Below are 57,671 nucleotides of genomic sequence, written 5' to 3' on the forward strand. Positions count from 1 at the left end.
AAATCACAAAGTTATGTAAAAGAACGCTTTAATAAACTATTAAATATAAACTCTATTGAAGTAGTTGGCTAATCATCCGTTGAATACGATTGACATTTTTCTCTATAAGATGTATATAAGTAGTCAACGATTTATCTTCCGGCAAACGCTCCTTAAGTTGTTTCAATGGGTCAACAACCAAAGTAAGAGGTGTTTTAAGGTCATGCGAAATATTGGTGAAGAAATTGATTCGAGCCTGAGTAAGCTTTTTCATATTTTGCTCCTTGAGCTGCTCCATCTCAAGCTGGTTTTTGAATATTTTTTTATTGGTGAAATATCGCCAGATAAAGTATACTACGCACAACAATAATATGGAGTAGATGATATATGCCCACACAGACAAAAAGGGTGATGGTTTCACCACAAAATGCAAAGCCGAAACCTGATCGCTCCACAAGCCATCGTTGTTGGCTGCCTTTACTTCAAATATGTAGTCACCTTCGGGCAAGTTAAAGAACTGTATTGCTTGTTGTCCCCGGGGCAAAAGATTCCACGTATCCGAAAGTCCAAGCATCCTGTACGCATACTGATTTTTTTCGGCATGCAGATAACTATTTGTCGAAACGCATATTTCAATATTAGATTGGTTATGAGATAATATTATTACATCATTATCATCTGCGGAATAAGATAACGTAGATATATGTTTTTTCAACGGAGAGTTTTTTGTATTGGGAACAACTATCTCGTTATTGATTAGCAAATCTGTAAAAAAGACTTTTGGCTGTTGGTTATTATATTTCACCTCGCTTGGCTTAAACATAATAAAGCCGTCAGTTCCTCCAAACAACATTTCACCCTTCGATGTTTTATGGCATGCCCGCACATAAAATGCTCCGCAAAGACTGGGATTGTTGATTTGAGATTTATTTATTTTTTCCGCTTTATAGTCGTAATAATACAATCCATCGTTGGTGCTAAACCAAATATCCTTGGAAAAACTATCTTCTAATATACCGAAAACCGTTTTCCCGTACAAACCGTCCTTCTCTGCAAAATTTGTATAATTGCCATTCTTGCTCAACTTATTTACACCGCCACCGCGAGTTCCAAACCAGATATCCGAATCGGAAGTGATGCAGTACGAGCAAAGATTGTTTACTGAATAAGGGGCATTCTCTATGTAGTAATGTTTTACGATTTGCCTGGTACTAACATCCATAATATAAGCTCCATCGTGAGTAACCAACCACAGGTTATTACCTTTGTCACGAAACAATGTTTCGATATGCATCCTCACACGATTTCCTTTAGTATCCGACAAAGAAACAATTTCTATCGAACCTTTCTTTATATCTTTATACATCAACTCCGAATCGGGATCTGTCAGCCAAATACCCGAATCACCTTCCAATACAAAATCGTAGATACTTAATTGCTTCGATGTTATGGGATGATACATCAACAAGTCGACAAAACGGCGTTGTTTATCATCAAACCGTTCCATTCCTCCGTTGAATGCCGAAATTTGCAAGGTATTACTTCTACTATCGTATCGCAACTTCTTTATCATATTTGAAGTTATACCCGTCTTGTTTTCTTGTGTATAGTATGAAAATTTGTCGGTATTCCTATCCCAATAGCTCAAGCCGCCTCCTTCTGTTCCTATCCATAAATTTCCATCTTTATCTTCTTCAAAGCAACTTACGATAGGATGATTTAAGCCTTCCGGCATCGCCTTGAAATAATTTACATTATTATCAAAAAACGTCATATAAGCCAATTTTCCCCCATATGTACCTACCCACACACCGCCATCAGGATCGGGATAAACAGACCACACCGAATTGTTTGGCAGGGAATAGGCATATTGTAAATTAAAACGGAGCAGGCGCATTTCCCACATAAGTGGATCTAACAGAAAAAGTCCGGATTGTGTAGCTATCCATATTATGCCCGAAGAATCGAGATAGAGCATCTTCGTGCTTGTCGTTTTTCCATATTCCAGAGATAAACTGTGATGCTTTACAACTGCACCATTGCCATCACATTGATATAGTCCATCCATATGTGTAAGAATGTAGACAAAACCATTATATTCCAAAACATCCCTTATCACAAAATTTTTATCGCCCAATGTAGAAAACAAACTATATTGCTTAGTTTCTTTATTCAATTTATATACCTTTCCATTCAATGCTACATAAATATTGCCGTTACTACGCATCAACGCTAATGTCGGTATAACAATGTCAGAATCGGAAGGTAAAGGATAATGAATTACGTTAAACGGCTGGTCGGGATGAAACGACTCTATTTTGTTATTCCTGATCATCCATATAGTTCCATCATCATTAGACAGAACCGCACCTATGTTGCCTTCCGAAATGCGTTCAAATTTTTGAGCTTGATAATTGAAACGCAACAATCCATGATTAGTGCCAACATACAATCGTCTCGAATTATCTGTAATAACCTGTCCGTAGTTCCAGTTTGAGCTTGGTAAAAGTTTTGTTACCAAATCGTTCATTTGCACAAACGAATTGCCATTATACACAAACAACGCATCATATCCACTAAACCATATCCGTCCTATACTGTCTTTTGCAATACTGTGTATACCTCCGTAATAAGAGGTTTCGGGCATAATATGAAATCTATAATCCGATATATTTAAGGTAAACCCGAAAACAGGAAATAAGAAAGATAGTAGTATAGTAAGTAAAAACCTCATATTTTTCAGGGATTGAAAGTTTGATACTTCTTCGTTAACGTTCGAAATGACAAAAAATGAATAAAGTTAAAAGTCGTGACGACTTTTATAGCTGCTACATGCAAGGATATAAAATCAGTTGATAAAGTAATGATCTGGCTATACGTTCTTGTCCCTTGCTATTTGGATGAAGACGATCGTAACCCGAGTCGTAAAAATACATCACTTGTTCTTCTACCATCGGATTCATACCCGTAACAGCATTTAAATCAACAACAGGGATTCCCCATATATTACCGGCATCTTTTATCGCTTGCACATAAGCATCAACATATTCTCCACACCTATTCTGATAGCTTTCATCGGGTTGAACATTTTTTTCGCCAAAATCGGCAAAAGAACGATGCAAAGGTGTCAGCAGCACTATTTGCTTATCAGGAAATAATTTTTTCAACTGCCCTATACCTATATTAATACGACCTCTATACGTATTCTTGTCCATAATAGGTGTGCGCCTTTTGCGAACAACCAATTTTTTAGGTTCTCCATGTGCAGCCATTACCTGTTCTTCACTTTCAGAAAACCACTCGCCAATAGGAACCCCGTGATTATAATCGTTGGTTCCCATAAACACCAAAATAGCGTCGACATCGTTGCCATGATCGTTGTGCAACTGTTGAGCCTGAGCCGGCACATTGTCCCATTGCCTACCACTCACACCATATACATAAGGAGTAATATCCAACCATTCTTGCAAAAAAGACCAATACTTTTTAATCTTGTCTCCATAACTATTCGGATCGGTCAACGAATCACCGATAAATCCAACCCGTTTTCCTTGCCACGAATGTTGAACACAGTTGTCTCCGTTCGTTTTTTTTTCTGAGGCTTGTTGCCCATACAAGAAAAATGGAAAAATAAGCAAATAGATAAGTATTGTAAATTTTAGATTATTCATTTGGAGTTTTTATTGTATTTAAGGTTATCGAGATATATCCTTGTCTTGGTCTTGCAAAAATAAGAAAAATATTGAATGTATCAGAGTTCGAATTTACTCTTATTTCTTAAAATATAAAACCAAACAAGCATTTTTTATTGCAAAAGCATTATTTAACAGCTTCTTTACTACTAAAATTATCTATATCTTTAAAACATCATTTCTTATAAAACAAACGAGCCCACTTCAATATTCGAAGTAGGCTCGCACACTCTTTTAATTAATCATGCGAATCAGTAATTGAATATAGATGCTTCGCATTGCTCAGCAAGACAAATCTTTCGGGCAGAGCAGAGCCCTGTCCCTACAATAATAATTTGTTGCTAGTAGGGGCGTAAAATTTTACGTCCGAAAAGAAAGATTATATGCGAGGGTGAATCTTTCGGGGCTATGTCAAAAGTCTTTTCTACCCCTAATCCCCTAAAGGGGACTTTTTAAACAATTGATAATCAATACACCCCTTTAGGGGCTGGGGGGGTGTTTTCTGAAATTTGGAACTTTTGACACACGCCCGAATATCAGGGCGAATGTTTATTCGCCCCTACAATCGTTATTATCGAAATTGATTGAACTATTTCACAATCTTTTCACTTCTTACATTGCCTTCCTGAGTTTCATAGCTAACAATGTACATTCCCGCAGGAAAAGACGCAGTATCAATCCTATCACTTGTCAAGTTGCTTGTTCTGAACACACAATTCCCATCAAGCGAAAAAATAGACACATTTTTCAACGGAGCATTAGCTATCGTTATATAGTCTGCAAACGGATTTGGATAAATTCTAAAATCTGCCGCAGCTTCCTGATCGCCTATGTCCAAAGATATTTTCTTTACGGTCAGCAATGCCGGTTTATTGGGCGATGAAGAATCAATGGACGGAAACCTGAACAATCCTGTTCCTCCGCTTTTTACTTTCAGGCGAAATGTGGCTTTTGTTGCACCTGCCTGTATCTGCTCCTGAACCCAGTCGGTAACATCCCAACTTATGAACGATCCTAGTTCAGATTTTTCAACCGTCGTTTCTGCGATAGGAGTAAAATCAGTGGGTTTAGTTGCCCAAGTCATTGTTGCATATTCTTTAAGGTTACCCGCAACTTCAATCAAATGAGATTCGATAGGAGGATTGCTTACCGAATAAATCAAATTACCAAAAAACAACCTCAGCATCACCATATCGTCCGATTTAATCAGATCGTCAAATTTGAAAGACACGAATGCCTCACGGCTATAGTTGTCTGTTGTTGAAGTTTTCAGCTCAAGAGAATCGGCATCCATGTAAGTTTTACTTGTATTGGCGTTATGCACAAAAGTATCGAAGAATGGTGCGATATTTTCCTGTGCAAAAGTTATTACGGCACTCCCCGATACCGTGCCCTGAGTAGAGGCATTGCTCACTTTTGTTGGTTCTACGGTAACGGTCTGCCCCTGAACAATGTCTTCTATTTTTACAAGTAACGGACTCTGATTGATGTCTTTAATTTCATATTCCTTACCATTTATCTCGTAAGTCAGATTCCAAGGCGAAACTCCCGTGAAAGCAAAGCTGGCATAGGCTTCATCTTCATCAATTATAATACTGTTTTTTGCTGTTGCTCGAACGGTTACAGGTATTTCACCCATTATCTTTTCCATCTCTTCTATAAATATAGAAGCCATTTTTTGTTGTATATACTGCCCTTTCCCTCTCAGTGGATGCCATCCGTATATAACACCGCCTATGTTTTCCGTGTCACCGGCATATTGTCTACTTGGCTGCACTTCACCCGAAGCCACATCTTTTCTTGAGAAGCCAATATTCTCGTCCCACTTCACCAACGGTAGATTCCATCTTTCGGCCAAAGTACGTATTGCCGGATTGTATATTGTGCGAGAATCGTGCCAATGCGTACAAAGCATAATCAGGGCAGGCTTGCCATTTTCCAGTCCAAAATATTTAGATGTAGGATCATCTTTCAGTTTGAGACAGTCGTCTTTGTATTTTTTTATCACATAATCGTAAGCTATCGGATAATTTGTAGAGATTGCACTATATGTATATTCCGTATAATCGTCTTTTATCCATTCTGTATTTGCAACATTCTGATTATGAACGTGCATAATCACAAAAACATCGGTTTCTTCCAGTTCGGCCTTTGTGTAAAATGTTCCGTTATACATTCCCATAGCCGTTTGCAAAATGGCCTGTCCCGAAACAGATTTATTAATGGGTTTTGCGTCAAAAGCCTCACATCCAAGCTCGAACCATCCATTTTCTTTCACTGCAAACGACGCCCCTGTGAGCATAAACGTATGCTTTGTTTGTGCGATAATACCAACTGTTGATAGCAGCAGTATAAATAGTAATATTTTCTTTTTCATGTTATTATAACTTTATGTTTATATTTTCGATTATCATTATGAAACCGTCTAGACTTTTTCGTTTTATTCAATTTTGTCATCCTGAGAGTATCGAAGGATCTGTTTTTTAGATGTTTCACTACGTTCAACATGACAAAAACTCAAAAATTAAGTATAATTTAAAAAGTCTAGATGACTTCTATATTAGTTGTTCTTGTTTCTTCTTCGGCCAATGTTATTAATTCAATATTTTTATCGTAATACTGGATTTTACATCACCGGAAGAAGCCGCATTATGCAGAATGAAATCGTCATTTTCCACAACCCAACTTCCTGTTTTTTCGTCATAAAAAGCAAAGTCTTTCACCTCAACGGTCATGTTCACCACCTTGGTTTCGCCTGCTTTCAGAAACACTTTATCAAAACCTTTCAACTCTTTGGCAGGGCGCATCGCCGATGGGCTCTTCTGACTCATATAGAGTTGAACACTTTCTGCGCCATCCACTTTCCCTTTGTTGGTTAAAGTAAAAGAAACCCTAACCGATTCATATTCAGAATACTTTTTCTTATCAGTAGAAATTTTCCCATATTCGAAAGTTGTGTACGACAATCCGTAGCCGAAAGGAAATAATGGCGCTATTTTTTTTGTATCGTGCCAACGGTATCCTACCAGAATATCATCCAGATAGTACTGATTTGTTCCATCTCCCGGATATGATTTTTCGCCTAAATAATGAGCGCTGTTATCTTCCAGCTTTTTGGGTATCGAGAATGGTAATTTTCCGGATGGATTAGTGTTTCCGGATATGATATTAGCAGTTGCAGTTCCGGCTTCCGAACCCAGATACCACGATTGCATCACGCCGTCTACCTTATCCAGCCAAGGCATTGAAACTGCATTACCGCTCACGATAATAACCCCGGTATTTTTATTTACTTTCAACAATTCGCCGATCAGTTTGTCCTGACCAAATGGCAAATCCATATTCAGCCGATCGTCACCCTCGCAATCCTGATGTTTATTTTTGTTTAATCCACCAATAAAAATAACGACATCGGCACTACGAGCCACCTCAACCGCCGCGTGCAACAGAGAATCGGCATCGAATGGCGATGGCAACACATTATTATAATCGGGAGCACCCGACGCATAGCCCATGCTATACACCACATTTTCAGTCCCATACCTATTGATTATTCCCTGCAAAGGAGACACTTCCTCTTTTGGTTTCAATTCGGACGAACCTCCACCTTGTGTTAGTTTCTTTATAGCGTTTTCACCAATCACCGCAATTTTTTTGTACTTGCCTTCCAGTATTGGGAAAAAATTATTCTCGTTCTTCAACAAAACAATGCCCTCTTCTGCAACACGGATTGCCAGACTTTTATGCTCCGTAGTCAACTTACGACCATACGTACGGCTCCTGTCCATATTGGTTCTGAAATTGAGAAGAAGAATACGACGGACTTTTTCATCAACCAACGATTCCGGCAACTCGCCACTTCTTATCTTATCGAGGAAAGGCGTTGCCAGATAGTAATTATCGTAGGCCGAACTTACCCCCCACGTCAAACCATTAGTCCACGATCCCATCTCCAGATCTAAACCATAACGAGCAGCCTCGTCCGTGTTATGAGCCGATCCCCAATCGGTAACCATCACACCGTCGAATCCCCAATCGGTTTTCAGTATTTTATTTATCAGAATCTCGTTGTGCGAACAATATTGGTTTTTATACTTATTGTATGCGCCCATTACGGCCCAAACATTTCCTTTTTGCACTCCGGCTTTGAAAGCGGGGAAATATATCTCGTTCAGGGCACGGTCGCTCACAACCACATTTATCGTATCCCTCCATTTTTCCTGATTGTTCAGCACAAAGTGCTTCATGCAAGCAGCCACACCATTTTTTTGAACTCCCTGAATATACGGGACAACCATAGCTGAAGTCAGATAGGGATCTTCTCCCATATATTCGAAGTTACGTCCGCTAAGAGGTGTGCGGTAAATATTTACACCCGGTCCCAGAATTATATCTTTTTTGCGAAAGCGGGCTTCCTCACCTAGCGAATAGCCGTACCGATAGGCCAGATCGGGATTGAAAGTAGCGGCAAGGCATGTCAGCGCAGGATATGCCGTACACGAATCGTTTGTCCATCCCGCATGCAACCAATCGTCCCAATCAAATTCCATACGAACTCCGTGAGGGCCATCGCTCATCCATATTTCAGGAATACCCAAACGGGGGCATCCCGGCGTACTGAACTTGGACTGAGCATGACACATAGCCACTTTTTCTTCCAGCGTCATCCGCGACAAGGCATCTTCAATACGGTCTTTTATAGGTTTACCCTCATCTAAATAGACAGGTACTTCCGTCTGAGAATACAGATTCAGCAATAAACCAACCGAGAAGATTACCGATATAAGGAGTTTGTATCTTTGCATAATTCCAATACTTTGTGTTTTATATAGTTTCCTTTTGATTTTTCCTAGCTTTTCCTATCCAGTTTTCCACTTGTCAGAATGCGGGGACTACTTGCAAATTCGGCAAAGTCTTCACTTGCCGGATGTCCCGGAACCGGAATGTGATAATACTCCTCTATGTTCCACGCATTGCGACCGAAAAGGATATAACTGATTTTATGTTTCGAGATAACGGGTTCGACTATCGACGAGAAAAAATTTGATAGTTTTATGCCTTTCAATCCCGTATCTGTCAATGCAGTGATCTTACTATGTTTCTCCGAAAATTTTGAGGCAACATCCAAACTTTTATCCAGATCTTTCTTGAAAATGCTGCCATCCGAATCATCATTCAGGTCGAGGTATAAGTTAACTCCCACAACATCCACGTATTCATCGCCCGGATAATATTCCGAAATGTCGGATTCGGACGAAGGCGCATATACAGAATAGGCATAAAGAACATGATGTATACCTTTGTTGCTCCTGAGATAATCGACTGTCATTTTCCACAATTCTTTGTACTCGTCTGCTGTATTATTCCTCAGGTTCCACCACGAATCGGTAGTTGCGGGAGAGTCGAATGGCCTGAAAATTACGGGGATGTAGTTTCCGTTTTCGTCTTTCAGTTCGAGGAAAAAATTTGCCAAATGGTCTAAATACGATATGTATGTGTTATGATTTTCATTTCCGGGCAAAATGGATGCAACAACACCCTTGCCTGTTATATCTTTTCCTGCGGGATTAGCCACGCTCCAATTGAAAGTTGTAATCCCATTCATTTTATTCACTTTTGCCACATATTCCTTTATTTTCGCAAAAGGAACGGAGTCTGTGTTCAGTGCCGAATTTACTTCCACCTTGCCCAGATTCCACCCCACAACAGCCGGATAATCGCCACAAACGCTTTTCACATCCGATCTTCCGGCTTCTCCATACCACATATTTCCGTATGCCAAGGCATCCTGATGCCCCAACATAACGCCTTCATTCATTCGGGCATGAAGTGTTGTATAAAATTCCTGTAAAGATGACGAGGCTTCCTTATCCGAAATATTCCGAGCCGGTTTATCCCTGTTTTTTTCCTCATTACACCCGAAAAGGATTGAGAGCAATATTGATACTAAAAAGATACGCTTCATAATTTTTTTTAGTTTTATCCATCCACCCCAAAAAACAAGATGGCTGAGTATATTTTTTTCTTTCGATTTTAACTTTCAAATTTCACCACTCACCTGTTCCGTCGGGCAAGTATTGGATTACACAATTTCCAACAATTCAAAATTATACCATATCTCCGGCAAAGGCTTGCATATAAAACATTAGTCTTTTCACCTGTGAGCGGCATGTTGCATAAATGTTGCAAAAGATTAAATTTATGTAGCATTGCTTTTGTTTAACAGGTTTCGGCGAAAAAAACCACTATATTTGTAGTAACCAGAATGAAGAGAAATACAAATTTTAGAAGGGCCTTATTCATTATACTATGAACAGAAGAATACTATTACCGTTAAGATATTTTTTCCTGTTGATCACTCTACTGTCATGCACGATGGCAAAAGCCGGAACCGACAGGTTTTTTGATTCAAACTACAGGTTATCAAACAGCCATGTAAACAATGTATATCAAGACAAGAAAGGATTTATCTGGGTGTGCACCGAAAATGGATTGAATGTTTTTAACGGAACCAACTTCAAATCATACTTTCACAGATCGGGCGACACCACCTCTTTAATGAACAATTCGGTACTAACCGTATTGGAGGACAAACAAGGTAGTTTCTGGGTTGGCACTACCGGAGGTATTCAGCTATTCGACAAAGACACCGAATGTTTTTCCAGTGTTTCCCTGTCCTACACCAATATCACGGATTTTACGTATATCAATTGCATCATCGAAGACAGCAAAGGCAACATCTGGTTCACAACCAGCCGGTCGGGCATAATATGTATTAAGGCCAAAACGAAACAGCCTGTCTACTACATGCAGACAAACAGTAACATTTGCAGCAACAAAATCAATGTAATATTCGAAGACCGCTTTGGCAATATATGGATTGGCTCGCAAGACAATGGAATAAGCGTGCTGAATGCAGACAACCATTCCATTATCAATTATTCGCACGACCCCAACAACCCTAATTCGATATCCAGCAACAGGATTTTTTCCATCATCGAAACATTAGACGGAAGGATACTTGTCGGGACCATAGACGGAACCATCGACGCTTTCGATTATTCAACCCGCTCTTTCAACAGAAATTATATACCCTCCACAGAGAAAGTCTTCACGATGAAGATTGACAGTAAAAATAACCTGTGGATAGGTACGGACGGAAAAGGCCTGAAATGCTACAACTTCAAAGACCAGACATCCTATACCTACGAATCGGAATTGACAAACCTCGACCTCAGACAGGCAAAAGTGCACAGCATTTTCGAAGATGTTCAGGGGAATTTATGGGTTGCATTGTATCAAAAGGGAGTACTTATGATTCCCCGAAAAGAAAAACTGTTCTATAATGTCGGCTTCAATCCATTCTACCCAAACAAAAATATCGGTAACGAATGTGTTTTGAGTGTGATTGAAGATCAGAACAAAGATATATGGCTCGGAACCGACGGAGACGGCATATACAGGCTCGATGCAAACAAAGAGGTGAAACAGCATTATCTGGGAAGCAAGTTGCCCGACAAGGTAGTTCTTTCTCTCTTCGAAGACTCAAGAAAGAGAATATGGGTAGGTACATATCTCTACGGACTTTTTCTCTACAATCCCGGAAACGACAGTTTCGAGAAAAGAGAGCTGATACATAACGGAATAGATGTAAAACACATCAATTCGATAACGGAAGATAAGAACGGGAATCTCTGGATAGGAACAAATGAGAACGGCGTATGCGTCTATAATCCGGAAACTAAAAGCACTTCATTCTTTGTATACGACCTGATGAAAGTGAAAGATCAATTGCTCAGCAACTCCGTTCACACCGTTGCCTTCGGCTACAACGATATGGTCTGGATAGGTACAAGTGGCGCAGGGCTCAGTTGCTACAACCTTAAAACGAAGAAGTTTACAGATTATACGCAGGAAAACGGGAAACTGAGCAACAACAACATCTTTGCCGTGAGTATCGACAAAACAGGCGGGATATGGGTTGGAACCAATTGGGGACTAAACTACATTGACCCCAAAACAGACGAATCTATTCAATATTCAGAAAAAGACGGTTTGCCCAATGCTGCTGTCAGCGGCATAGAAGTAGACAAAGATAACAACCTGTGGATAAGCACTTTCATCGGATTATCGCACTACAACACAAAAGATAAAACATTTACCAATTATTATACATCCGATGGTTTAATAAACAATGAGTTCAGAAGAGGTGCTTATTTTCAATCACATACGGGTGAAATTTTCTTCGGTGGAATAAACGGGCTCACGTCGTTCGTTCCTTTCGACAAGCAATCGGAACATGCCTTGTCTAATCTGGCTTTCACCGACCTGTTTATCTACAACGAACGTGTCGGCATCGACAGCGGCAAGGATGCCATACTCAGCAAGTCGATCGACGCATCGTCCGAAATCAGGCTAAAGTATAATATGAAAAGTTTTTCCATCAGCTTTGCTGCGTTGGAATACAACTATCCCGACAAGGTTATTTATCAGGTGAAACTCGACGGATTCGAAAACAACTGGCGCACGTTACCTCATGGCAGCAATCTGGCAACGTATACCAATCTTGAACCCGGCACATACGTATTCAATGTAAAGGCATCATTACCCAACTCTACCTCTATCGAAAGGAGTATAACTATCTACATAGCCCCTCCCCTCTGGCTGACATGGTGGGCAAAAATCATCTATTTCCTTATTTTTCTGGGCATTGCATATTTCGTATATATGAATATCAAAAGCAGGATGCAAAAAAGGAAAGAAGATATGCAAAAACAGAACGAAAGTGAAATTATGCAATCGAAACTTCAGTTTTTCACCGATATATCTCACGAAATACGCACTCCTCTGACACTAATTCTGACTCCCGTTGAGCAACTGATAAAAGATACACCCGAAGGCAGCCTGAGGGATACATATAAGCTCATAGATCAGAACGGGCAGCGGATACTCCGCCTGGTGAATCAGGTCATGGAAATGAGAAAACTAGACAGGGGTCAGGTGAAACTTCAAACGGAAGAGACTGACGTTAAAGAGTTTCTGCAAGAGATTACCAGTTCGTTCAAATATATAGCGCAGGAAAAAGAAATAAACTTTACGCTGAATATCAAGGACAACCTGCCAACGGTTTGGATAGATCAGGAAAAAATGGACAAGGTTCTTTTCAATGTTTTATCCAACGCATTCAAATATACCCCGAAAAACGGAACAATTACTATTGATGTGGATTCGACAAATACCGATCTGCAAATCAAGGTTATAGATTCCGGCTGTGGTATTCCCAAAGAGATGCGTCAACTTGTATTCAACCGGTTCTACCAAGTACCGGACAAAAACAACAGCAACGTGATGGGCACGGGTATCGGACTGCATCTGTCGCGCAGTTTGATGGAAATACATCATGGAAAAATATTTGTGGAAGACACCGACCACATAGGTTCTGTATTCACTATATTATTGCCTCTGGGCAGAGCTTATCTGAAAAGTTCGGAGATTCGTGAAGAACGTTCGGCACAGAGCTTGGCAACATTGGTTCAGCCGTCTTTGTCGTCTTTCATTGATGATGAAAAAAGTTCGGAAACAACCTTCTCCGGAAAAAGCAGGTATAAAGCCAAACTGCTTATAGTGGAAGATGATCAGGCCATTAAGAACTACATATCGGGCGTATTGAGTAATGATTACCAGATAATTGAAGCGGAAAACGGACGCATCGGACTCGAAACAGCCATAAAGGAACAGCCCGATTGTATCATCACCGACGTCATGATGCCTGAGATGGACGGAATAGAAATGTGCGACAAAATAAAAAAGAACGAAAAAACAAGCCATATTCCCGTGATTATTTTAACCGCAAAAACCGCAATAGAACAGCGTGTAGAAGGGTTGCAGGTTGGTGCGGATTCGTACATACCCAAGCCGTTCAGCATAGAACACCTGAGAGTCAGGATCAGCAAACTGATAGAACTAAGACGGGTGATGAAGGATAAATATGAGGGCAGATTTGAAATAAAACAAGAAGACCTGAATATAAAATCGGCCGACGAAAAATTCCTCGAAAAGCTGGAAAGCATTGTCAAAAACAAAATGGCAGAGCCTGAACTTTCTGTGGAAACAATCAGTCAGGACATCGGGATAAGCCGTTCGCAGCTGCAACGGAAATTAAAACAACTGACAAACCAAAATCCGAGCGATTATATAAAAACAACACGTCTCCGGCATGCGGCATGGCTGCTTTCGACAAAAAACCTGACAATTTCGGAGGTTACGTACGCAACCGGATTTTCGTCTTTGTCTCACTTCTCCAATAGTTTTAAAGAATTCTACGGAATGTCGCCCAGTCGCTATATGGAAATAAACAGTGGAAAAAGAGAAGAAATGTAGTTCAGATGCACAGTGCTACAAATATTAAAACCTTGGCTACATTTTCTTAACGGCAATCACATCCCTAAAACAATAGGAGACTATGTTATAAACGAGAATCCTCGATCCGTCGTATTTTTGTTGTAGTAACTATAAACTATAATGTAAAAGTAAAAACCATGAAAAAATTATTTTCCGCTATTGCACTGATGGCATTTTTGGGTTCAACAATCAATGCACAAGAAACCGTAGTGGTACCTATGCCCTGCGGATACTCCAAATTGGTGTTCAACGACGAATTCAACAAAGACGGTATGCCCGACGATTCGAAGTGGGGATATGAAGAAGGATATTTGCGCAACGGAGAAAAACAATACTATACAGTAAAGAGAAAAGAAAACTGTTATCAGAAAGACGGACTTTTAAACATTGTGGCACTGAATGATAGCGCTGTTATCGACGGTAAGGTTTGTCCTGTTACTTCGGCAAGCCTGCTCACAAAAAATAAACATTCGTGGACATATTGCAGGGTTGAAGTTCGTGCAAAACTACCCATGTGTTTAGGAACATGGCCTGCTATCTGGATGATGCCCAACAACGACAAATACGGAAGATGGCCTAAAAGTGGCGAAATTGACATAATGGAGCACGTTGGTTACGAACCCAATAACGTACATTACGCCCTGCATACAGAGAAGTATAATCACATGTTGAACAATCAGAAACGCCATACAGAACCTTGCAACACTTCATATTCCGATTTTCACGTCTATGCTATGGAATGGCATCCCGACAGGATAGACTGGTTTCTTGACGGAGAAAAAAAATACACTGTCGTAAATGATGAAGATGTATGGGAGGCATGGCCATTCAACCAGCCATTCTACCTGATACTCAATTTTGCCTTTGGAGGCGGATGGGGAGGCCACGCAGGAATCAACATGAACGGATTGCCTCAAACATATCAAATAGATTACGTAAGAATTTTTCAATAACGGATATTCTTCATATAACCGTCAGGAGGGGGTGATGTCCCAAAAGTAAGATTGCACTATCAAAGTGTTCCCATCGTTGTCATTGAAATTTACTTTAAACACACCTTCCGTTACCCGTTATTATTTCGGGCGTAATATTTTACGCCCCTACAACAAAATAAAACTCCTTACCCCCGACCTCCGATTTCACATTACAGTATAAACCCCAACAACACATGAAAAATTATTTATATCTGTTATCAATATTCCTATGGATGCCAATAATAGCTTTAAGTCAACAACTTAAGGTTATCGACAATGACAAATTGATGGAGATAGGAACTTACTATTATCCTGAACAATGGCCCGAAAACGAATGGGAACGTGACATAAAAAAAATAAAAGACCTCGGTCTGGAATTTACCCACTACGGAGAATTTGCATGGAGTACGATGGAACCCGAAGAAGGTAGATATAACTTCGATTGGTTGGACAAAGCTATTGAATTGGCAGCAAAACACAATCTGAAAGTTATACTTTGCACCCCTACCCCAACCCCTCCGGCATGGCTGACAAACAAGCATCCCGATGTGCTGATAAAAAATTCCGAAGGACGTATCATTCAACACGGAGGACGCCAGCAAGCCTCATGGAACAGTCTGGTTTACCGCAATTACGTGGAGAAAATAGTAACCATGATGGCAAAACGATATGCAAATAACAAAACGGTATGGGGTTGGCAGATAGACAACGAGCCATCTCACTACAGTTCGTTCGATTATAGCGACAATGCGCAAAAAGCATTTCGCCAATGGCTCGAAAAAAAATACACAACCATCAACAATTTAAACACTGCCTGGGGAACTGCTTTCTGGAGCCAGACTTACAACAATTTTGAACAGATAATCATCCCCAACGGCAAAGAAACTCTGCAAAAACCGAATCCTCATGCCATGCTGGATTTCAAGCGTTTTACGGGCGATGCCGTTTCCGATTTTGTTCTATGGCAGCAAGACTTATTGAAAAAGCATATACCTGCACACCAATGGGTTACAACCAACCTGATGGCAGACCATTCTATTGTTGACCCTCTCCGATTCAAGAAACTTGATTTTGTCACTTATACCAAATATCTGGTAGCCGGATTTGACATGGGACACGGCGAACAAGGTTTCCGCATGGGCTCGTCCAACGCCATCGGATTTGCAAACGATTGGTTCCGCAACATCACGGGCACCACAGGGGTTATGGAACTTCAACCGGGACAGGTGAACTGGGGTTGGTACAATCCTCAGACAATGAAAGGCACTGTCAGGATGTGGATTTACCACGTAATGGCCGGAGGCAATAAATTTGTATGTAACTACCGCTTCCGACAACCTCTGACAGGTTTGGAGCAGTATCACTACGGAATCATGCAAACCGACGGAACGTCTGTCAGCACATCCGGTGAAGAATACACACAAGTGGCAAAAGAATTAAGATTGCTAAGAAAAGAGTATAACCCTGAAGCCACTGCACCCAAGTCGTATTCCGACCGTAAAACGGCAATCCTATACAGCACCGACAGCCGTTGGGATATGGAACATCAACCACAGACATTTCAATGGGATTATGTGAAGCATATCAACAAGTATTACAAGATATTGCAGTCGTTTGTTGCGCCTGTTGACGTTATAGATGAAACTCACGATTTTTCTCAATATCCTGTGCTCATTGTTCCTGCCTGTCAACTGCTTGACAAGAAGCTGGTTGCACGTTGGAAAGAATACGCCGATAATGGCGGGCATCTTGTCATAACATGCCGCACAGGTCAGAAAAACAGGCAAGCGCATCTTTGGAACGAGAAACTATCCGCCCCCATTTACGACCTGATAGGAGCAGAAGAGTTGTTTTTCGATATGCTTCCGGAGGAACGTACTGCCCACATAAAGATGGACGGAAACAATTTCAAGTGGAACAATTGGGCTGATGTGGTCAAGCCTTCCAAAAACACCGAAATATGGGCTTCATACAGCGACCAGTTTTACGAAGGCAAAGCAGCTGTTACCAGAACCAAGTCAGGAAAAGGCTCGGTGACCTTCATCGGGGTAGACAGCGATGACGCCAAAACTGAAACCGTCGTTTTAAAGAAAGTTTACGACCGAGCCAACATCGGCACAGAAAATTTGCCCGAAGGTGTAGTAATGCAATGGAAACACGGTTTTTGGTTTGCGATGAACTATTCTTCCGTTGTGCAAACTATAAATATACCTGCAAATTCTAAAATCATAATCGGGCAGAAAGATTTAAAACCTGCCGAAGTTGTTATCTGGAAATAAGCAACACATAATCACACTCTTTGTCATTCTGCCTTAAGAATGGCAAAGAGTTTATTTAAAAGAAGAACAAGAGTACAGATTCGAATATACTATCCAATTCTATAATTACATAAATAGCCTAACATTTAGAAAACAGTTTTTTGATTATTTCATTAAATTTTGCACTTCGCCGACATGATCGCCAAAGTTCGGCAGCTTGTTAGCCGCTTGTTGTTATCCCACCAGCTGTTCTTCAATATATTTCTCCAGGGTTGTTGAAAGTTTTACTGTATTGCTAGGATGTTCTGCAACAATTTTATTATCAATAACGGCTTGTGTCATATCCGAAAGATTTTTTGCTGTGTTTTCTGTAAACCCGACTGACATAAGCGTTTCTATCCAATTCTCTTGTGGTATAGATTGAACACTTACATTTTTATTGAGTAATTTCGAAAATATATTTGCCACATCGAGCGAACTGTATTTTTGTTGTCCTGTCAGTTCATAAACTTTTTCTGTTAATGTCTCAGTCATCACTTTGGCAATAAATTTAGCCAAGTCAATTGGTGAATGCATTTCAACTTTCAAATCTTCAGGAAAAAAACTCGGCAACACGCCGTATTGTTTCATGGTTTCCACATACATCAACCAATTGCTGAAATAATAAGACGGTCTGACAAATACTTTTTCTATATCCAATTCATCTAATGTTTGCTCTAAAATTCTCGACATCAAAATATTTCCTGTATTGCTGTCAATGTGCGCACCAACACAAGATAAAGCCACTACTTTTTTAATTCCTGTTACTTGAATGGCTCTTTTATAATTTTCAACTATTTGTTTGGTGTCTTCAATTATATCATTTGAAGTGGGATTTTCAGGTGTCAAAACAAAAACAGTTGTTCCGCCTTTAAAAGCTTCTGTAAGTTGTTCTAAATGGAACAAGTCCGCAGTTCTGGCTTCAATTGTTTTATCAGAAAGTTTGTCAGGATTTCTCACGACTGCCCTCACAGGAAAACCACTATTTTTCAATTCACCGATAAGATTTGAACCTACCTGTCCTGTTGCACCTACAATTATATTCATATATTTTTTTCTAAATTTTGTTTCTCAATGCTTTTCTCTGAGTGTCGCCCTACAATGACTGCTAACTCCTAAACACACGCAATAATTATCTAAAATACACATTGCGTAAAATTACTAAAAGTTTGGGATGCAGATACTATGTCTCTCGTAAAACTATGGATTAGAACAAACTTCGTCGAATGTTCTTTCGTTTTTTTGTTATTATATATAGATTTTAATTTGATATCTTTTTATTCCAAAAATTTGTTAATTAGAAAGATTGTTATACATTTGCACCCATAAATAGAGTACTAACCCTTAAAAATATTAGAGAAAGGGTACAATTATGTTGGTCAAGAAATAAAATACACACATCGAAACTAATTGGATTTGCCGGGAAGGAAAATCTGACAGTAAGGTATATATCTCAATCAAATAACGGCTGCAAGAAGAGATAGCTGGTTAGTTTCACAATCAATTTATCAAATTTTTTTATCAATGTTGATGCATTGACTGTTATTATTCAGTCTGTGTTTCGCATTCGGATATGATTTAACGTTGGCAAATAATGTTTGTCAGGTTCATCGTATCTATACTATAATCAATTATGAACATACGACTTAAAGAATTAAGCAAATTAGGATATACCGACAATGTTGCACGCAGCCTTGCCTTAGGCATTATAAGCAAGAACTGTAAACATAGCACAAAAGAAGAAGTATTGACAATACTGACTGACATATTGCAATGTCCTGACAAATACAAAGAAAATGAGATATGGAGTAAGCTGGCTGAACATTTCTCACCAACCATTATAGGCAAACAATTCACGGTTTATAATTTATTGGACGAACCCTTATCTTTCAAAACTTATGGAAGTAAGTTCATCGAAAGTATAGCCAAACAGCAAATGGAGTTGGCAATGCGCCTTCCTGTAACCATTGCCGGAGCATTAATGCCCGATGCGCATGCCGGATATGGGCTGCCTATCGGAGGTGTATTAGCTGTAGAAAATGCCGTAATTCCTTATGCAGTGGGTGTAGATATCGGTTGTAGAATGAGCCTGACGGTTTTTGATGCAAAAGCTGATTATCTGAAACGGTATTCGCATCAGATAAAAGAAGCACTGAAAGAATATACTCATTTTGGGATGGAAGGTGGACTGCCTTTTGTGCAAGATCACGAGATATTGGATAGGAACGAATTTCAACTTACACCATTACTCAAAAAACTTCAGGGGAAAGCAGTTCGTCAGTTGGGAACATCGGGCGGAGGGAACCACTTCGTCGAGTTTGGAGAAATAGAATTGATGGGAGGCAATATTCTAAACCTTCCCGCAGGCAATTATCTGGCATTGCTGTCTCATTCGGGTTCTCGCGGCTTAGGAGCCGAGATAGCAAGGCATTACAGTCAGGTGGCACGCGATATTTGCCGATTGCCGCGCGAAGCACAGCATTTTGCATGGCTTGGACTCGATACTGAGGCCGGACAGGAATATTGGATGAGCATGAGTCTGGCAGGCGACTTTGCACAGGCTTGTCACGAGCGCATACATATTAATCTGTCGAAAGCTCTTGGGTTAAAAGTTATAGCCAATGTAAACAATCATCACAACTTTGCCTGGCAAGAAGAAATTGCGCCGAACCGATATGCTATCGTTCATCGTAAAGGAGCTACTCCGGCAGGAAAAGGTGTTGCCGGATTTATTCCCGGAAGTATGGCTACAGCAGGTTATCTGGTTTGCGGGAAAGGTGAAATGCAATCGCTTAACTCGGCATCGCACGGAGCAGGACGAGCAATGTCGCGTCAGAAGGCAAAGGAACAGTTTACTCAATCGGCATTAAAGAAGCTGCTTTCTCAAAATGGAGTAACGTTAATTGGAGGTAGTGTAGAAGAAATGCCTTTGGCATATAAGGACATCGACCGTGTGATGCCGGCACAGGAAGCCTTAGTTGAAATTCATGGACGGTTTATGCCACGAATAGTAAGAATGAATAGAGAGTAAAAAATATGAGCAATAAAATATACTTACAGATAACCTCCGGTAGAGGTCCTGCCGAGTGTTGCCGTGCAGTAGCTTTAATATTGGAAAAAATACTCCGGCAAGCGAAAGAGCTAAAACTCGAAGCAGAAGTCTTGGAACGTGAGCAAGGCGAAATCAATCGCACTTTGTTTTCGGCAATCGTTTCGCTCGAAGGCAACAAATGCGAAGATATTGTGGAAGAATGGGAAGGTACTATCCAATGGACTGCCCAAAGTCCGTATCGTATCTATCACAAACGAAAGAACTGGTTTGTAGGGATCAAATCCTTCACACCAACCGAATTAAGTGATATTGATGCAAAATATATTACTTACCAAACCTTGCGATCTTCGGGTGCAGGCGGACAACATGTCAACAAAACAGAAACAGCCGTAAGGGTTATACATGCGCCATCGGGATTGAGTGTTACGGCTTCCGACCAACGTTCGCAACACCAGAACAAGAAACTGGCAACCGAACGGCTGTTGATAAAACTTTCGGCATGGAACGAAGAGCAATCTGTACAAAAAGCTCAGGAAAACTGGGATAACCATAACAACCTCGAAAGAGGCAATCCTGTGAAAGTGATTAATGAACCGTTAATGAAATGAATTATGTTTGCGAGACGAACTGCAACGAGAATAAAAAAAGGGAGTGTGCAAAAGAAAAACAAGATAAATGATGACAGAACAAGATAAAAAACGAATCGGCAAATTCCTGAGCCTTGTGCTCAGGCATAACCCCGAAACAATAGGCATAGAGCTTGACAAAAACGGTTGGGCTAATGTACAAGAATTAATAGAAAAGTGTAAAAAGCACCGCTATCATTTTTCGATGGATGATTTGATAGAAATAGTGGAAACGAACGACAAAAAGCGTTATTCATTTAGTGAGAAACGAAATAAGATACGTGCCAGCCAAGGGCATTCAATAGCTATTGATTTAGCTCTAACTCCGGTTGAACCACCCGAATTATTGTATCATGGTACAGCTACTCGTTTTCTTTCTTCCATTATGGAACAGGGTGTTATAAAAGGTAGCCGTCAACGTGTTCATTTGAGTAAGGACAAAGAAACAGCAACCAAAGTGGGGGCGAGGCATGGCAAACCTGCAATCCTGACTATCATGTCGGGCAAGATGTATAAAGATGGTATATTATTCTACCAATCGGATAATGGAGTATGGCTAACGGATTATGTAGACACGAAATACATATCGAACTCATATTAATCTGGACAGTGTCAATAAAACAGGCATAAGTTTCTTCTTATGCCTGCTTTAAAGCTAACAATGATATCAATTAACCCGTAGTGCATTTAAAACTTTGATGTTAACTCATTTATTATAAGACTCATATTGGTTTTGTCATTTTGAACGAAGTGAAAAATCTGTGTATTTTCAATCCAGATCCTTCGTTTTACTCAGAAACAACGTTCGAGGAGCGAAGGCGACTCAATGACAATGTAAATATGTATCATGTTTCAGTTAATTATCTTTTATTTTCTAAATGCACTACGAGTATAACAATTTCCTCATTTTGAATGATTTTTTTTTAAAATTGAAGCACAAAGATAAATTTGTTTTCGTTTTTGCGTTATTCTCTCTACTTTTATTCCAAATTTGGAACGAAAATGTTACGCGACTTTGCAGCTATAGATTTTGAAACAGCAAACGAATATCCATCCAGTGTTTGCAGTGTGGGGATTGTCGTAGTTCGTAATGGTACTATCTCGGATAAGTTCTACAGTCTGATACAACCCGAACCTAATTATTACAGTTACGGAAACAGCCGGATACACGGATTGACTGCGGAAGATACAGATAATGCCAAAGTATTCCCGAAAGTCTGGGAGCAGGTGATACCTCTTATCGAAGGCTTGCCTTTGGTAGCTCACAACAAAGGCTTTGATGAAGCCTGTCTGAAAGCAGTATTCAGAACCTACCAAATGGATTATCCCGATTATGTTTTCTATTGTACATTAGCCGAATCAAGGCGACAATTAAAGTATTTACCCAATCATCAATTACATACTGTAGCCGAAGATTGTGGTTTTATATTAGAAAATCATCACAATGCTTTGGCTGATGCAGAAGCCTGTGCCGAGATTGCTTTACAATTACTATAACCATCATTATCATGGATGAAATACCAAGAATAATTTTTCAGATCGAAAAGAAAGAGAGTAACAGTATAATCCCGGCAAGACTTGTAAAGAAGCTATCCGGACGCATCGGAATGGACGAAATCCATGAGATTACCTATCTGATCCAAAACAGTGATAAAGGAAAACAGCAGATATATAATTTTATTTTCGATGAAGATGATACTCTCGTAGCTAACGCTTTGTGGGTAATGACACATTTTTCGCTATTTGAGAATGAGTGGCTATACTCAAAACAGAATGAAATGGTAGATAAAGTTTTAGCAACAAAGCATCATACCCATCTAAGGCTATTGCTGCATTTGTTGTACAGGCAGCCATTGGTAAATCCGCCCCGTGTTGACTTTCTCGACTACTGTTTGGATGAAATGGTTGCTATGAAAGAAGCCCCCGGCACGACTACCCTTTGCATGAAATTGGCCTATGAAATGTGCCGGATGATTCCCGAATTATTACAGGAATATCGTGTGGCATTGGATATGATAGAGCCATCACAATTACCTCCATCGTTAAAAACCACACGAAAGAATATACTGAAAGCTATGCAAAAAGGAAAAAGCCTGCAAATCTATTAATTAGAGTCCGTTCTTTGATAGGCTTCGGGGGGCGTACCGTAATTTCTTCTTATTTTGAGACAGCCTCTTGTATTAAGTTTATGATATTTTAATAATTTCTGATATTAGCATATACGCCATAAGATTGTTTGTCAATATCGAATAAAGGACGTAGTAAATAATTATTTTTTCCGCTGCATTGTATCCGGGAGCACCTTCGCCGATGATTGCTATATTAAATTCCATGGCTCAAATGTGAGATAAGTTCTAATTGATATGAAGTAGTTTTGGGATGATGATAAAAAAAATACCCCCGACCTAATAAAGTCAGGGGTGATATATTTCGGTTTTGATCTGTCCGAAAAAAAATGATTAATTCTTGATAATCTTCTTTATGTAAGTATTGTCCTCTCCATCAGTTATTCTGACAACGTAACAGCCATTGTTCAGATGAGCGATGTTTATTGTTTTATCTATGTTTGTATAGTTATCAATAACTCTGCCCGAAACATCAATAATGGATACATCTTTCACTCCTTTTTCGCTATTGATGTTCAATATATCAGTTGCGGGATTGGGGTAAACAGATATTGCCTCAGGAGCATTTTCGTTGTCAATGCCAACTTCACCTTCCTGGTAAACTCTTACATAATCAACCAGATAGTCGAGAGGTAGTAGGTCTGCATCTACACCACCCTCTGCACCCCAACTGCCTCCGTAGGCAAAACCCAATATCATGTAGAACGGATTGAGGAATGGGAACGCTTTAGCTTCTTCTTTAATTGAAACCTGACCGGGAATCGGATTGTCATTCAGATAAGTGAACTGCAACACTCCGTCCAGATACCAATCGATACGATCTCTATACCATTCGATGGCATAGACATGAAACTCAAAGAAAGAATCGGCACATAGGGCAGCCTTCGATCTCATGTTAGAGTTTTTGGCATTATATTTTTGTGAGTGTGCCGTGAAGTGAACATAGCTTGGCATATTACCAACAAATTCCATTATGTCAATTTCTCCACAGTTGGGCCATCCTTGCAGAATATAATCGGATGTCGGCATCATCCATATTGCAGGCCAAACACCCGAGCCGAGGGGTGTTTTTGCCCTTACCTCGAAGCGTCCGTACTGCCAGTCGGCCTTACCTTTTGTTATAATACTTGCAGAAGTGATGTGATACACTTCGCCTTTCACATTTTTTTGATTGATAATCTCACCTTGCGCATTTCTCAACGTATCTTTGCCGATGCAACGGATATGTAGCAAACCATCTTTCTGAAAAACGTTTTCTATACGCTCTTTCGTGTAATATTCGTATTCGTTGTTGCGGATGCTTAAACCTTCCTCATAGCCCCATTTGTCAGGGTCGGGTAATCCTTCACCGTCAAACTCGTCAGACCATACTAGTTTATTGTACTTGGAGTTTTCAAATTGGGCTGATAGTTGCCCCACTCCCAATGCTACGATTGATATGAGTAGAAATATTTTTTTCATCTTTTGTTATTCTAAAAGTATATAGCGGCTATTTCGGGAACAACCACTATATACGGGTTTTAATATTTTATATGGTTCATTTTTAGCTTGTTATTACGGGCAGGCTTCTAGTCTGCCCGAATGATTTTATCACTAAAATGAATCAAATAACGCTTTATTCGATTGAGCTCAGGTTAAATTACCAACCCTGATTTTGAGTTAAAACATTGTTCGATAGCGCTATCTCCGCTTCCGGAATAGGCAGGAACCCTCTTGTTTCGGGTCGGAAATTAACGGTTACGGTTGCATCCACTCCCTGATTTTTCACTTTAATGTTCTTCTGATTAGAGTCTAGCAGATCTGTTTTGTGCCAACGCAGAAGGTCGTAATATCTGACTCCCTCAAATGCCAATTCGAAGCGTCTTTCGTTCATGATGTTTTCTAAAGTAGGCTCTACTTCGTCCGTATATCCGGCTCTTTGTCTGACCATATTCAGATATTGTTTAGCCTCAGGAGCACCAAGTTCTGCCGCCATCAATAATATATCGGCAAAACGCATGATTACTAAGTCTTGCAGGTTGTTCCATTGATAATCCGAAACCGCACCGTATAATTCGATATTATAATTTGTCGGGGCAATACGGTCTTTGTTGATCGGTACATATTTCTTGTTCCACAGACCTGTTTCTTCTTCCTGAGAATCGGCTCCCCACATGTAATATGTTGGTACGATAGGGTCGGTCCAAATGTTTTCGATAGGGTCGGTGATGTCTAGTATAGAACCCTTCTTCCTCAAATCTTCGTCCGGCCAGTCTTCAAACAGTTTTGAGTTTACCGTACCCTGACCCCATCCACGACCTAGCGGATAAGTGGCCTCGAAATAATTGTCGGGTCCGCCGCTTCTTGGTCCATAGTATAAACAAACCTGATTTGTACGTTTGTTGATATCGTCCCAGCTGCCTTGAATTGAAGAATATTTCACAGAAAAAACAGTTTCTATATTTCCATCCTTCACCCATGTTCCAATCTTGTTTTTCTTAACATAGTTATAATCTTTTTGTATGTAAGAATAAGGCCATAAGGTTCTGAAATCATCTACCAGTTTGTGACCGCTATTGTCGATACAGTCAACCAACCAATCTATCACCTGCGCTTTTGTAATTTCTTCTCCATTGGTCAGAGGCAAGGTTTCTTTTTGATAGTATCCTGTGTAGAATAAGAATACTTTTGCCATCATGCCCTCGGCAGCCCATTTTGTTATTCTTCCTGAGTGTAGTTCGCTATATTCGGTGCTGTATTTTGTGTCCGATAAGCTTTCTATCGAAAGTTTCAGGTCACTGGCAATCTGTGCGTACAACTCATCAGGTGTGGCCTGTGGCAAATTGACAGGTTCGGGGGTTAACACTAGCGGAACCCTTTCGAACAGACGAACCATATCGAAATAATAGTGCGCTCTTAGAAAATGAATTTCTCCCGTGATTCTGGATTTACGGGCTAACTCTGCTTCACTTTCACCCCAGCTGATGCGATACATGTTGGTTATTAGGTTGTTGCACCTGAATATACCTTTGTAGTTATGTTTCCACGCATTACGAAAACGGTCGACCTTACCGTTAGACTGGAAGTTGTTGATATCTTTACAATCGGTATCGGAACTACCTCCGCCTCCCAGGCAATTGTCAGACATAAGTTCTCCTGCATAGAATAGCAATTGAAGAGGATAAGTGTCGGTTAATTCGGCGTATGCGCCGGTTAAATATTGGTCGGCGTCGTCCGGTGTTTCCGGGAAGTTGCTCGAATCTTTCTTTGTTTTGCTTTCCGTGTCAAGGAAATCGTCGCATCCTATCAAAAGAAAAACGGATAATATCAATATAATTTTTTTCATAATTCAAATGTTGTTTCAATAGGGTAAATGCTTAATATTTAATTGTAATACCTACTAAGAATGTGCGTGCGCTGGGGAATGTTCCCAAATCAATCCCTTTCACCCAAGGCTCTGAGTTGCCATATCCGATTTCGGGGTCCATACCTGAGTATTTAGTGAAAGTTACAAGGTTTTGAACAGCTCCGTAGATACGTACCTGCGCCATTGGCGACCATTTTTTGAATAGTTGGTTCAGATCGTAGCCGATGGTTAAGTTGCTGATGCGGAAATAGTCGCCATCTTCTATGTACAGTTGATCGGAGATTCTCGAAAAGTTTCTGTTTAAAGAACCTTCTCCAAGTCGGGGCAATTTGTTTGAAGTGCCTTCGCCCGTCCAACGTTTAAGAATTTCGGTCGTATAGTTCTGATTAGGCATATTCATGAACGAACGATACGATTGTGCAATCTGGTTGCCTGCAACACCTGTTCCCGTTATCGAAAAGTCGATACCTTTCCACTCCATATTTACGGTGATACCATAAGTGAAATCGGGATGAGGATTACCTATCATAGTGCGGTCTTTCGAGTTGATAATACCATCTTTATGAACGTCTATATATTTCACATCACCCGGCTGAGATTTCATCTGGTCTCCCGAAGCATCATATATTTTGTGTGTAGCATCGTATTCTTCAGCTTCTTCCACAGTTTGTATAATGCCATTTGCTTTATAGCCATAGAAGTATCCTACGGGATAGCCTTCTTCGGCACGATAAAACTCATCTGTACCATGACTTAATACACCTGTTGCCCCACGGATAATACCTTCTTCATTGGCTATCTTCGTCACTTTATTTTTGTTGTAAGCGAGATTACCTGTTACACTGTATTTGAAATCGTTTATCTTATCTTGCCATGTAAGCATAACCTCAACACCACTGTTCCTTACGTTTCCGCCATTAACCCAAGGGGCTTTTGTTCCCCAACTGCCTAGAGCCGGAGGCTGAACAAGCCAGTCTTTTGTTGTTTTTATATAGTAATCGAAATTTAATCCTAACCTGTTGTGTAAGAACCATGAATCGAACCCGATATCAAATTGTTCGGATGTTTCCCATTTTAGTTTGTGATTTTCTAAATTTTCCTGATATGCTCCGATTGTTGGGGCCGATTTGTTCTCCCCAAAAGTGTATCTACCACTGCCACCGTTAAGATTAACATTTGCAAGATACATGAAAACAGGAATTGTATTATTACCATTCTGCCCCCAACTGGCACGAAGTTTAAAAAAGTCTAACCAAGATTCAGTATCTTTCATGAAAGACTCATTGGTGATTACCCATCCTGCCGACACCGAGGGAAATGTACCCCATCTGTATCCTTTAGCAAATCTTGAACTTCCGTCGTGCCTTACAGTAACAGTACCCATGTAAGTTCCTTTGTAATCGTAACTCAATCGACCAAAAACAGAAGCATTAGCACCCTCTTCCCAAGGACCACCACTCATCGAAATATATGAAATATAGTCAACATTGCTATATTGTCCGTTATTAATATATGCATGTTTAAAATCATCGAACTGAGAATGAGAAGAAGTTGCTTGAAGATTTGTACCTAATCCGTATTTTTCGAGCGACATGCCTGCCATAGCTGAAAAACTATGATCTTTCTGTATTTTGAAATCGTAAGACAATACATTATCGAATGTCCATCCTATACCATTACCACTTCCTTGCGAATTTCTTTTTTCTTTATTGCCGTTTAAGTTGAGGTTGTCGATTGGTCTGAACTGTCTGCTTTCCCAACCTGAGTAATTGAATCCGAATGAACTGCGGAGTTTCAAATTTTTAATTGGCTGCAAAACGGCATAGAAATTTGCACGAGCAGAATAATTCTTACCATTGGTGAACGAGTTATAGTACATTTGGGCTATGGGGTTGTTCTCGCCCGAAGCATTCCAGCCGGGATTGTTGAATGAACCATTTTCTCTCTTCACCTGATAGAGAGGGTTGGCTGTGAGGGCATTTCTCATATCGTTCCAATCCAAATGTCCTGTTGCTATATTCATAGCGTCGTTGTTTTTGTATACCATTGACAATGTTTGTCCGAATTGAAGCAATGTGAAGTCTTTAACTTTTATAAGGTTGTGTTCCGAATTGACACGGAAATTATAGCGTTCATAGTTTGGACTCATTTCTTCATTTTTAACTCCAACTATAGGTGACTGGGAGGTATAACCGAACCCAACAGAATATGTAGACATATCGCCACCACCGGTAATGTTTATTGTGTGATTGGTTATAGGCGCATTGTCTCTGGTTATTTCGTTCAACCAGTTTGTGCCGTTCCATTTTCCGCTATTGTATGCTTCCCTGTCATAGTCTGACATGGATGCGAGGTAATTATTACTCGAACCTTTCGATTCGTTCAGTATTTCCATATATTGAGACGCATTCAGTGGCGTCAGGCTTTTATAAACATTTTGCCATCCGAAATAGCCATCGTATTGAATAGATGCCCTTCCTTTTTTTCCCTGTTTGGTTGTTATGATGATAACGCCATTACCACCTCTTGCTCCATATATGGCCGCCGATGCTCCATCTTTAAGAACATCAACCGATTCTATATCGGCAGGATTTAAATCGCTGATAGCACTACTTTCGTTTCCGGCAGGCACACCATCTATAATATAGAGAGGCCCTGAGCCGCTGCTCACTGTTCCGATACCACGAACAAGAACCCTGAAGCCTTCGCCCGGCTTACCACTCATCTTGGTAATGTTAACACCCGGAGTCTGGCTCTGAAGTGCAGATAAGGCGCTCACGGTGTTCATTTTTGATATATCGTCGCCTTTCACCTGTACGGTTGCACCCGTGATCAGCTTCTTTTTCTGTACACCATAGCCGATAGCTACTACTTCTTCCAGAACGTTGGCTTTTTCTTTCATCTCGATATTCAGAATGTCTTTCGTTCCGATTTTAATTTCCATATCCTCAAAACCCAGATAGGAAATGCGTAGAGTGGCATTTTCTTTTACTTTCAATGCAAAATTTCCATCGAAGTCGGTAGCTGTTCCGTTGCTGGTTCCGATTTCGAAAATGCTGACACCGATCAGAGGTTCTCCTTTCGAGGATATTGTTCCTGAAATGTTTTTTGTTGTTTGTGCAAACACCAATCCTATGGAGCATAGGTTAATTAATACAAAAGAGAGTAAGACCTTCATTATTTGAGGTTTTACCTTCCTTCGATGAAATAGTTTAATGTTCAAGTTCATAATATTATCAATTAAGTTTTGGTTTTTGAAGATTAAGATATTCTACATTACAAATGTATTTATTCAATAACCATCGGACTTGTACTAGCATTGAAATATGTTTCTTGTTTGGAGCACCTGTTGCAAAAATGTCGCAAAAGCTCGTGTTTTGGTCGCAACCATCTGCTGTGTTCGTTTTAGGCGGGTTTGACTACCCAAATGTTTTTCATGTTTTATATATGCAATGTTATACCATTTTTGATATAAAATGATAAGCATTTTTGTTAATTTGTTAACAGATTATAGTTAAAACGCATCTCTATTCTTTACATGATAAGATGTTTTGATATTTTTGAATTCAAATTAACGAAAAATGCAGGGGCGTGTGTCAAAAGTAAATTTTAGAGTCTTTTTGTCATTGCCTCGCCTTCGCTCGGCGAACGTTGTTTCTGAACAGAGTGAAGGATCTGTTCTATAGAGTTCAGATTCTTCACTCTGTTCAGAAACAACGTTCGGTGGAGCCAATTAGGGTTAGAAAAGACTTTTGAAAGGTGTAGACTTTGAACGAATATTCTTCTTCTTCTGATTCATATTATTGAGGGATTCTTTCTAAACTTTTCGGGTCTACAGGTCTGAAAATTATGTACAGTTTCGGGGGTTGAAACTTACATGGAAAAACACACTGAAAAAGGGCTGAAATCTCCCTGTTGATACCTGTTGCGACATGATGTATAACAATTGCGACATTTTTGCAAGCAATGCAGCCAATTTTAAAGCAATGAATCTTTTCTAGCAAGCGCTTGATATGTATTGCTAGTAATTTAGCAGATATGAAAAGTATCGACTATTCAGAAAAAATTAAACTAATACTCAAAAACTAAATCTTTAAGAAATTATGAAAAAATTATCCTTTCTTATTTCAGGCCTGATATTGGCAACAGGTTTTTCTTTTGCACAGAAAACAGCCGATATGCCAAAGTCAATCGTTGTACTCGATTATGAAAGTGTTCCGTTAGTATCATCTGCCCCTGCCGGTAATTCAAGCACTGCGCCTCCGAGCCTGAATGCCGATCCTTCCGGAATTAATGAATCTAAAGTTGTGGGTAAGTACATAAACAAAGGTTTTTGGATAACAGAAGAACAACAAGTTGGTTATAAAAACCCTAATATGGATGATATTGATCTGCGTTATTATACGGGTATCGAATTTAAGGCTTATGTGCCTTCAACAACTAATATGGGATCATTTTGGTTAGATTTGAGAAGTGATGGTCCTGACTTTGGATCGAACGATCCAAACGTTCAGCGCGAAAACTGGGAAAGACAATTTATTGCATATCCTAGCATTCCGGTAGATGATGTTACAACAAAACCTCTGACCGACGAATGGTTTAAGATATCGTACGATAAAATTAAATCGGGGCGCAAACTTGGTATGGTTGCATTTGGATACAGACGTGGAGAAGCTGTTTCGGGAGGTGCTACGAAAGAAGTGGTTTATTTTGATGATATTGTGATGCATCTGACCGAATCGGATGATATATGCTTGTATCGCGAGCCATTTTTTCTTTTGTCTAAAGAAAATACGGGATTTGTAGGAAATCCGAATGACGATATCACTCTTTACGCCGGAGAATCCTGGCAGGTTATTATTGATAAAGGAGCCGACAGATGGGTTGGTGGTGTTGAAATTAAAAGCGATATGATATCTCTTGAGTGGGATAGCGATGGCGGAGGCGTACAGAATCACTCTCTGTTTATGAACAAATTGTCGTCGGATGTAACATTGGAAAATATTGATATTGCAGGTGAGTTTGCTGCCGGTCATAAACTATCGTTCGATATTAAAGCAAATAAGTATGGTGTTGTGCCAAAAGTAGAATATAAAGTGGATGGCGGAGAATGGACTGCATTAGATTTGGGTACGGTGACTGCAGAATGGGCAACAAAAACTTTTGCAATCAGTTCCGGTCCGGCAAGTAAAGCAAGCCTTAAGTTCTCTACTGCAGACCTGACTTCTGGAAATGTTCTTTTTGACAATGTGGCAATTTATGGAATTGGTGGAAATTCTTCTATCAACAATGAAAGTGTTGCAAAAGTGAATGTATATCCTAATCCGGTTGCAGATGTGTTGAATGTAGAAGGTGGAGCCGAAAAGGTTGAATTGTACAATGCTCAGGGCGATATGGTTTATTCTGGTGCGGCCGACGGTGGTGTAAATGTTTCTCATTTGGCTACAGGCGTTTATGTGGTGAAAGTATTTACGGCTGACGGTATTGCTTCGGCAAAGGTTTTGAAAAAATAATATGAGGCTTAAATATTATATTGAATAAAGCGTTAAGTTACGAGTTACGAGTTACAAGTGGCTTACGCCTAATAATAAGCATCAATATAACAAGCCGAAAATGAAATACATATAACATTATTCAATACAAAGAATGTCCGGGCGAAGTATGAAAATAACTTACCCGGGCATTTTTCTTTTTATAAAAGACTGGCATATAATGTATTACGGAAGAAGGAATTTCCTCCGAAAAAGTGATGAAGAAGTGACACGGAAAGAGTAAATTTGTAACAATGGTTTCTTTTAAATATCTTTATTCAATGCGATTAATCATTAGTGTTTTCTTTAGTTTATTTGTTGCCCTGACTTTTTCTCAGACGGGAAAAGGTGATGATGTTGTTATGACTGTTGGCGATAAGAAGATCAAGTCTTCCGAATTTGAAGAATATTATAAAAAAAATAAGAATATCGGAGATGTGAACCGGATAGTTGAGGACTTCAAAATTTATCAATTGAAGTTGATCGAAGCTGAAACAAAGGAAATAGATAAATCGTCGAAGTTTAAACGTGAAATGAACAGTTTTCGACAAGATGTTGTGAGTCCTTATCTTAGCAAAGATATTGTTGACGAGCAGTTTATTGTAAGAGAATATGACCGTTCGAAGGAAATGTTCGATATAAGCCATATTCTGGTAACTATACCAATTGATCGAAAAAAAGGTGTGAGGTATAGCATTCTGCCGAAAGATACTGTTGCTTCGTATCAAAAGGCTATGCAGTTGTACGATTTGTGTGTGAGTGAAAACTACTTTGATTTGCCCGATACAATAAAAGGAGGCTGCATGCCTACCGAAATGGTGGAAGTGGAAGTTTTAACCATGCCGATGAATCTTGAAGATATGGTTTATTCTATGAAGGTAGGTGAAATAAGTAAGCCTGTCCGAACAAAGTATGGTTATCACATAGTTCGTATAAATAAGAGATATGAAAATAAGTTGATGCGTGACAAGTTGTTAGGCGATGTGAAGGAGCGGATAATCTTGAAGTTGAAACATTCGGGATCTTCGTATCTATTGTCAAAACCTGCGTTGCTGCATTTGAAAAAAGAAAACTCGTTTTCACCCGATGAGCCGTCGTACCGGAGACTGAGAGATGCCGCTACGAGTTTGTATCCCATAGGAAAAGAATTTCAGGCGATGTTTGAAAAAAACAGTAGTGTGCTGTTCTCTGCCGGAGGGAACGCATACACCATAGCTGATTTTATTGGCTTCGTGAAAGGAAAAAATCAATATCACAGCATTGTTTCAACCGAATTGCTGGACGAGATACTTCGTATGTTCGAGTATAAAACTTTGAGCAGTATTGAAGACCGTTTGACTGAAACAAGGCATCCCGAAATTGTAGGCTTGTTGGATGAATGTAGAAGAGATTTGCTTCTTCTGGGCATAACGGAGAAAGAGATATTGACGAAAGCAGCTTCCGATACGGCAGGCATTAGAAATTTCTTTGAGCAAAACAGGGGCAAGTATTTGTGGAGCGAACCTCGGTTCAAAGGTTTTGTGGTACACTGTCAGACGGTAGGGGCAAGGGAGAGAATTCAAGGAGAAATATCTGATATGGATATTGATTCGGCGATGGGTTATCTTAAAGATAAATATATCACGACAAAGGAAACTCCGGAAGTGAAAATCGGAAAAAAAGGAGTGTTTTCGGAAGGAAAAGACGAATATATTGACGAAATTATATTCAAAACCGGAAAAAAAGGAGTTCCTTATCTCGAATTTCCACGATATTTTGTGGTAGGAAATATGATAGATGCTCCCGAAGAATATACGGATGTTTTCAGTTTTGTTCTGGATGATTATCAGAAAGAAATAGAACAGAAATGGATAGAGTCGTTAAAGACGAAGTATTCGGTGAGAGTTGACGAAAAGGCGTTGAAGCGTGTAATGAAGCGTCAGAAAGATAAAAGCTTTCAGAGCTCAATTCAGAGGAGTTAGAGATAAAGCTTTCTTCTTGTTCAGATTAGCTAAATTATATGCGTAAAATCAAAATCCCTCAAATTTTTACATTGATCCATATATCAGTCTTGGCTGAAGTATATATACAATAAAAAAAGTCTTCTAAATCATTAATTTAGAAGACTTTCCTGTGTCTTTGGCTTCGAACTGTCTTTTTAGTTCTGTTCCTCAAGTGATCCGAGCGGGAACACTTTTTTTATCTCGTAATAGATATAATAATCAATCGTTTAAGTTTTTCAAAAGGCTAGTCCGTAACGAATTCGTAACGATTAAAATGATGCCTTTTTGTCTTGTTTTGGCAGACCGCTGTACGCCTAACTTCTAACCTCAAAGATAGAAAAAATTTCTTGTAAATTCATAGTTTTAAGTCCAAAATAAATACTTTAAAATAATGGTCATTAGAAAAGATTTTCAAGAAGATATATTGTATTAGTAGGGTATTTTGATTCTCATACGGTATATTATAAATAATAGATTCAGATATGAGAATCATAATAAAAATTTCTATAATAATTTTAGCCCTTTTAATAGGCTTACAGCTTAAAGGACAATGTGGCATAACAAATAATACATTCCAATCAGGGGAAGAACTGACGTATGATGTATATTTTAAATACGGTCTTTTACATAAAAAAGCAGGCACTTCTACTCTAAGAACAAAAGATGATAGGTATAAAGGACAAGATGCTTATAAAATGACTATGATTGCCAATTCCACAGGTTTGGCAAAAAAAGTTTTTACACTTTCCGATACGATGTATTGTTATATGAGCAAAACTCTTGAACCTCTTTCCTATACAAAATATGCACATGAAGGAAGCGACTATACACAAGAATACATCACCTATAATTATTCTTCGGGTAACGTCGATGTACATACAAAACTGACCCGTAGTAATAAACTTCGTCATGATACTATTATTACTTCTGAAAAATGCATCTATGATATGATGACCGTAGTTTACTATGCACGTACTCTAGACTATAAGCAGATGAAGACGGGAGAATCAAAGAATAGTTTGCTCATATCCGGTAAAACAAAAGTAGATATAAAAATCAAATACAATGGCACAGAGAAAATAGATGCAAATGATGGTAAGAATTATGACTGTATTGTTCTGACTTTGGTAATAAGCGATAAAGCATTCGAAGATAAAAAGGAAGCTATGAAAATTTATATAACAAACGACCAAAACCGTATTCCCGTACGAATTAATTCCAAACTTAAAGTAGGTTCTAGCTATGTCCTTTTAAAAAAGATTTTAGGGAATAAGTATCCACTAAAAAACAACTGATATAGATAACATAACTCATAAAAAACGAATACCTTGGTAGGGTAATTCCTTTTTCAAACGGTATAGGAATAAAAAGATATCATTGAAGTGATAAGTAAAATAGAATTTAAAGAACTGTTCGACAAATATTTCGATACAATCAGAAGCTTTGTCTATTACAGGTGCGGGGATACAGAAACCGCATCTGATATAACACAGGAGGTTTTCATGAAGATTTGGGAGAAACGTGAGCAGTTTAAGGTAAGTGATATTAAAAGCCTGCTTTATAAGATGGCGAATGATATGGTTATATCGGATTACCGTAAGGGGCAAACCCAGCTTAATTTTGAACAGAGCATGACTATAGGGCAGGATTATCATGCGTCTCCCGAAGAAATAGTGCAGTTTGAAGAGCTGAAAACTACTTATTCAAAGGCCTTGGCTGATATGCCAGAGAATCAGCGGATAACATTCCTGATGAATCGTAATGAAGGCTTAAAGTATCATGAGATTGCAGAAAACTTAAACATTAGTATTAAAGCTGTAGAGAAGCGTATCAGTACAGCTTTAGCTTATCTGAAAAAAGAATTACTCTAAAAAGTATACACTATGAATACTGACAAAATAAAAATAGAACCCCAGTGGAAAAAGAGCAAAGATGAAATCTGGAATGAAACCTTTGCAGATTTAACAGAAGAAACCACTACACAAGGGAAAGAACCGAAACGAAAATCACTTTGGTTTTACGCTGCTGCTTCAGTGGCTGCCATTATCATACTACTGCCTAATATAGCTTTTATCTATACTAAAAATGAGGTTGCGGGAAGAGGTAATCATTTAGCTGTTGTATTACCTGACGGTTCCAAAGTCGATCTGAATGCAGAAAGTGAAATCAGTTATAAACCTCTATGGTGGTATGTTTCACGGAATGTGAAGCTAAAAGGAGAAGCTTATTTTGAAGTTGAGAAAGGAAGCACGTTTAATGTTCACTCGAATCAATATATGGTAAGTGTGCTGGGAACAAGTTTCAATGTATTTTCTCGTGCAGATAAATTTACTGTTACCTGTCTTACCGGAAAAGTGAATGTATCGGATAAAACGGAATCCGTAATTCTTACTCCAAATATGCAGGCTTTATGGAATAATAAGCTAATTGTAAAAGATATAGAAAATGTAAAAGAAACAATTGACTGGAAAGAAGGAAAATTTGTTTTTGTCAGTGTACCACTCAAAGAAGTTATTCAGGAAATCGAAAGACAATACGACATTGAAGTACAGCCAAGTTCAAATTTAGACTATCTTTACTCAGGTAATTTTACAAAAGCACAAAATCCGAATGATGTACTTAAGATAGTAGGCAAACCCTTCGGTATTGAATTTAAAATCAAATAATTGAATAAATTACTTTTCATACTTGTTATAATTCTTACGAATACTATTGCAGCTTTTTCACAAGAGTTGCATTTAGTGGTTAAAGACAAGCCTTTGAATGAAGTATTGAGAAGCCTGCCTGTTGAAATCTCTTTTGATGATAATGCCCTTGCAAAATACAAGGTTACCGTAAACCAAAAATTTGATAGTCCTGAAATAGCACTTAAATTCCTTTTCAAAGAAAAGCCATTTCGCTTTGAAAATATAAACGGAGTGTATGTTATCAGTCGTTCTACAGAAAAGAAAGAGCAGCCTGTTAATATCCAGCCAAAGAAGTATTATACCTATTCGGGAACGATAAAAGATGCTGAAAGCGGAGAAAATCTTCCCTATGCTTATATTACTACTTCTGAAGGAGTGGTTCCTACAGATGAAACAGGATATTTTACCTTTAAAACTGAAAGAAAAGGAAAACTACCTGTACTGGCTCAATATCTGGGTTATGAGAAGCAAGATACAACTTTATCCAGCGGATTTAATACAATCAATTTATCTCCCGTTATATATACAATGGATGAAATCGTTGTCAGTTCATCACCCTCAACAATACTTATCCAATCGGGAGGTAGTCCCGGTGAAATTCGTATCAACCATCAGGTAGCAAAATATATTCCCGGAAGTATTGATAATTCTGTTTTCAACCTGATGCGTATGATGCCGGGTGTAAGGGTATCTGGTGAACCATCGGAAGACCTGATTGTGTGGGGAAGCAATGCAGGTGACAGTAAAATAACTTACGACGGATATACCTTATTCGGTATAAAGAACTACAACGACCATATCGGTTCAGTCAATCCATATATGGTAAAAGATATTCGCATCATGAAAGGTGGATATAGTGCCAATCAGGGTGGACGGATCGGAGCAATCTCTGAAATAACGGGTATAGACGGTGATTTTAATTCACCTTCTGTAAAAGCAACCATAAGTAATTACACCGCAAATCTTTTTGCTTCGGCTCCGTTATCAAAGAACCTCAATGTTTCAGCCGCATATCGCCAGACCTTTTATAATCTGTATAATAGTGGAAATGTCGAGTTACCTAAAAATGGTAGTGATAACGGTAATAATTCGCAAATATTTTCAGATATATACATTAAACCAAAGTATAATTTCAGGGATGCCAATTTCAAATTATCTGGAAAAGCTTTTAGCGAAGATTCTTATTATATCAGTATATACGGAGCAGATGATCGCTTTAAATTCTCAGTGAAACAACCAGATGAATATGACATCAATGCTGCAGAAAAGAATAGGCAGTACGGTGGGGCAACATCTTACAAGCGTGTCTGGAGTAATGGCTCAAGTACTAAACTACTTGCAACCTTTTCGCGACTTACTTCTTTGCTCGATAATCTGGCAATTGTCGGTAACCGTAAGCCGACACCTATGGATGTTAATCATCTGGATAATGTCGTTCAAGAATTTTCCATAAAACTGAATCACGATTTTTTTGTTGGGAAGCGTAATAAAATACAGATTGGCGGAGAATGGCAACAATACAAGGTAAGCCTGAATGATTTATGTGGAGAACTGGATAAGCCTACATTTTACATAACAGATAATCTATTATTGGGCAAATTGTCTCTAAATACAGGTATTAGAGTAGATATGCCAATCAATAAAAAGGCATATGTACAGCCTCGTATTTCTGGAAGATATAAAATATCGGAGCAGGTAACAGCAACCGCCTCATGGGGCTTATACAACCAATTTCTTACACGTACTGCTTACAAGTATGATGAATCAGGTATTCAGACTGTATGGAGTATGGCAGACAGTACTTTTACAAAGGCAATGCATACTACTGTTGGTATTGCATATAGTAAAGATGGCTTTTTAATCAGCCTCGAAGGATATCATAAAAAGACAAAGAACGGACAGTATTTCCTTGATAACACTGTCTATAATATAGATAATACTATCTTAGGGGCGGACCTGTTTGCCAAAAAACAACTGAATAACCATACTATCTACAGTTCATATTCTATCAATAATATCAAAAGACCACAAAACGAACTTTCGCATGAAATTAAGGTCGGAGGTATCGGAGCATTTGACCCTTTCTATTTTTCTTTGAGTTACGTATATGGAACCGGATTTGCTTACATCTCTACAGGAGGACACGGACATGGGCAAGGAAACGAAGAAGGTGAACATGAAGCCAGTCACGAACATACAGATTCTTCCGATGAAACATACAGCCGTTTTGATATCGGAGCTACATACAGGACACAAATAAAGAAAGTGAAACTACAAGCAGGTGTATCACTATTGAATGTTTTTGGTACTAAAAACGTAAAATATAATTATCAGGTCTCGGGGCAAGCTAATGCTACAAACATCTTTACAAAGGCCACCCCATTCACTCCAACAGTTTTTTTTGAATTAATTTTTTGATTTGAGGTAGGGTAAGATCTACTTTGTGCGGTACATATATGAAAGCGTTTCGGGAACGAACAGTTTAATTAATTCAAAATAAAAAAGAAAATGAAAAAGTTATTTTATTCCTTAGCATTGGTTTTATTTGCAGTAACATTTATTGCTTGTAGCAACGATGATCATGATGATTTTGGTACAACTTCACAGCAGGATATTGAGGTCAGAGCAGCAGCTTTAGGTTTTGATGATGTTGCAGCGTACAAAGCTAATGTTGCAGAACAATGTGTAGCTGGCAACCACGAAAACTGTGATATCTACAACGATGGAACTCATCAGGCATGTGCTTATTCAGATCATTCGGGACAAAACCATGACGGTACGCATCACAACGGATCGGATCATGGCACACATGATAAGAATGGACACTCTCATGGGAACAGTAATCACCACTAATTTTCCAAATGTAAATTGAGATTAGATAAGGGGACATCTCTCTTTATCTAATCTTTAAAACAAGCTGATTTCTTATTATATTTATAATAAATATACATTTCACCAGTTATTATACAAGATTTGAAAAGAAAATTTCTCATATCATTTTTTGCTTTCTCAACAATAATATTGTTGATTCTTGCGATTGCTCCCCATCATCACCATGCAGGAATAGCATGTCTTATTATCGAAGTTTGTGAAGAAGATAGAACAATAAACGATAAGCATACACATCACAATGAATCATCTGATAATAGTAATCATGACCAATCTTGTATCACTGAATTTGAGTTTACTATTACACAAATCAATGATGAAGTAAATATTAAATCATTTTCCAATAATAATTATAAAGATTTATTCCCTTTATTTTTTATCACAGCAGATTCATTGAATCTTGTTACAACAGCATCTTTTTCTAAAATAGATTACGAAAAATATACCTTAAATTATAATTCTGTAAAATCAAACCGTATTCATGGTTTACGTGCACCTCCCATTACATTCTTATAACTAATCTTTTGACTTCGAGTAGTCTTAATAATTATTGTATTCGTATCCATACGACTGCATAAGGCGATATTATATCCAAATAATCACAATTAATAAAATAAGAATGATGTTTTTTAAATCAAAAAAAGCATTGAGGATTATTGCACTAATATATTCGGTCTTACTTTGTGTAAACAGCATTTATGCCGATGAGAATGATGAATTATCTTCAAGTAATGACAGTATTCAAATAAAGAGTGCAGACAAATTCTCATACAAACAACTGATTGTTCCCGGAACATTAATGTTGTATGGAACTATTGAAGCAACTCTCGCCCCTAAAAACCGATTGTTAAACTATGCTATAGGACATGAAGTGATAACGCATAAACCCGAAAGGTTTCAAATAGATGATATTACGCAATATGTACCTGCTGCCAGTGTTTATGCTCTGAACTTAGTAGGGATAAAAGGTAAGCATAACTTTAAAGACAGGACGATTATTTTGGGTATGTCTACATTGTTTATGGCTGCCTCCGTCAATACAATTAAATACACAGCAAAAGTGGAAAGACCCGACAAGTCCAACCGTAATTCTTTTCCCTCCGGACATACAGCTGTAGCTTTCATGGGAGCCGAATTTTTATGGCAGGAATATAAAGATGTTTCAATCTGGTATGGTATTGCAGGATATACTATTGCTGCCGGAACCGGAGCATTCAGGATATATAATAATAAGCATTGGGTTGGTGATGTAGCTTTCGGAGCAGGGTTAGGCATTCTGAGTACAAAGCTTGCTTATTGGTTATATCCTACTGTTGAAAATAAGTTATTTAATGGAGGTCAGGATAAAAAGAATAAAAACAATATAGCTTTTTCTCCATTTTACAATGGACAGCAAGGAGGGCTGGCTTTTTCGATGCAGTTTTAAAAAATATGAAATTAATGGATTCTAATTTGTTATATAGTAAATTTGTATTTAATAACTATCAATTATGAATGAGAATATTATAAAATTATTAGAAGGTCGGAATATAAAACCGACATCCACCCGCATATTGGTTCTAAAAGCAATGATCGATTTCGACAGGGCTTTTAACTTATCTGATTTGGAGACAAAGCTTGAAACTGTGGATAAGTCAACTATATCACGCACGATACACCTATTCCACGAAAATCAATTGATACATAGCTTTGATGACGGCTCGGGTTCTATAAAATATTCGGTTTGCAACAGTGACTGCAACTGTGATATAAACGATCTGCATGCCCATTTCTATTGCAACTATTGTAAGAAGGCCTTCTGTTTGGAAAATGTATCCATACCTAATTTCGAATTGTCTCCGATCATGCAGGCAGAAAGTGTAAACTTGGTCATTAAAGGGTATTGTGGTAAGTGTAATAAGTTTGCAACTTAGTTGCATGTTTTTTGTTATACATTTGCACATAGAAATAAGAAAAAAATGAAATCATCTGTATTCATAATAGGTATTTACTTTCTGATCCTTGCAGTGCTACCATGCCACTGCGATGTTCCGATAGCAAATACTTTTGGACAAAATACAGAGCAGGTTTCTACGGCAGATACAGAACATGATGATTCAGGAAATGAGTTCTGCACACCATTTTGTTCATGTACCAGTCATCATAATCCAAACATTACTACAAACTATCAGATAATTCTCCGTAATACCAGTTTAAATGTCAAACATATGGCAGTATATACTGATAAGGAGATTCCTTCATTTCTTTCTACTCTCTGGCGACCTCCGCAAGCTTAAAATATAACATCTGATTAAGTCTTGATGTACCCGATCGGTATGTCTTAAAAGCTAATTGTTATATTTTAATTCCAAAATTATGTTTCAAAAACTGATTAAGTTCTCAATAGAGAATAAATTGGTGATTGGAGTTATGACTGTAGCCCTTATAATCTGGGGAGGCTATTCGTTGTCACAATTACCATTCGACTCAACACCTGATATAACCAATAATCAGGTACAAGTAATAACACAAGCTCCATCATTGGGAGCACAGGAGGTAGAGCAATTTATAACTACTCCTTTGGAAATGGCCTTAGCCAATATTCCTAAAGTTGTAGAAAGAAGAAGTATCAGCCGTAGTGGGCTTTCGGTTATTACTATAGTTTTTAAAGAAAATGCCGATATCTACTGGGCACGTCAACAGGTAAGCCAACAGTTGAAAGAAGCCGAAGAAGTTATACCCCAAGGTTTGGGGAAAATCAGTCTGGCTCCGATATCTACTGGGTTAGGAGAAATATACCACTATACAATCCGGGCAAAAGAAGGATACGAAGATAAATACAGTATTACCGATTTACGTACCATGCAGGACTGGATTGTTAGGAAACAGCTTTCCGGCACGGAAGGAGTTGCCGAAGTGAGTGGTTGGGGAGGCTTCGTAAAACAATATGAAATAGCCATCAATGCTGATAAACTGAATGCCGTAGGCATAACTATTCCTGAAATGTACACAGCCCTTGAAAATAATAACGAGAACACAGGCGGTAGTTATATAGAGCAATATAGTAACCAGTATTTCATACGTGGCATTGGTCTGGTAGGATCATTGGAAGATATAGAGAAAATTCCTGTAAAAACTGTAAACGGTACTCCTATACTGGTAAGGGATGTTGCTAAAGTGCAATTTGGCAGTTCGATGAGATACGGTGCTGTTACCCGTAATGGCGAAGGCGAAGTTGTAGCGGGTATTACCCTGATGCTAAAAGGAGAAAACTTTCAGGATGTTATTAAAAATGTAAAAGTACGGATGGAGCAAGTCCAGAAAAGCCTGCCCGAAGGAGTTATCATAGAGCCGTTTATTGACCGCACACAACTGGTTGACAGGGTTACCAATACCATTGCCAAGAATCTGGTAGAAGGAGGATTGATTGTGATATTTATCCTTGTTCTGTTTTTGGGAAATTACAGAGCAGGTTTGGTCGTAGCTTCCGTTATTCCGCTTTCCATGTTATTTGCATTCGGTATGATGCGGCTCTTTGGAGTCAGTGGTAACCTGATGAGCCTCGGTGCGATTGACTTCGGGTTGATTGTGGATGGGGCGGTGATTATTGTCGAGGCAGTATGCCACCATATAAGCGTGATGAAAGACAAGTATAAAGGAGCACTCCTGACACAGAAGCAAATGGATACGGAAGTATTTGACTCCGCTTCTAAAATAAGGAACAGTGCGGCATTCGGTGAAATAATCATTATGATTGTTTATATACCTCTTTTCACATTAGTTGGTATCGAAGGTAAGATGTTCAAGCCAATGGCTATGACCGTATTCTTTGCGATACTTGGAGCATTCATATTATCCCTGACTTATGTACCGATGGCAAGTGCATTGTTTTTAAGCAAGAAAACAGAACACAAACGGAATTTCTCGGATAAAATGATGGATAAGATAAGCGGATTCTATCGTCCTATTATAACCAAAAGCCTTAACTGGAGCAAGACATTAATAATAAGCATGATTGCTCTATTTGCTGTAAGCCTTTTTGTTTTCAATAAGATGGGTGGTGAATTTATTCCAAACCTTGAAGAAGGGGACTTCGCAGCAGAGATTAGTATGGCACAGGGAACCTCTTTGTCACAAATGGTAAAGAGTACAACACAAGCCGAAAAGATACTCAAAGAGAAGTTTCCTGAAGTCAAACAGGCAGTATCACGTATCGGAAGTGCTGAAATTCCGACAGACCCTATGCCTATTGAAAGGGCGGATATGATGATTGCTCTAATTCCGAAAAAAGATTGGACTTCCGCTAGGACAAAAGAAGAACTGATGGAAAAGATGGAAGAGGCGGTCAGTGTTATTCCCGGTATGGAAATAGAAATGACACAGCCTATCCAGATGCGTACCAATGAATTGATTACAGGTATTAAACAGGATGTGGCCATTAAAATATACGGTAATGACCTTGATGTCCTTACATCATCAGCTAATAAAGTTGCTTCGCTTATTAAGAGTGTGGAAGGCGTTACCGATCCTTTTGTCGAAAAGGTAACAGGATTACCGCAGATACAGGTGGTTTATAACCGTGACCAGTTAGCCAAATACGGTATTTCCATTAAAGATGCCAACATGGTATTAAAGACAGCTTTCGCAGGCAATGAAGCAGGTTATGTATTTGAAGAAGATCGTCGTTTCGACCTCGTATTACGGATGGAAAAAGATTTAAGGAACGATATCAGTTCATTGGAGAATCTATATCTACCTCTTCAATCAGGCGGTTCTATCCCTCTCTCACAGGTAGCTGAAATAAAATACCAAGATGCACCTGCACAGGTAACCCGTGAAGATGCAGAAAGGCGTATTTACGTTGGTTTTAATGTGAGAGGACGTGATGTGCAGAATACCGTGTATGATATTCAGAAAATACTTGATAAGGAGTTTAAATTACCTGCCGGATATTATTATACCTACGGAGGACAGTTCCAGAACCTGAAAGAAGCAAAAGACAGGCTGATGGTAGCCGTACCATTGGCATTGCTACTGATATTATTCCTTTTGTATGCCACATTGAGAAGTGTTAAGGAATCATTGTTCGTATTCACAGCCATACCTTTATCTGCAATAGGTGGTATTTTCGCCTTATGGCTAAGAGGAATGCCTTTCAGCATTTCGGCGGGCGTCGGCTTTATAGCCCTCTTTGGTGTTGCCGTATTGAATGGTATTGTACTTATCGGGCAGTTTAACTTATTTGAAAAGGAAGGTATTAAGGATATAAAGGAAAGGATTGTCAAAGGATGTATGTTACGCCTTCGCCCTGTAATCATGACAGCTCTTGTAGCGTCTCTTGGATTTCTTCCGATGGCTCTATCTACAAGTGATGGAGCTGAAGTGCAAAGACCACTGGCAACTGTCGTTATAGGAGGATTGCTGACTGCCACGATACTTACACTGGTTGTCCTGCCTTCGATTTATAAAACATTCACGAAAAAATAGAAGGAGTTATGAAAACAAAAATAAGAATATCAATACTTACATTTCTTGTGATACTGCTTGCTGTACCATCAGGTGTTTCAGCACAGGAAAGTGTAAATACGCTGGATGAATGTATCCGTCTGGCAATGGATAATAACCTGACCATGAAATCAGGTAGGATATCTATTGAAAGGGCAAAAGATTTACAAGGTACAGCATTCAATATTGAAAAGACGGGCTTCTCTTTGAGTCAAGACCCGACATCGGGAGGCAGCCCTGATAATAGTATATCATTAAGCCAGAGTTTCGATTTTCCAACTGTTTATACTACACGTAGTAAATTGCTTAAAGCGGAAACGAATCTTGAACGCAGTAATCTGGAAGTAACTCGTAATGAACTTGTAAAAGAAATTACTGCGACGTATTATCAGTTACTGTATGCAAAGGAGAATATTAAAATCCTCCAAGAACAGGATAGCATATATTCAAAATTCCTGTTTCTGGCTTCTACTAAATTTAAAGCGGGTGAAACAAGTCGTTTGGAACAGATGAATGCTGAGAGGTTGTATAATGAGAATAAAATAGAACTGCAAAAAGCTGAAAAGGATTATCAAAATATACAGCTTATCTTACAAAGATGGATGAATGCCGAAATATCGGTAAATCCTCTTGAAGCCGAATTGCCTGTAATGGCAGCGAATTACCCTTTCAATAATTTCAGTGCAGAGCAAACACCTATGGGAAGGGTATTGCAAAGCCAGAAAGAGGTTCGTGAAAAGAATCTGAGCGTAGTTAAGCAGGGATATCTTCCGAGTTTCAACTTTGCACTAAAAAACCAGTTCCTTATAAAAGGGTTCAATCCTTATGATGTGGAAAGAGAACGATTTAATAAGGGAAACTTTATGGGATTTGAAGTGGGTGTCAGCGTTCCGTTATTCTTTGGAGAACAAAGGGCAAAGACCAAAGCAGCCAAAAGGGAAGTTGAAATGGCAAGGGTACAGCAGGAAGAAGTGGTACAGACTATGCAGAAACAGTATCAGACATATATCAACGACTTTTATAAGGCAAAAAACAGTCTGGATTATTATACTTCTCAGGGAATCACTCAGGCGGATGATATTACCCGCATATCACAAATTTCCTACGAAAAAGGAGAAATAGGTTATGTTGAGTATATCCAGAACCTGAAAACAGCCGTTGAAATCCATTTGCAACGCACAAACGCAGTAAATGACTACAATCAGACTATCATTATGTTAAACTATATACAAGGAAACAAATAAGATTATGAAAGCAATATATATATCGTTAATAAGCCTGTCTTTGATATTACTGGTATCATGCGGACAGAATACAAAGCCCGAAAACGCTGAAAATCCAGCAGTAAATACCGAACAGGCTCATGAAGGTGAATCGGGAGAAATTGAAGTATCCGAAGCACAGATGAATGCTGTAGGTATTCAGATGGGTAAAATAGAACAACGTGAATTAAACAGTGTAATTCGGGTAAACGGAGAGATGGACCTCGATCCACAGAAAAAAGCGGAAGTAACATCCCTTGTCGGCGGAATAATAAAACAAGTACTTGTAATAGAAGGGAAACGTGTTTCGGCAGGTCAAGCTGTTGCTTATCTCGAAAACACAGAAATAGTTGAACTTCAGAAAAATTACCTGACATTAAGGAAAGAAGCACTAACTGCAGAACAAGAATATAACAGGCAGAAAGAGTTATCTTCTCAGGGTGCAGGTGTCGAAAAAACATTTCAACAGGCTACAGCTGCTTATGAAATAGCAAAGGCACAGCTCACCGGACTTGAAAAACAATTGCGTCAACTATCTATTAGTCCCGAACAGGTTTCGGCAGGTAATATGGTTACCCAGATTCCTATTAAATCCCCTATTTCGGGTACGGTGAGGAAGATAAATATTAGTACAGGAAGCTATGCAGATTCACAAATTTCATTGATGAGTATTTCTGATAATTCGGCAGTACACTGTGATATGAAAGTTTTTGAGAAAGATATAAACGCAGTAAAGATTGGTCAGGAAGTGGATATTCTGCTAACTAATCAACCCGGAGTGAACCTGAAAGGTGAAATTTACGAGATAAATAAGTCTTTCGAGGGTGATACAAAAGCCATATTAGTACATATCCGTATTAAGAATCAGGGAAATATTGAGTTGATACCGGGAATGTATGCTACAGGGTTAATCAATGTCGGGAAACAAAAAACACCAGCGGTTCCTAATGATGCGGTTATAAGCAGTGAAGGGAAAAAATACATATTTGTACTCGAAGACGAAGAAAACGGACAGGAAGGTAAAAGTTACCATTTCAAACGGGAAGAAGTTATAACAGGAATCAGTGAGTTGGGATTTACACAGATTACCCCAGTCAATCAATTGGAAGATGATGCAACTATTGTTATAGCCAACGCTTTTTATATCGCCTCAATGGCGAGTGATCACGGTGAACACGGACATTAATTTGCAAAGATAAGTTTGCAACTTGGTTGCAGCTTTTACTACTTATTTTTGTAATAAATAATATGGTTATGGATAATAATAAACAATATAAATGTACATCATGCGATTCGGATGAATCGCATGATAATTCACAAAGCTGGAAAAGCTATGTTCCTGTTGCAATAAGTTTATTTATGCTTTTAGCAGGAATTACCTTGGATAATTTCTTCGAACAGTTTTTTAATTCTTATATACGGATTGGATGGTATATACTGGCTTATATTCCTGTAGCCTATCCTGTGTTAAAAGAAGCTATTGAAACAATACGGCAAAAGGATTTTTTTACTGAATTTACCCTGATGCTTGTAGCGACATTAGGAGCGTTCTTTATTGGCGAATATCCCGAAGGCGTGGCTGTAATGCTGTTTTATGCTGTTGGTGAATTATTTCAAAGCTCTGCGGTAAATAAAGCCAAAAGAAATATAAAAGCACTTCTTGATGTACGTCCTGATACAGCTGTAGTGGAAAGGAACGGAAGTCACGAAACAGTATCACCGGAGAATGTTGAAATCGGCGAAATAATACAGGTGAAAGCTGGAGAAAAAGTTCCGTTAGATGGTACAATGATTTCTCCTTCAAGTAGCTTTAATACATCTGCTTTGACAGGTGAGAGTAAACCAAAAACAATATCAGAAGGGGAGACAGTTCTTGCGGGTATGCTCAATATTGATAAGGTAATCACCATTAAGGTAGCCAAAAAATACGAAGACAGTTCTCTGGCCCGTATTCTGGAAATGGTGCAGGATGCCACTTCAAGAAAAGCAAAAACCGAACTTCTAATCAGAAGGTTTGCCAAGATATATACTCCGATAGTATTTGCACTGGCAGTTTTAATTACTGTTATACCTTATTTTATAATCAGTGATTATATATTTCAGGATTGGTTATATCGTGCCTTAGTATTTCTGGTAATATCCTGCCCTTGTGCGTTGGTTATCTCTATTCCATTGGGGTATTTCGGTGGAATCGGTGCGGCTTCAAAAGCAGGTGTCTTATTTAAGGGAGCCAATTACCTTGACCTGATGACCAAAGTAAATACTGTGGTAATGGATAAAACAGGTACTTTGACAAAAGGCGTTTTTGATGTTCAGGAGGTTGTTGCAGTCGAAAATATTGATAAAGATGAATTGACAGGAGTAGTTGCTGCAATGGAGAAATTCTCTAATCACCCTATTGCCAAGGCTATTGTTGCTTTTACAGGGAATAAAGCAGATAAATATAATGCAACCGATATCGAAGAAATATCCGGACACGGGCTGAAAGGTAAGGTTAATGGTAAGGAAGTACTGATCGGTAATAATAAACTGATGAAAAAATTCGGTATTGATTATGATATCAGGGTGGATTTCATTGTTGAAACGATTGTGATTGCGGCTATTGACGGTAAATATGCCGGATATATTACCATTGCGGATGAAGTGAAGGAAGATGCCGCTGAAGCTATAAAGAATATGCATACAAATGGCATCGGAAAAATTGTGATGCTAAGCGGAGATAAAGCCTCAATAACAGAAAAAGTTGCATCTGTTCTCGGAATAGACAATGCTTATGGAGACTTATTACCTGAAGATAAAGTGAAACATCTTGAACAACTGAAAGCAGATAAGAATAATGTAATTGCTTTTGTCGGTGATGGTATAAACGATGCTCCTTCTCTTGCACTGAGTGATGTTGGAATTGCTATGGGAGGAATGGGAAGCGATGCTGCTATTGAAGTTGCAGATGTAATCATTCAGACAGACCAACCATCCAAGATTGCTACCGCCATAAAGATTGCTAAATCTACCAGACAGGTAGTTATGCAAAATATAATCTTAGCATTTACTGTTAAGGCTATTGTTCTTATACTTGGAGGTTTCGGTGTCGCAACTATGTGGGAAGCTGTCTTTGCCGATGTAGGGGTATCGTTACTGGCTATACTGAATGCAGTCAGGATTTTGAGAATGAAATTCTGACAGGCTATATAGCTAATAATTGCAGCCATCATGAGCAAGCGAAGACGTACGAAACGTTTAGCTGCAAGAAAGGAATTGATAAATGCTCAAAAAAATAGCTTTTTCAAAAAATACTTATCTGTAATCAGCATCTCTATAGGTTCTGCTATCGGTCTAATCTTATGGTTACTTATCTTCAGATGTAAAGATGTACATTGTGTCAATTCCTTTTTCCCCATACCTCACATGGGTTTTGCAGGATTTAATGCGTGGGTAATAGCAAATTATTTCTTTAGAGAATAATATTATTAACCCTTGGTTGAAATAATTATTTCAGCCAAGGGTTTTTCGTTCTTAATTATACAAAACCATGACTAACTATTAAAAATAATGAAACAATATACATATGAACTGAGCTTTAAAATAAATCAAGAATTAAAAGAAATAGAATGTGAAGAAGAGAATATATTTAACAAGGCACCTAAAATAATATCGTTATTAGAAAATACATTTATCGAACTCAAAGAATTTATTTGCACATATAAATTCAAAAATATTGAGGAAGAAATACATTTCTTCAAAGAAATTAAACCTCAGCTATTTAGTAAGTTAATATATAATCGAAAAATTTATTGCATAGAAACGATGATACCCAATGGTAGTATAGAATCACAAAATGCATATTTACGAAGTGAACAAGACCATTTAAAAATATTTTTTGATAGGAACCTTGATTTTTATAAATACTACCGAACAGGTTGTACTCATCTCGATAGGTATTATTTTGTAAGAGGAAAACCTGATATTCAATTGAACTTAGATACTTTTTATTTCGAAAGAGATCCAAAATTCTCAACTAGTTTTGACTTTAAAGTATCTAAAATTATAGCAAATGAGATGCTTGCAATTTACTTAAATGAGAAATTAAAGGCATTAAACAATTCCCCTAATTCTTCAAATTTCAGCTCTGTTAAAAAGAAACTGACATGGACAGCTAAAAAGACAGAATTAGTAGAACAAATATACGCTTGGGAAAGAGCTGAATGTTTTGATTATGGTAATACAAATATAAAGGAGATCGCTGAATATGTAGAAGAGGTTTTTAATATTGACTTGGGAGATTTTTATCATGCTTTCTTAGAAATAAGAGAACGTAAAGGAAGTCGCACGATATTCTTGGATAAACTGATAAAGTTTTTGAATGAACGTATGGACGAATTAGACAATAAATAATGAATTTATAATATCTTTGCATGAATAAAGAAACAGTATGGAGGTATGTTCCTCCGTAGGTTATAACATAACATTCGCTATACGTCTTGATATAGAAAACTGGTAATTTTTTAGAAGAATAAGACGAACTGTGCAATGTTCATGCTATACGAAAGTATAGTGTGGACTTGCTTGTTTCGTTCTTCGGGTATACCAGTGCCTCTATATCGATACAAAGCAGGCTCCACACTTCTTTTTGTATATTGCATCCCAAAACATTGAAAATATGAAAAAAATAAAATTATATATTGCCTCCTCAATAGATGGGTATATTGCTCGTCCAGATGGAGATTTAGATTGGCTTTCTAATTACCCCATTACACATACAATGAACTATGGATATGATGAATTCTTTGAATCTGTAGATATTGTTATTATGGGTGGAAGAACTTATCGGGATATTTTAAACATGGATGTAGTTTATCCATACGAAAGTAAAATATCATATGTTATAACAAGAAATCAAATAAACAGTACGAAAGAAAACATTCATTTTGTTACAAATAATATAATTGAGATTATTTCGAGTTTAAAAGAAGAACAAGGTAGAGACATTTGGCTTGTTGGAGGTGGAGAATTAATATCAATGTTCTTAAATTATGATTTGATTGATGAAATGATAATTACATATATTCCCATACTACTTGGAGATGGCATTCCTCTATTTCCCAAGTCTGAGAAAGAGTCTAAATGGCATCTGCTTAATAGAAAATCTTATAACAATGGTGTGTTGTCTATTGAATATCAGAGAATAAAAGAATAAGATAACACTAATTAAAACATGATAAACTCCCAAGCTATACCCAAGTTTGGGAGTTCTTTTTTATACTTTATTTCAAATTAAATCCCTCGAAAAAGACAGTTTAAATGCCTTATTGTATTAAAAAAGAAAACTCCACAGATTGATTTACTTTTCAGATTAAAGCTATCTCTCATATTCGCTAAATATAAGATAATTACGATATTATTTAAAAATACTTATCCCAATATGGGAATTTAACATATCAGAATATCAGACCTTTGTATCAAACAAAATTGATATGGAAGTCATTACAATTGATTCAAAAGCATACAAAGAACTAATCGAAAAGATAGATTTAATTGCTGATTATATTAGGAATAAGAATACCCAAGACATTTCAGAAGAATTAGATGAAGTGTGGGTCGATAGCTACGAAGTATGTACTTTCCTTCGAATAAGTGAACGTACTCTACAACGTTTACGCACCAATAATCTTATATCCTACTCAATACTATCAGGTAAGACGTATTATAGCATCAGCGAAATTAAGCGAGTCTTAGCAGAGCGATTAGTCAGATCAGGCGATGAAGCTTTGACAGACTTGATTAAAAATCATCAGGAATACATTGAGACAAGGAAAAAGAATAAACCAAAGAAATAATTGTTGATATGAGAATAGATGATGACATATTTGAATCCAACATTAGAGGCTTGGCAAGGTTGCTGAAGAATCTTGATGCCAAGATAGACAAATTATTGGTTGCTGATAGTTCTGTAATGGACGAACGGTTATTTGATAATCAAGATTTATGTCTTTTTCTGAAAGTTACCCCTCGTACTCTGCAACGATATAGAAATCAAGGCTTAATTCCTTTCAAGACTATCTGTAAGCGGAACTATTACAAAGAATCTGATGTCAATATCTTCGTAAATAAATACTTTGGAGGAAAAACTCAACCGACTGACAAAGATAAGTATAAGAGAAAAAACAAACGTTGTGATGACGATACAGAAGATGTTGTAGTTTAAATGGTTTCTGTTATTTTTATTTGGTTTTGGAATCCCTTTTTGTCGTGATGACAGGAAGGGATTTGTTTTTATATTTTCTGCATTTTCTTAATTCTATATTTAAAAGTTATACCAACAACGTTAAATAAATCACACAAAATATTAATTCGGTATCTCCCTTGGAGATTAGATATTATTTTTTCCGCATGTGCATTTGCACCACCTGATATTAATAAAGAAGGAGCAATATGTTTTTCAGAATAACGTTTCCCATTTTTCATGCATTGAGGTTTAAGCTCATTAACAATACCAATAAAATTAAATAGCAATTCTGGAAATGCAGTCAAATTTTTTGCCTCACAAAAGGTAATTAGAGATTCATTGGGAATATAGTAATATATGGCTTTACTATTATAAAACTCATGGTCAAGCTCTACTGCATTCTGTTTTAGAACAGCTATATCTGGAGTGGTATATATTTCTTTACAATGGGCTGATTGAATGTTCACATTATGTCTAATTTCATACACATTACCTCTTCCTAATTTCGGACGAATTTCAAAGTACGAATATTTTCGAGGATCTCCTGCTGTTGTACATTTATAGCGAAACTTGTTCTTGATTGTATTTTTTATATCTACGATATATCCATTATTCTCATAAAACCTTACAATATTATTGTAACAAGTCATTTCGAAAAAGTCACTAATTCTCTTGGAATTATTATATATTGAACTATTATTCTTCTTTAAATAGCTTTCAATATCTCGTTCCAACTCTTGAATATCTTTGAACGGATTTGCCATTATTTATTACTCTCAGACATGAAATCTTTATAACCACGAACCTTTCTCATAAATTCAAGCGTATTTGAGTACACAAACATATCCACAGACAAAGTATATTTCTCCATTATTTTTTTATACCTGTAAACAACTGAATTTAACTGTAAAATCTCTTTCTCGGAAAGCTCGATAGTTCCTAAAACGATTGATGTAGCATCACTTTTAGATAAAATTCGATGAGTAAATTTATTGGCAGCATCAAAATTTGCCAATATTCGGCGATAAAATATGGACATTGCCAATAATAGATAAATAACATCCAGATATTCTTTCATGTTAGTATAAGTTTGATACTTATCAGAAGTTAAATTCTTTATATCAGAGACTCTTTTGTCATATTCTATTTTTAGTTGTTCTCCAACTTTATATGGAAGATGCTTCGTGAAAATACTAATCATATATCATTAATTGTTAACATATAAAGATATATAAGAAAATCAAATAATATATCTAAATATCTTTAGAATCTTCTTCCTTTTAATATTTCATTCAACTCATTATCGGTTCTACCAATTAATATCCGATCCCGATTATTATCAATAATTTCTTTAATGCTCATAGGCTCTCCCGAGCGGATGGTATCATTCGATACAATAGATATTGGAGCCGATTCTACAACCTGAGCATCTTGTTTTGGTTCATTCTTTGTATCGAGAGTCAATTGAATTTGCCTGCTAAGAACAACCAGTTCGGTTTTCAACTCTTTTAATTGGGGTTCTTTTCTGAAAGTAGAATCAATAATCTCTTTGAGAATAGGTAAATCCTTAGATAGCTTCTCATTATCTGTCTGATATTTCTCTATCAACTTTGGAATACGCTCCAAAGCATTCAAAAAATTGAGAGATGCCAACTTAGGATCAGTAGCAATATGACCATTATTGTAATTATATTTGATGCCACCCTCTCCCTCAATAAAGAAACGATTATCCTTGAAAATGGAACCCTCTTTCTGACTGTCCTCTGTCTTGACTAACAACTTAAATCCATAAAGTTCGCCAATAGCAAAATATTCGTTATTTGTTCGGGCATTACCCGATAGTTTATTCAGTTTTTCTCCAATAGCTTTAGGTTCGGATGAGGCTACGCCATCCAATTTTATAGGATTGAGTTTATTACCCTCCTTATCCATTTGCATACGAGAATTAAAAGCATCTAAATCTTTTGTTAGGCGACTAATCATCTGTGTATTGCCTTCAATAGTTCGGGTACTATCCTCAAATTTGAAAGTAGCCGAAGATTTACTTTTAACGAAACTCTTCTTCTCACTCTCTAAAGCATTGATTTTCTTTTCCAACTTAGCTTTCTCCAACAAATCAGTATTTCCTGAAAGTATAGCCACATATTCCGAAAAATTCATACCCGAACTTTCATCCATACTGCCCTCATCAATGGTACGACTACCTAAACTGTTATTTTTGAGTTGATTGATAAAAGTCTGTTTGTTCTGCAAAAGATTAAATTTATATGAGTCCAGACTTTTTTCTACTGCATAGATAATCACATCGACTTTATTACCTGCAAACTCCTTCGCGATATCATTGCCTTTTCGTATGGCTCGCCCATCACGTTGTTGCAGATCAGAAGGTCGCCACGGCGTATCTAAATGATGAATTGCTACCGCACGTTTCTGTGCATTTACTCCTGTTCCCAACATAGAGGTAGAGCCGAATAGAATACGAATACGCCCTTCATTCATTCCGTCAATCATCGCCTTACGAGCATTGTCGGTCTTGGCTTCCTGAATAAAACGTATCTCGTGGGCAGGAATCTTGTGATCTTCTACCAACTTACGCTTGATTTCAGAATAAGGATTCCACTCATTAGGCTTGTATGTTCCCAAGTCAGAAAACACAAACTGTGTACCTTTCTTTTCATCGTATTTAGTATAATACTCCGCAATCTTTGCAGCACAATGAGAAGCCTTGTTATCTATATGATCGCCATAGTGTTGACTTATCATTCGCATATCCAATGACATCTTACGTGCATAATCGGTAGCGATAAGCATTTTTGCTTTTTCTTCACTTTCAGATAACGGAGTACGACCAAGTAAGGTGGCATCTCCTGTTTTGGCAAACTCCATCAGCTTTTGAATAAATATTTCCTGCTGTGGGGTCGGTGGAATATTATATAATATCTCGTTCTTTTCGGGCCTGTCAATACCAATATCTCTGGCTGTACGAAAGTCAGTTATCTCTGCATAGAAATTAGCCAATTCGGGAACTTTAATAAAATAGCGAAAACGTTCTTTCTGAACAATCTGATTGGTAACGGAAAACTCATAGTCTGTTGTCTTTTTTGCATAGATAGCTGCCCAAGCATCAAATGAATTAATACCCTGATTCTCCAATTCTTTCGGACGTAGATATTTAAAAAGCAAATAGAGTTCAGTTAAAGAGTTTGATATAGTTGTACCTGAAAGGAATGTTGCTCCTAAATCTTTGCCTGTACGTTCTTGTATGGTACGAACAGCAAAGAGCATATTTAATGCTCGCTGGCTACCTTCGGGATTGCCCAATCCTGCCACACGGTCGTGTCGGGTGGTAAAGGTCAGATTCTTGAACTGATGGCTTTCATCAACAAACAAATGATCTATACCCATCATCTTGAAATCTACGACATCATCGGTGCGGTTCTTTATGGTATCTGCAAGTACACTTAGCTTTACTTCTAAGTTTTGTTTACGCACTTCTAATCCCCTCAACATACGTTTGGACGCAGACTTACCTGTTGTCATCTCAAGTACACGAAGATTTTCTTCTACAGAATCCAATTCGGCACGGAAGATCTGCCGTTGCATTTCGGGTGATTGAGGTAACTTGCCGAACTGATCATGTGTGAGAATAACGGCATCCCAATTGTTATTCTTAATATCATTGAATATTTTAACACGTTTGGACGGGGTAAAATCTTCTTTACCCGGATAAAGTATTCTCGCATTGGGATAAGCTTTTTTGAATGTAGCCGCAATTTCATGTACGTTCGCTTTCAGCCCAAGTATCATCGGTTTGTTGGCCAATCCAAGCCGTTTCATTTCATAAGCAGCAATACACATAATAAGAGTTTTTCCTCCTCCAACTTCGTGGTCGGCAATTCCACCTCCCATCAACTTTTGCATCCAAATACAATCCTTTTGACTGGGATACAGGTCGACAATACCTAACGCTTTTAAATCAAGATCGGGAAATGTTTGGTGTGAACCATCGTATTGTGGTCGGACATAGCAATTAAACTTCTTGTTGTATAAGTCAGCCAATTTGTTTTGAAATCCGGGCGATTGATCATTCAACCAATCGGTAAAACCATTTCGTATTTCGTCAATTTTCGAATTGGCTAACTGTATGGCTTCAGGGTCGGCAACCTTGACACTTTTCTTTTCTCCATTCTCATCTAATACTTGAATTGTCTTGGTAATGTTCGGAGTTGTATTCAGTAAACCATGCTTCATCAGGTGGATACCCGTAAATAACTGTTTTTCGCTCTGTACGGCAAACTTTTCATTGATAATCAGATTACTTCTTTCGGCTGTAACCGTAAAATCATCACGAGAAGCGTAGTATTCGATATTTACATTCGTCTCAAACAGTTGAGCCGCAAAATCCCGATAGATTTGAATAGGAATCCATCGTTCTCCGAAATTAAAATCCAGTTCGGCAAAGCGTATCGGCTGTGGAATAGAATCTTCTAATGTTTTAAGGGAGATTTGTGTGGGTAAATTGTCGGGATGATTAGCTAAATAACGTCTAACTTGGTCTGCCTTTTCAATTACATTACCTGCAATAAACTTATCTCGTATCTCATAGTTTTCCAACATGGGATTGAAATAGATTTGTCCCTTCAACTCTTTGATTACCTCCTCCCGACTTTTATTATCCAAGAGAGAGGTCATATATTCCAATCGTATCTCTCCATATTTATTGAGAGACGCAACTAAGGCTTCACGAGAGGTCTCGGTATGTTTTACCTCATCAGGGTTGAATGTTACAGGTTTCTGAAATATATCTGCCTTTTGAAACTTACCATCTATTCGACGTTCCAATGCGAGAATAGCATCGCTAGCTGTATCCATTTTAATGGTATCTAAATTCTTTTTGTCATTCAGATTGCCATATAGCCTGACAAAAGAATCATAACTTGTATTGAGATCCTTTCGTAAGGCTGGCTCTTCCTCCAAGTTCTTCGCTTCAAAGTCATATAAATTATGGTAAGCATCTCGCAACTCAATGTATCTGCCAATCTTTGATTGCTGCATATTGGGCAAATCCAAAGGTTGAAATATTGCTTCGGTTCGATAACGCTCTTTGAGGTAGCCAATCT

Annotated in this window: 41 protein-coding genes and 1 pseudogene (1 of these 42 running past the window's edge); 29 read left to right on the forward strand and 13 right to left on the reverse strand. The window is 38.2% G+C overall.

Annotated features, from left to right (window positions below):
• Positions 1-52: 52 nt before the first annotated feature.
• From D0T56_RS10905 to D0T56_RS10925, 5 genes are all read right to left on the reverse strand, one after another.
• Positions 53-2,713: a two-component regulator propeller domain-containing protein gene (locus D0T56_RS10905; RefSeq protein WP_255491158.1), complete on the reverse strand. Its 2,661-nt coding sequence runs from the start codon at positions 2,711-2,713 to the stop codon at positions 53-55.
• Positions 2,714-2,807: 94 nt separating this feature from the next.
• Positions 2,808-3,650, reverse strand: coding sequence for an SGNH/GDSL hydrolase family protein (locus D0T56_RS10910; protein WP_163320190.1), 843 nt, complete (start codon positions 3,648-3,650; stop codon positions 2,808-2,810).
• 610 nt (positions 3,651-4,260) lie between these two features.
• A complete protein-coding gene (locus D0T56_RS10915; RefSeq protein WP_163320191.1) occupies positions 4,261-6,048 on the reverse strand; it encodes a DUF5040 domain-containing protein in 1,788 nt (595 codons plus the stop codon).
• 217 nt (positions 6,049-6,265) lie between these two features.
• Entirely contained in the window at positions 6,266-8,476 is a 2,211-nt protein-coding gene (locus D0T56_RS10920; protein ID WP_163320192.1) for a glycoside hydrolase family 3 C-terminal domain-containing protein, read from the reverse strand.
• A gap of 44 nt (positions 8,477-8,520) precedes the next feature.
• Positions 8,521-9,636 (reverse strand): glycoside hydrolase family 26 protein, encoded by a 1,116-nt coding sequence (locus tag D0T56_RS10925; RefSeq protein ID WP_163320193.1) that lies wholly within the window; start codon positions 9,634-9,636, stop codon positions 8,521-8,523.
• 410 nt (positions 9,637-10,046) lie between these two features.
• Here D0T56_RS10925 and D0T56_RS10930 point away from each other — a divergent pair, with 410 nt between their 5' ends.
• The 3 genes from D0T56_RS10930 to D0T56_RS10940 all read left to right on the forward strand — a co-directional run bounded on the left by D0T56_RS10930 (position 10,047) and on the right by D0T56_RS10940 (position 17,325).
• On the forward strand, positions 10,047-14,051 hold the full coding sequence (locus tag D0T56_RS10930; protein ID WP_163320194.1) for a two-component regulator propeller domain-containing protein: 4,005 nt from the start codon (positions 10,047-10,049) through the stop codon (positions 14,049-14,051).
• A 158-nt stretch (positions 14,052-14,209) separates the two neighbouring features.
• Positions 14,210-15,025, forward strand: a complete 816-nt coding sequence (locus tag D0T56_RS10935; protein ID WP_163320195.1) for a family 16 glycosylhydrolase — start codon at positions 14,210-14,212, stop codon at positions 15,023-15,025.
• Positions 15,026-15,240: 215 nt separating this feature from the next.
• Entirely contained in the window at positions 15,241-17,325 is a 2,085-nt protein-coding gene (locus D0T56_RS10940) for a beta-galactosidase (protein ID WP_163320196.1), read from the forward strand.
• 213 nt (positions 17,326-17,538) lie between these two features.
• On the opposite strand, the gene D0T56_RS10945 is transcribed toward D0T56_RS10940, so the two are convergent.
• Positions 17,539-18,390, reverse strand: a complete 852-nt coding sequence (locus D0T56_RS10945; RefSeq protein WP_163320197.1) for an NmrA family NAD(P)-binding protein — start codon at positions 18,388-18,390, stop codon at positions 17,539-17,541.
• A 586-nt stretch (positions 18,391-18,976) separates the two neighbouring features.
• Here D0T56_RS10945 and D0T56_RS10950 point away from each other — a divergent pair.
• The 5 genes from D0T56_RS10950 to D0T56_RS10970 all read left to right on the forward strand — a co-directional run bounded on the left by D0T56_RS10950 (position 18,977) and on the right by D0T56_RS10970 (position 23,129).
• Positions 18,977-20,374: an RtcB family protein gene (locus D0T56_RS10950; RefSeq protein WP_163320198.1), complete on the forward strand. Its 1,398-nt coding sequence runs from the start codon at positions 18,977-18,979 to the stop codon at positions 20,372-20,374.
• A gap of 5 nt (positions 20,375-20,379) precedes the next feature.
• Positions 20,380-21,003 carry a peptide chain release factor H gene (gene prfH / locus D0T56_RS10955; protein ID WP_163320199.1) on the forward strand — a complete coding sequence of 208 codons (624 nt, stop codon included), beginning with the start codon at positions 20,380-20,382 and terminating at the stop codon, positions 21,001-21,003.
• 67 nt (positions 21,004-21,070) lie between these two features.
• Positions 21,071-21,622 carry an RNA 2'-phosphotransferase gene (locus tag D0T56_RS10960; protein ID WP_255491159.1) on the forward strand — a complete coding sequence of 184 codons (552 nt, stop codon included), beginning with the start codon at positions 21,071-21,073 and terminating at the stop codon, positions 21,620-21,622.
• Positions 21,623-22,023: 401 nt separating this feature from the next.
• On the forward strand, positions 22,024-22,518 hold the full coding sequence (locus tag D0T56_RS10965; protein WP_163320200.1) for a 3'-5' exonuclease: 495 nt from the start codon (positions 22,024-22,026) through the stop codon (positions 22,516-22,518).
• A gap of 11 nt (positions 22,519-22,529) precedes the next feature.
• The gene (locus D0T56_RS10970) at positions 22,530-23,129 is read left to right on the forward strand and encodes a hypothetical protein (RefSeq protein ID WP_163320201.1); all 600 of its coding nucleotides are present in this window, start codon (positions 22,530-22,532) and stop codon (positions 23,127-23,129) included.
• A gap of 78 nt (positions 23,130-23,207) precedes the next feature.
• Here D0T56_RS10970 and D0T56_RS10975 read toward each other — a convergent pair whose 3' ends face one another.
• The 4 genes from D0T56_RS10975 to D0T56_RS10990 form a co-directional block, all read right to left on the reverse strand.
• A complete protein-coding gene (locus tag D0T56_RS10975; protein WP_163320202.1) occupies positions 23,208-23,354 on the reverse strand; it encodes a hypothetical protein in 147 nt (48 codons plus the stop codon).
• Positions 23,355-23,480: 126 nt separating this feature from the next.
• Positions 23,481-24,608, reverse strand: coding sequence for a family 16 glycosylhydrolase (locus D0T56_RS10980; RefSeq protein ID WP_163320203.1), 1,128 nt, complete (start codon positions 24,606-24,608; stop codon positions 23,481-23,483).
• 178 nt (positions 24,609-24,786) lie between these two features.
• Positions 24,787-26,472: a RagB/SusD family nutrient uptake outer membrane protein gene (locus D0T56_RS10985; protein WP_163320204.1), complete on the reverse strand. Its 1,686-nt coding sequence runs from the start codon at positions 26,470-26,472 to the stop codon at positions 24,787-24,789.
• A 31-nt stretch (positions 26,473-26,503) separates the two neighbouring features.
• On the reverse strand, positions 26,504-29,671 hold the full coding sequence (locus tag D0T56_RS10990; RefSeq protein ID WP_163320205.1) for a TonB-dependent receptor: 3,168 nt from the start codon (positions 29,669-29,671) through the stop codon (positions 26,504-26,506).
• A 925-nt stretch (positions 29,672-30,596) separates the two neighbouring features.
• Between D0T56_RS10990 and D0T56_RS10995 the strand changes: the two genes are divergently transcribed.
• From D0T56_RS10995 to D0T56_RS11085, 21 genes and pseudogenes are all read left to right on the forward strand, one after another.
• The gene (locus tag D0T56_RS10995) at positions 30,597-32,006 is read left to right on the forward strand and encodes a T9SS type A sorting domain-containing protein (RefSeq protein WP_163320206.1); all 1,410 of its coding nucleotides are present in this window, start codon (positions 30,597-30,599) and stop codon (positions 32,004-32,006) included.
• 833 nt (positions 32,007-32,839) lie between these two features.
• Positions 32,840-33,985 carry a peptidylprolyl isomerase gene (locus D0T56_RS11000; protein WP_255491161.1) on the forward strand — a complete coding sequence of 382 codons (1,146 nt, stop codon included), beginning with the start codon at positions 32,840-32,842 and terminating at the stop codon, positions 33,983-33,985.
• Positions 33,948-34,031 (forward strand): annotated as a pseudogene (locus tag D0T56_RS11005) (ISL3 family transposase); the annotation flags it as partial. The gene D0T56_RS11000 and the pseudogene D0T56_RS11005, both read left to right, overlap by 38 nt.
• A gap of 457 nt (positions 34,032-34,488) precedes the next feature.
• Positions 34,489-35,301 (forward strand): DUF3108 domain-containing protein, encoded by an 813-nt coding sequence (locus D0T56_RS11010; RefSeq protein WP_185153874.1) that lies wholly within the window; start codon positions 34,489-34,491, stop codon positions 35,299-35,301.
• A gap of 87 nt (positions 35,302-35,388) precedes the next feature.
• Positions 35,389-35,877, forward strand: coding sequence for an RNA polymerase sigma factor (locus D0T56_RS11015; protein WP_163320208.1), 489 nt, complete (start codon positions 35,389-35,391; stop codon positions 35,875-35,877).
• Positions 35,878-35,889: 12 nt separating this feature from the next.
• The gene (locus D0T56_RS11020; RefSeq protein WP_163320209.1) at positions 35,890-36,672 is read left to right on the forward strand and encodes a FecR family protein; all 783 of its coding nucleotides are present in this window, start codon (positions 35,890-35,892) and stop codon (positions 36,670-36,672) included.
• Entirely contained in the window at positions 36,673-39,111 is a 2,439-nt protein-coding gene (locus D0T56_RS11025) for a carboxypeptidase-like regulatory domain-containing protein (RefSeq protein ID WP_163320210.1), read from the forward strand.
• Positions 39,112-39,201: 90 nt separating this feature from the next.
• Entirely contained in the window at positions 39,202-39,546 is a 345-nt protein-coding gene (locus D0T56_RS11030; protein ID WP_163320211.1) for a hypothetical protein, read from the forward strand.
• Positions 39,547-39,666: 120 nt separating this feature from the next.
• On the forward strand, positions 39,667-40,098 hold the full coding sequence (locus D0T56_RS11035) for a DUF6769 family protein (RefSeq protein WP_163320212.1): 432 nt from the start codon (positions 39,667-39,669) through the stop codon (positions 40,096-40,098).
• A 103-nt stretch (positions 40,099-40,201) separates the two neighbouring features.
• On the forward strand, positions 40,202-41,008 hold the full coding sequence (locus D0T56_RS11040; protein ID WP_255491160.1) for a phosphatase PAP2 family protein: 807 nt from the start codon (positions 40,202-40,204) through the stop codon (positions 41,006-41,008).
• 64 nt (positions 41,009-41,072) lie between these two features.
• Complete coding sequence (locus D0T56_RS11045; RefSeq protein ID WP_163320213.1) at positions 41,073-41,495, forward strand: Fur family transcriptional regulator; 423 nt, start codon at positions 41,073-41,075, stop codon at positions 41,493-41,495.
• A 45-nt stretch (positions 41,496-41,540) separates the two neighbouring features.
• On the forward strand, positions 41,541-41,858 hold the full coding sequence (locus D0T56_RS16895) for a DUF6660 family protein (protein WP_370458802.1): 318 nt from the start codon (positions 41,541-41,543) through the stop codon (positions 41,856-41,858).
• Between the two features lie 79 nt (positions 41,859-41,937).
• Complete coding sequence (locus tag D0T56_RS11050) at positions 41,938-45,048, forward strand: efflux RND transporter permease subunit (RefSeq protein ID WP_185153875.1); 3,111 nt, start codon at positions 41,938-41,940, stop codon at positions 45,046-45,048.
• A gap of 8 nt (positions 45,049-45,056) precedes the next feature.
• Complete coding sequence (locus tag D0T56_RS16605; RefSeq protein WP_185153876.1) at positions 45,057-46,310, forward strand: TolC family protein; 1,254 nt, start codon at positions 45,057-45,059, stop codon at positions 46,308-46,310.
• Between the two features lie 4 nt (positions 46,311-46,314).
• Complete coding sequence (locus D0T56_RS11055) at positions 46,315-47,514, forward strand: efflux RND transporter periplasmic adaptor subunit (RefSeq protein WP_163320214.1); 1,200 nt, start codon at positions 46,315-46,317, stop codon at positions 47,512-47,514.
• A gap of 68 nt (positions 47,515-47,582) precedes the next feature.
• The gene (locus tag D0T56_RS11060) at positions 47,583-49,508 is read left to right on the forward strand and encodes a heavy metal translocating P-type ATPase (protein WP_163320215.1); all 1,926 of its coding nucleotides are present in this window, start codon (positions 47,583-47,585) and stop codon (positions 49,506-49,508) included.
• Positions 49,509-49,538: 30 nt separating this feature from the next.
• Positions 49,539-49,790, forward strand: coding sequence for a hypothetical protein (locus D0T56_RS11065; protein WP_163320216.1), 252 nt, complete (start codon positions 49,539-49,541; stop codon positions 49,788-49,790).
• Between the two features lie 87 nt (positions 49,791-49,877).
• A complete protein-coding gene (locus tag D0T56_RS11070) occupies positions 49,878-50,720 on the forward strand; it encodes an RteC domain-containing protein (RefSeq protein ID WP_163320217.1) in 843 nt (280 codons plus the stop codon).
• A gap of 265 nt (positions 50,721-50,985) precedes the next feature.
• A complete protein-coding gene (locus tag D0T56_RS11075; protein ID WP_163320218.1) occupies positions 50,986-51,522 on the forward strand; it encodes a dihydrofolate reductase family protein in 537 nt (178 codons plus the stop codon).
• Positions 51,523-51,799: 277 nt separating this feature from the next.
• A complete protein-coding gene (locus D0T56_RS11080; RefSeq protein WP_163320219.1) occupies positions 51,800-52,162 on the forward strand; it encodes a helix-turn-helix domain-containing protein in 363 nt (120 codons plus the stop codon).
• Between the two features lie 8 nt (positions 52,163-52,170).
• Positions 52,171-52,530: a helix-turn-helix domain-containing protein gene (locus D0T56_RS11085; RefSeq protein ID WP_163320220.1), complete on the forward strand. Its 360-nt coding sequence runs from the start codon at positions 52,171-52,173 to the stop codon at positions 52,528-52,530.
• Between the two features lie 68 nt (positions 52,531-52,598).
• Here D0T56_RS11085 and D0T56_RS11090 read toward each other — a convergent pair whose 3' ends face one another.
• From D0T56_RS11090 to D0T56_RS11100, 3 genes are all read right to left on the reverse strand, one after another.
• A complete protein-coding gene (locus D0T56_RS11090) occupies positions 52,599-53,315 on the reverse strand; it encodes a hypothetical protein (RefSeq protein ID WP_163320221.1) in 717 nt (238 codons plus the stop codon).
• On the reverse strand, positions 53,315-53,752 hold the full coding sequence (locus tag D0T56_RS11095) for a hypothetical protein (RefSeq protein WP_163320222.1): 438 nt from the start codon (positions 53,750-53,752) through the stop codon (positions 53,315-53,317). Before D0T56_RS11095 ends, D0T56_RS11090 begins: the two co-directional genes overlap by 1 nt.
• Positions 53,753-53,814: 62 nt before the next feature.
• Positions 53,815-57,671, reverse strand: partial view of an N-6 DNA methylase gene (locus D0T56_RS11100; protein WP_163320223.1) — the 3' portion only. The gene runs 1,522 nt beyond the window's last position; 3,857 of the gene's 5,379 nt are visible here — the last part of the coding sequence; its start codon lies beyond the right edge, outside the window; the stop codon is at positions 53,815-53,817.

The sequence above is a fragment of the Dysgonomonas sp. 520 genome, from assembly GCF_010501095.1.
Classification (GTDB): Bacteria; Bacteroidota; Bacteroidia; order Bacteroidales; family Dysgonomonadaceae; genus QVMP01.

What these genes read in the sequence shown, in the direction of transcription:
- D0T56_RS10905 (WP_255491158.1), bottom strand. Translation starts at nt 2,713, where the DNA reads ATGAGGTTTTTACTTACTATACTACTATCTTTCTTATTTCCTGTTTTC.
- D0T56_RS10910 (WP_163320190.1), bottom strand. Translation starts at nt 3,650, where the DNA reads ATGAATAATCTAAAATTTACAATACTTATCTATTTGCTTATTTTTCCA.
- D0T56_RS10915 (WP_163320191.1), bottom strand. Translation starts at nt 6,048, where the DNA reads ATGAAAAAGAAAATATTACTATTTATACTGCTGCTATCAACAGTTGGT.
- D0T56_RS10920 (WP_163320192.1), bottom strand. Translation starts at nt 8,476, where the DNA reads ATGCAAAGATACAAACTCCTTATATCGGTAATCTTCTCGGTTGGTTTA.
- D0T56_RS10925 (WP_163320193.1), bottom strand. Translation starts at nt 9,636, where the DNA reads ATGAAGCGTATCTTTTTAGTATCAATATTGCTCTCAATCCTTTTCGGG.
- D0T56_RS10930 (WP_163320194.1), top strand. Translation starts at nt 10,047, where the DNA reads ATGGCAAAAGCCGGAACCGACAGGTTTTTTGATTCAAACTACAGGTTA.
- D0T56_RS10935 (WP_163320195.1), top strand. Translation starts at nt 14,210, where the DNA reads ATGAAAAAATTATTTTCCGCTATTGCACTGATGGCATTTTTGGGTTCA.
- D0T56_RS10940 (WP_163320196.1), top strand. Translation starts at nt 15,241, where the DNA reads ATGAAAAATTATTTATATCTGTTATCAATATTCCTATGGATGCCAATA.
- D0T56_RS10945 (WP_163320197.1), bottom strand. Translation starts at nt 18,390, where the DNA reads ATGAATATAATTGTAGGTGCAACAGGACAGGTAGGTTCAAATCTTATC.
- D0T56_RS10950 (WP_163320198.1), top strand. Translation starts at nt 18,977, where the DNA reads ATGAACATACGACTTAAAGAATTAAGCAAATTAGGATATACCGACAAT.
- prfH (WP_163320199.1), top strand. Translation starts at nt 20,380, where the DNA reads ATGAGCAATAAAATATACTTACAGATAACCTCCGGTAGAGGTCCTGCC.
- D0T56_RS10960 (WP_255491159.1), top strand. Translation starts at nt 21,071, where the DNA reads ATGATGACAGAACAAGATAAAAAACGAATCGGCAAATTCCTGAGCCTT.
- D0T56_RS10965 (WP_163320200.1), top strand. Translation starts at nt 22,024, where the DNA reads ATGTTACGCGACTTTGCAGCTATAGATTTTGAAACAGCAAACGAATAT.
- D0T56_RS10970 (WP_163320201.1), top strand. Translation starts at nt 22,530, where the DNA reads ATGGATGAAATACCAAGAATAATTTTTCAGATCGAAAAGAAAGAGAGT.
- D0T56_RS10975 (WP_163320202.1), bottom strand. Translation starts at nt 23,354, where the DNA reads ATGGAATTTAATATAGCAATCATCGGCGAAGGTGCTCCCGGATACAAT.
- D0T56_RS10980 (WP_163320203.1), bottom strand. Translation starts at nt 24,608, where the DNA reads ATGAAAAAAATATTTCTACTCATATCAATCGTAGCATTGGGAGTGGGG.
- D0T56_RS10985 (WP_163320204.1), bottom strand. Translation starts at nt 26,472, where the DNA reads ATGAAAAAAATTATATTGATATTATCCGTTTTTCTTTTGATAGGATGC.
- D0T56_RS10990 (WP_163320205.1), bottom strand. Translation starts at nt 29,671, where the DNA reads ATGAAGGTCTTACTCTCTTTTGTATTAATTAACCTATGCTCCATAGGA.
- D0T56_RS10995 (WP_163320206.1), top strand. Translation starts at nt 30,597, where the DNA reads ATGAAAAAATTATCCTTTCTTATTTCAGGCCTGATATTGGCAACAGGT.
- D0T56_RS11000 (WP_255491161.1), top strand. Translation starts at nt 32,840, where the DNA reads ATGGTGGAAGTGGAAGTTTTAACCATGCCGATGAATCTTGAAGATATG.
- D0T56_RS11010 (WP_185153874.1), top strand. Translation starts at nt 34,489, where the DNA reads ATGAGAATCATAATAAAAATTTCTATAATAATTTTAGCCCTTTTAATA.
- D0T56_RS11020 (WP_163320209.1), top strand. Translation starts at nt 35,890, where the DNA reads ATGAATACTGACAAAATAAAAATAGAACCCCAGTGGAAAAAGAGCAAA.
- D0T56_RS11030 (WP_163320211.1), top strand. Translation starts at nt 39,202, where the DNA reads ATGAAAAAGTTATTTTATTCCTTAGCATTGGTTTTATTTGCAGTAACA.
- D0T56_RS11040 (WP_255491160.1), top strand. Translation starts at nt 40,202, where the DNA reads ATGATGTTTTTTAAATCAAAAAAAGCATTGAGGATTATTGCACTAATA.
- D0T56_RS11045 (WP_163320213.1), top strand. Translation starts at nt 41,073, where the DNA reads ATGAATGAGAATATTATAAAATTATTAGAAGGTCGGAATATAAAACCG.
- D0T56_RS16895 (WP_370458802.1), top strand. Translation starts at nt 41,541, where the DNA reads ATGAAATCATCTGTATTCATAATAGGTATTTACTTTCTGATCCTTGCA.
- D0T56_RS11050 (WP_185153875.1), top strand. Translation starts at nt 41,938, where the DNA reads ATGTTTCAAAAACTGATTAAGTTCTCAATAGAGAATAAATTGGTGATT.
- D0T56_RS16605 (WP_185153876.1), top strand. Translation starts at nt 45,057, where the DNA reads ATGAAAACAAAAATAAGAATATCAATACTTACATTTCTTGTGATACTG.
- D0T56_RS11055 (WP_163320214.1), top strand. Translation starts at nt 46,315, where the DNA reads ATGAAAGCAATATATATATCGTTAATAAGCCTGTCTTTGATATTACTG.
- D0T56_RS11060 (WP_163320215.1), top strand. Translation starts at nt 47,583, where the DNA reads ATGGATAATAATAAACAATATAAATGTACATCATGCGATTCGGATGAA.
- D0T56_RS11065 (WP_163320216.1), top strand. Translation starts at nt 49,539, where the DNA reads ATGAGCAAGCGAAGACGTACGAAACGTTTAGCTGCAAGAAAGGAATTG.
- D0T56_RS11070 (WP_163320217.1), top strand. Translation starts at nt 49,878, where the DNA reads ATGAAACAATATACATATGAACTGAGCTTTAAAATAAATCAAGAATTA.
- D0T56_RS11075 (WP_163320218.1), top strand. Translation starts at nt 50,986, where the DNA reads ATGAAAAAAATAAAATTATATATTGCCTCCTCAATAGATGGGTATATT.
- D0T56_RS11080 (WP_163320219.1), top strand. Translation starts at nt 51,800, where the DNA reads ATGGAAGTCATTACAATTGATTCAAAAGCATACAAAGAACTAATCGAA.
- D0T56_RS11085 (WP_163320220.1), top strand. Translation starts at nt 52,171, where the DNA reads ATGAGAATAGATGATGACATATTTGAATCCAACATTAGAGGCTTGGCA.
- D0T56_RS11090 (WP_163320221.1), bottom strand. Translation starts at nt 53,315, where the DNA reads ATGGCAAATCCGTTCAAAGATATTCAAGAGTTGGAACGAGATATTGAA.
- D0T56_RS11095 (WP_163320222.1), bottom strand. Translation starts at nt 53,752, where the DNA reads ATGATTAGTATTTTCACGAAGCATCTTCCATATAAAGTTGGAGAACAA.